The sequence below is a fragment of the Burkholderia sp. CCA53 genome (assembly GCF_001685525.1).
Taxonomy (GTDB): Bacteria; Pseudomonadota; Gammaproteobacteria; order Burkholderiales; family Burkholderiaceae; genus Burkholderia; species Burkholderia multivorans.
In genome coordinates this window covers 977672-1034129 of the sequence record NZ_BDDJ01000002.1, presented here as the reverse complement: position 1 = coordinate 1034129, position 56458 = coordinate 977672, and the positions used below count along the sequence as shown (strand labels likewise).

General features: G+C 67.3%; 56 protein-coding genes (1 of these 56 only partly in view). 32 read left to right on the top strand and 24 right to left on the bottom strand.

The features are described 5' to 3' along the window. Nucleotides 1-322 precede the first annotated feature (322 nt). Complete coding sequence (locus BCR55_RS21115; protein WP_065496704.1) at nt 323-979, top strand: nitroreductase; 657 nt, start codon at nt 323-325, stop codon at nt 977-979. Nucleotides 980-1113: 134 nt separating this feature from the next. Here the strand turns inward: BCR55_RS21115 and BCR55_RS21110 are convergent, their stop codons facing one another. Continuing rightward, nucleotides 1114-1848 (bottom strand): TetR/AcrR family transcriptional regulator, encoded by a 735-nt coding sequence (locus tag BCR55_RS21110; protein ID WP_006404600.1) that lies wholly within the window; start codon nt 1846-1848, stop codon nt 1114-1116. Nucleotides 1849-2024: 176 nt separating this feature from the next. Between BCR55_RS21110 and BCR55_RS21105 the strand changes: the two genes are divergently transcribed. The 7 genes from BCR55_RS21105 to BCR55_RS21075 all read left to right on the top strand — a co-directional run bounded on the left by BCR55_RS21105 (nt 2025) and on the right by BCR55_RS21075 (nt 9534). Next, nucleotides 2025-3563, top strand: coding sequence for a bifunctional 3-(3-hydroxy-phenyl)propionate/3-hydroxycinnamic acid hydroxylase (locus tag BCR55_RS21105; RefSeq protein WP_006404598.1), 1539 nt, complete (start codon nt 2025-2027; stop codon nt 3561-3563). Nucleotides 3564-3607: 44 nt separating this feature from the next. Next, entirely contained in the window at nt 3608-4510 is a 903-nt protein-coding gene (locus BCR55_RS21100; protein WP_065495803.1) for a VOC family protein, read from the top strand. Nucleotides 4511-4586: 76 nt separating this feature from the next. Next, complete coding sequence (locus tag BCR55_RS21095; RefSeq protein WP_006404596.1) at nt 4587-5432, top strand: alpha/beta fold hydrolase; 846 nt, start codon at nt 4587-4589, stop codon at nt 5430-5432. Between the two features lie 140 nt (nt 5433-5572). Beyond that, on the top strand, nt 5573-6376 hold the full coding sequence (gene mhpD, locus BCR55_RS21090) for a 2-keto-4-pentenoate hydratase (protein WP_065495800.1): 804 nt from the start codon (nt 5573-5575) through the stop codon (nt 6374-6376). Nucleotides 6377-6389: 13 nt separating this feature from the next. Continuing rightward, nucleotides 6390-7331 carry an acetaldehyde dehydrogenase (acetylating) gene (locus BCR55_RS21085; RefSeq protein WP_006404594.1) on the top strand — a complete coding sequence of 314 codons (942 nt, stop codon included), beginning with the start codon at nt 6390-6392 and terminating at the stop codon, nt 7329-7331. A gap of 13 nt (nt 7332-7344) precedes the next feature. Further along, nucleotides 7345-8352 (top strand): 4-hydroxy-2-oxovalerate aldolase, encoded by a 1008-nt coding sequence (dmpG, locus tag BCR55_RS21080; protein ID WP_065495798.1) that lies wholly within the window; start codon nt 7345-7347, stop codon nt 8350-8352. Nucleotides 8353-8442: 90 nt separating this feature from the next. Continuing rightward, entirely contained in the window at nt 8443-9534 is a 1092-nt protein-coding gene (locus BCR55_RS21075; protein WP_065495796.1) for a porin, read from the top strand. Between the two features lie 113 nt (nt 9535-9647). Here the strand turns inward: BCR55_RS21075 and BCR55_RS31335 are convergent, their stop codons facing one another. The 3 genes from BCR55_RS31335 to BCR55_RS21060 all read right to left on the bottom strand — a co-directional run bounded on the left by BCR55_RS31335 (nt 9648) and on the right by BCR55_RS21060 (nt 12269). Further along, nucleotides 9648-10157, bottom strand: a complete 510-nt coding sequence (locus BCR55_RS31335; protein WP_244104618.1) for a nuclear transport factor 2 family protein — start codon at nt 10155-10157, stop codon at nt 9648-9650. Nucleotides 10158-10407: 250 nt separating this feature from the next. Further along, nucleotides 10408-11355, bottom strand: a complete 948-nt coding sequence (locus BCR55_RS21065) for an aldo/keto reductase (RefSeq protein ID WP_059940713.1) — start codon at nt 11353-11355, stop codon at nt 10408-10410. Nucleotides 11356-11648: 293 nt separating this feature from the next. Further along, complete coding sequence (locus BCR55_RS21060) at nt 11649-12269, bottom strand: LysE/ArgO family amino acid transporter (RefSeq protein WP_006404588.1); 621 nt, start codon at nt 12267-12269, stop codon at nt 11649-11651. A gap of 99 nt (nt 12270-12368) precedes the next feature. Here BCR55_RS21060 and BCR55_RS21055 point away from each other — a divergent pair, with 99 nt between their 5' ends. After that, nucleotides 12369-13262 (top strand): LysR family transcriptional regulator ArgP, encoded by an 894-nt coding sequence (locus tag BCR55_RS21055; RefSeq protein ID WP_006397585.1) that lies wholly within the window; start codon nt 12369-12371, stop codon nt 13260-13262. A 70-nt stretch (nt 13263-13332) separates the two neighbouring features. Here the strand turns inward: BCR55_RS21055 and fnr are convergent, their stop codons facing one another. The 3 genes from fnr to BCR55_RS21040 form a co-directional block, all read right to left on the bottom strand. Next, nucleotides 13333-14079 (bottom strand): fumarate/nitrate reduction transcriptional regulator Fnr, encoded by a 747-nt coding sequence (fnr, locus tag BCR55_RS21050; protein ID WP_006404587.1) that lies wholly within the window; start codon nt 14077-14079, stop codon nt 13333-13335. Nucleotides 14080-14286: 207 nt separating this feature from the next. After that, complete coding sequence (locus BCR55_RS21045) at nt 14287-14763, bottom strand: universal stress protein (RefSeq protein ID WP_006404585.1); 477 nt, start codon at nt 14761-14763, stop codon at nt 14287-14289. 325 nt (nt 14764-15088) lie between these two features. Then, complete coding sequence (locus tag BCR55_RS21040; protein ID WP_065495793.1) at nt 15089-15499, bottom strand: DUF3005 domain-containing protein; 411 nt, start codon at nt 15497-15499, stop codon at nt 15089-15091. 278 nt (nt 15500-15777) lie between these two features. On the opposite strand from BCR55_RS21040, the gene BCR55_RS21035 reads away from it, so the two are divergent. Together BCR55_RS21035 and epsC are read left to right on the top strand one after the other, a co-directional pair. Further along, nucleotides 15778-16011, top strand: coding sequence for a hypothetical protein (locus BCR55_RS21035; protein WP_006404583.1), 234 nt, complete (start codon nt 15778-15780; stop codon nt 16009-16011). 136 nt (nt 16012-16147) lie between these two features. Next, complete coding sequence (gene epsC / locus BCR55_RS21030; RefSeq protein ID WP_006404582.1) at nt 16148-17068, top strand: serine O-acetyltransferase EpsC; 921 nt, start codon at nt 16148-16150, stop codon at nt 17066-17068. A gap of 147 nt (nt 17069-17215) precedes the next feature. Here the strand turns inward: epsC and BCR55_RS21025 are convergent, their stop codons facing one another. From BCR55_RS21025 to BCR55_RS21015, 3 genes are all read right to left on the bottom strand, one after another. Continuing rightward, nucleotides 17216-18019, bottom strand: coding sequence for an SDR family oxidoreductase (locus BCR55_RS21025; RefSeq protein ID WP_059940708.1), 804 nt, complete (start codon nt 18017-18019; stop codon nt 17216-17218). Continuing rightward, nucleotides 18020-18649: a GTP cyclohydrolase I FolE gene (folE, locus tag BCR55_RS21020; protein ID WP_006404580.1), complete on the bottom strand. Its 630-nt coding sequence runs from the start codon at nt 18647-18649 to the stop codon at nt 18020-18022. Nucleotides 18650-18738: 89 nt separating this feature from the next. Next, complete coding sequence (locus BCR55_RS21015; protein ID WP_065495790.1) at nt 18739-19665, bottom strand: LysR family transcriptional regulator; 927 nt, start codon at nt 19663-19665, stop codon at nt 18739-18741. 161 nt (nt 19666-19826) lie between these two features. On the opposite strand from BCR55_RS21015, the gene BCR55_RS21010 reads away from it, so the two are divergent. The 7 genes from BCR55_RS21010 to BCR55_RS20980 all read left to right on the top strand — a co-directional run bounded on the left by BCR55_RS21010 (nt 19827) and on the right by BCR55_RS20980 (nt 26754). Then, entirely contained in the window at nt 19827-21059 is a 1233-nt protein-coding gene (locus tag BCR55_RS21010; RefSeq protein WP_065495786.1) for a 4-hydroxybenzoate 3-monooxygenase, read from the top strand. 144 nt (nt 21060-21203) lie between these two features. Beyond that, entirely contained in the window at nt 21204-21917 is a 714-nt protein-coding gene (locus BCR55_RS21005) for a 3-oxoacid CoA-transferase subunit A (protein WP_006404576.1), read from the top strand. Between the two features lie 19 nt (nt 21918-21936). Further along, complete coding sequence (locus BCR55_RS21000) at nt 21937-22590, top strand: CoA transferase subunit B (protein WP_006397598.1); 654 nt, start codon at nt 21937-21939, stop codon at nt 22588-22590. An 80-nt stretch (nt 22591-22670) separates the two neighbouring features. Next, nucleotides 22671-24026 (top strand): 3-carboxy-cis,cis-muconate cycloisomerase, encoded by a 1356-nt coding sequence (locus tag BCR55_RS20995; protein WP_065495784.1) that lies wholly within the window; start codon nt 22671-22673, stop codon nt 24024-24026. 17 nt (nt 24027-24043) lie between these two features. Then, nucleotides 24044-24829, top strand: coding sequence for a 3-oxoadipate enol-lactonase (pcaD, locus tag BCR55_RS20990; protein WP_065495782.1), 786 nt, complete (start codon nt 24044-24046; stop codon nt 24827-24829). Between the two features lie 10 nt (nt 24830-24839). Continuing rightward, nucleotides 24840-25226 carry a 4-carboxymuconolactone decarboxylase gene (gene pcaC / locus BCR55_RS20985; protein WP_006397602.1) on the top strand — a complete coding sequence of 129 codons (387 nt, stop codon included), beginning with the start codon at nt 24840-24842 and terminating at the stop codon, nt 25224-25226. Between the two features lie 169 nt (nt 25227-25395). Next, nucleotides 25396-26754 carry an MFS transporter gene (locus tag BCR55_RS20980; protein ID WP_065495780.1) on the top strand — a complete coding sequence of 453 codons (1359 nt, stop codon included), beginning with the start codon at nt 25396-25398 and terminating at the stop codon, nt 26752-26754. A 160-nt stretch (nt 26755-26914) separates the two neighbouring features. Here the strand turns inward: BCR55_RS20980 and BCR55_RS20975 are convergent, their stop codons facing one another. Both BCR55_RS20975 and BCR55_RS20970 read right to left on the bottom strand, forming a co-directional pair. Next, on the bottom strand, nt 26915-27163 hold the full coding sequence (locus tag BCR55_RS20975; protein WP_012217756.1) for a hypothetical protein: 249 nt from the start codon (nt 27161-27163) through the stop codon (nt 26915-26917). A gap of 103 nt (nt 27164-27266) precedes the next feature. Beyond that, nucleotides 27267-27884, bottom strand: coding sequence for a LysE family translocator (locus BCR55_RS20970; RefSeq protein WP_006404570.1), 618 nt, complete (start codon nt 27882-27884; stop codon nt 27267-27269). Between the two features lie 465 nt (nt 27885-28349). On the opposite strand from BCR55_RS20970, the gene BCR55_RS20965 reads away from it, so the two are divergent. From BCR55_RS20965 to BCR55_RS20945, 5 genes are all read left to right on the top strand, one after another. After that, nucleotides 28350-28625 carry a metal/formaldehyde-sensitive transcriptional repressor gene (locus BCR55_RS20965; protein ID WP_006409366.1) on the top strand — a complete coding sequence of 92 codons (276 nt, stop codon included), beginning with the start codon at nt 28350-28352 and terminating at the stop codon, nt 28623-28625. A gap of 11 nt (nt 28626-28636) precedes the next feature. Further along, the gene (dmeF, locus tag BCR55_RS20960) at nt 28637-29677 is read left to right on the top strand and encodes a CDF family Co(II)/Ni(II) efflux transporter DmeF (protein WP_065495778.1); all 1041 of its coding nucleotides are present in this window, start codon (nt 28637-28639) and stop codon (nt 29675-29677) included. Beyond that, nucleotides 29674-29865 carry a DUF1289 domain-containing protein gene (locus BCR55_RS20955; protein ID WP_006409371.1) on the top strand — a complete coding sequence of 64 codons (192 nt, stop codon included), beginning with the start codon at nt 29674-29676 and terminating at the stop codon, nt 29863-29865. Before dmeF ends, BCR55_RS20955 begins: the two co-directional genes overlap by 4 nt. 130 nt (nt 29866-29995) lie before the next feature. Beyond that, a complete protein-coding gene (locus BCR55_RS20950) occupies nt 29996-31198 on the top strand; it encodes an MFS transporter (protein WP_053298045.1) in 1203 nt (400 codons plus the stop codon). Between the two features lie 291 nt (nt 31199-31489). After that, complete coding sequence (locus tag BCR55_RS20945) at nt 31490-33418, top strand: SMP-30/gluconolactonase/LRE family protein (protein ID WP_065495776.1); 1929 nt, start codon at nt 31490-31492, stop codon at nt 33416-33418. Nucleotides 33419-33622: 204 nt separating this feature from the next. On the opposite strand, the gene xylB is transcribed toward BCR55_RS20945, so the two are convergent. The 8 genes from xylB to BCR55_RS20900 all read right to left on the bottom strand — a co-directional run bounded on the left by xylB (nt 33623) and on the right by BCR55_RS20900 (nt 41982). Next, nucleotides 33623-35089, bottom strand: a complete 1467-nt coding sequence (gene xylB / locus BCR55_RS20935) for a xylulokinase (RefSeq protein ID WP_065495774.1) — start codon at nt 35087-35089, stop codon at nt 33623-33625. Next, a complete protein-coding gene (locus tag BCR55_RS20930; protein WP_065495773.1) occupies nt 35086-36021 on the bottom strand; it encodes an AraC family transcriptional regulator in 936 nt (311 codons plus the stop codon). Before BCR55_RS20930 ends, xylB begins: the two co-directional genes overlap by 4 nt. Before the next feature lie 32 nt (nt 36022-36053). Next, nucleotides 36054-37253, bottom strand: coding sequence for an ABC transporter ATP-binding protein (locus tag BCR55_RS20925; RefSeq protein ID WP_006404557.1), 1200 nt, complete (start codon nt 37251-37253; stop codon nt 36054-36056). A gap of 3 nt (nt 37254-37256) precedes the next feature. After that, on the bottom strand, nt 37257-38291 hold the full coding sequence (locus BCR55_RS20920; protein ID WP_065495771.1) for an NAD(P)-dependent alcohol dehydrogenase: 1035 nt from the start codon (nt 38289-38291) through the stop codon (nt 37257-37259). 10 nt (nt 38292-38301) lie between these two features. Continuing rightward, nucleotides 38302-39132 carry a carbohydrate ABC transporter permease gene (locus BCR55_RS20915; protein WP_006404555.1) on the bottom strand — a complete coding sequence of 277 codons (831 nt, stop codon included), beginning with the start codon at nt 39130-39132 and terminating at the stop codon, nt 38302-38304. Then, the gene (locus BCR55_RS20910) at nt 39120-40070 is read right to left on the bottom strand and encodes a carbohydrate ABC transporter permease (protein WP_006410225.1); all 951 of its coding nucleotides are present in this window, start codon (nt 40068-40070) and stop codon (nt 39120-39122) included. The genes BCR55_RS20915 and BCR55_RS20910 overlap by 13 nt, the downstream gene beginning before the upstream one ends. After that, complete coding sequence (locus tag BCR55_RS20905) at nt 40054-41319, bottom strand: sugar ABC transporter substrate-binding protein (protein ID WP_232356517.1); 1266 nt, start codon at nt 41317-41319, stop codon at nt 40054-40056. The genes BCR55_RS20910 and BCR55_RS20905 overlap by 17 nt, the downstream gene beginning before the upstream one ends. A gap of 507 nt (nt 41320-41826) precedes the next feature. Further along, nucleotides 41827-41982, bottom strand: coding sequence for a DUF3309 family protein (locus BCR55_RS20900; RefSeq protein WP_006404550.1), 156 nt, complete (start codon nt 41980-41982; stop codon nt 41827-41829). 198 nt (nt 41983-42180) lie between these two features. On the opposite strand from BCR55_RS20900, the gene BCR55_RS20895 reads away from it, so the two are divergent. The 6 genes from BCR55_RS20895 (at nt 42181) to BCR55_RS20870 (ending at nt 47767) form a co-directional block, all read left to right on the top strand. Further along, complete coding sequence (locus tag BCR55_RS20895; RefSeq protein ID WP_035488033.1) at nt 42181-42855, top strand: histidine phosphatase family protein; 675 nt, start codon at nt 42181-42183, stop codon at nt 42853-42855. Nucleotides 42856-42886: 31 nt separating this feature from the next. After that, a complete protein-coding gene (locus BCR55_RS20890; RefSeq protein ID WP_006404548.1) occupies nt 42887-43918 on the top strand; it encodes a phosphotransferase in 1032 nt (343 codons plus the stop codon). Between the two features lie 44 nt (nt 43919-43962). Further along, nucleotides 43963-44727: an SDR family oxidoreductase gene (locus tag BCR55_RS20885; protein ID WP_006404547.1), complete on the top strand. Its 765-nt coding sequence runs from the start codon at nt 43963-43965 to the stop codon at nt 44725-44727. Between the two features lie 7 nt (nt 44728-44734). Continuing rightward, nucleotides 44735-45493 (top strand): SDR family NAD(P)-dependent oxidoreductase, encoded by a 759-nt coding sequence (locus BCR55_RS20880; RefSeq protein WP_006404546.1) that lies wholly within the window; start codon nt 44735-44737, stop codon nt 45491-45493. A gap of 34 nt (nt 45494-45527) precedes the next feature. Continuing rightward, nucleotides 45528-46772, top strand: a complete 1245-nt coding sequence (locus BCR55_RS20875; protein WP_059781151.1) for an acyl-CoA dehydrogenase family protein — start codon at nt 45528-45530, stop codon at nt 46770-46772. A 98-nt stretch (nt 46773-46870) separates the two neighbouring features. After that, a complete protein-coding gene (locus BCR55_RS20870) occupies nt 46871-47767 on the top strand; it encodes a LysR family transcriptional regulator (protein WP_006410226.1) in 897 nt (298 codons plus the stop codon). A gap of 185 nt (nt 47768-47952) precedes the next feature. Here BCR55_RS20870 and BCR55_RS20865 read toward each other — a convergent pair whose 3' ends face one another. From BCR55_RS20865 to BCR55_RS20850, 4 genes are all read right to left on the bottom strand, one after another. After that, on the bottom strand, nt 47953-49062 hold the full coding sequence (locus tag BCR55_RS20865) for a J domain-containing protein (RefSeq protein WP_053298039.1): 1110 nt from the start codon (nt 49060-49062) through the stop codon (nt 47953-47955). A 65-nt stretch (nt 49063-49127) separates the two neighbouring features. Next, nucleotides 49128-51503, bottom strand: coding sequence for a DNA polymerase II (locus BCR55_RS20860; RefSeq protein WP_065495767.1), 2376 nt, complete (start codon nt 51501-51503; stop codon nt 49128-49130). A gap of 126 nt (nt 51504-51629) precedes the next feature. Further along, nucleotides 51630-53246, bottom strand: coding sequence for an EAL domain-containing protein (locus BCR55_RS20855; protein ID WP_223852681.1), 1617 nt, complete (start codon nt 53244-53246; stop codon nt 51630-51632). Nucleotides 53247-53598: 352 nt separating this feature from the next. After that, nucleotides 53599-53916, bottom strand: coding sequence for a hypothetical protein (locus tag BCR55_RS20850; protein ID WP_065495765.1), 318 nt, complete (start codon nt 53914-53916; stop codon nt 53599-53601). Between the two features lie 385 nt (nt 53917-54301). Between BCR55_RS20850 and BCR55_RS20840 the strand changes: the two genes are divergently transcribed. The 3 genes from BCR55_RS20840 to groL all read left to right on the top strand — a co-directional run. Continuing rightward, nucleotides 54302-54952: a hypothetical protein gene (locus BCR55_RS20840; RefSeq protein ID WP_006404527.1), complete on the top strand. Its 651-nt coding sequence runs from the start codon at nt 54302-54304 to the stop codon at nt 54950-54952. Nucleotides 54953-55114: 162 nt separating this feature from the next. Further along, complete coding sequence (gene groES / locus BCR55_RS20835) at nt 55115-55432, top strand: co-chaperone GroES (RefSeq protein WP_006404526.1); 318 nt, start codon at nt 55115-55117, stop codon at nt 55430-55432. Between the two features lie 80 nt (nt 55433-55512). Continuing rightward, nucleotides 55513-56458, top strand: the 5' portion of a protein-coding gene (gene groL / locus BCR55_RS20830) for a chaperonin GroEL (protein WP_053298036.1). The gene runs 677 nt beyond the window's last position; 946 of the gene's 1623 nt are visible here — the first part of the coding sequence; it begins with the start codon at nt 55513-55515; its stop codon lies off the right edge, out of view.

Sequence of the window (56458 nt, the reverse complement as noted above, 5' to 3'; positions counted from 1 at the left end):
ACAATAGGCTCACTTCCCCGCACGCTGGCGATCATGACGTTGAACGCCGTTCACGGTGAACCGATCTACGCCGACGACGAGGATCGCATCATCTCGACCCGGTGCCGGTCGTCGGCGCTGCGCCTCGAGCCACGCGTCCCATCGCGACGACGAAGATTGCCGACGCGGTTTAGCCCGCCCGACTGTTTCCTGACAGAATACGGTCACACATTCGCGAGAAATCGCATTCGGTGAAACCCGCCCGGGTTTCCATGCCGATACGCGGCGGGCTTCCGCCCGGCCCCGCTTCGCGATGAAGATCGAACGAAAGAGGAAATTCGCAATGAGTAGAACGGACAAGTCGGCAAAGGCGCGCGCGGCGCTCGACCAGTTGTTTTCGGATGTGCCGACCGCCGGCGGTAGCGACGGCGCGCGTCCCGGCGACCCGTTCGCACCCGCGTCCAGCGATGCCGGCGTTCGCTCGGGACTCGATGTCACCGTGTCGACGCGGATTCAGCTGCGCGGCTATCCGAACGCCGACGCGTTCATGAAGCGGATGGCCGAAGCATGGGGATTGACGTGGGGCGCCTATGACAACGTGCAGGCCGTCGCGACGCTGCCTGCCGGCTGGCGCGTGCGCCGGTTGCCGGGCGTCACGCAGATCGTCGACGCGCGCGACGTGCTGCGCGCGGAGAGCAGCCTGCAAGGCGGCGACATGTCTTATCTGAAAGTGCAGCCACGGTACTACATCGATGCGCGCAGGGGTTTCGGCTGGGGCAAGTCGTCGCGGGCGTCCGACGATCCGGACCGCGACGGCCCGGACTGGCGCTGTCTCGTGATCGACCGGGAGACTTCCACGGAAGTGCATGAAATGACCAGTTCGCCATCCCGCGCCGATCTGGACAATGCGCGTGCAGCATTGCTGAAGTGGCTCGATGCGCACTACCCGCGTCATCGCGATCCGTTTGCGTACTGGACGGATTGCGAACGGGGCGTGTGATTCGGATGTTCGCGAGCTAGTTGTCGAGTCTGCGCAACGGCCGGCGCAACGCATGGCCGCCGCCGGTTCGCAGTGGCGGGCAGCTGCGGGTTCGCGCCGTTCTGCGGACGAGGATCGCTTGGAAGCCGTGTGCGTCAGCTCCGGGGCCTGCGCGCCTTGTCCTGTGCCGGCGCGGCTGGCTTCGCGCTTTTTGCCGCGCGCTTGCGTGCCGGCGCGGCGCTTGCGTCGCGGAGCGCATCGGCGTACGCCTGACCCATCGAGCCGAGCGCGTCGGCCAGTTGCGACATGTACGTCGCCATCGAGCAATCGTCGCGGGACTGCAGCGACACGAACGCGCCGTCGAACCCGACCATCCCGAAGTGTGCGAACCGGTCGGCGACCGCCGCCGCGATCGCTTCGCCTTCCGTGCTGAACGCCGCACGAATCATTTGCCGCATGTAGTCGCGGCCCTCGTTACGCACGGTCGCGACGATTTCCATCGCCTCGGGCGCATCGGTCGCCTCGCTGGTCATGACCATCACCATCAACAGGCGCAGGAAGTTCTCGTGATGCACGGAGACGGCGCCCGTGCGCTGCAGATACCAGCCGAGCCGTTCGCGAGGCGTCCCGCCTTGCGGCGGATCGCGGTGCGCGTCGCGCATCGCCTCGAAGAAGCCCTGCGCACCTCGCGCCATCACTTCTGCCAATAGTCCCGCCTTCGATCCGAAGTGGTGATAGATCGCGCTTTTCGGAATGCCGGTCGCTTCGACCAGCGCCGACATCGACGTGCCGGCATACCCGTACGCGGACATTACGCGCGACGCCGCGTCGAGGATTTCCTGGCGCGACTGTTGGCCGCGCCGGTTGCCGGTGGGTTGGGAATTTTTCATGGGCAAAGTATACCGTCCTGCATTTATGTACCGATCGGTCCAATACTCGTATTCCCTAGTTTTTAGTTTTGGACCTATCGGTACAATTCCGTCGCGTCGATGGCGGTTTCGCGGCAACGCGGCACACGCTGGGAGACCGGCCCGCCGGACGACGGATGAGAGACAGGAGACAACGAATGACCCAGCACTACGATGCGGACGTCGCGATCGTCGGCTATGGCCCGACCGGCGTGATCGCCGCGCTTGCATTGGCGAAGCACGGCATTTCCACTATTGCGTTCGAGCGTCACCGCGACATCTACCCGCGCGCGCGGGCGGTGACCGTCAACGACTGGACGATGCGTATCTTCCAGAACCTCGGTGTCGACGAGCCGGTGCTCAAGCAGATCGATCCGCAGCGCGCACTGCGCTGGATGCGCTACGACGGCACCGAGATCCTGCGTATCGAGCACCCGCCATCGACGCTCGGCATCAAGCCGCGCTTCTTCAACATCTACCAGCCGACGATGGAAGCGACGCTGCGCGAGTGCGCGGCCGCGCACAGCGAGCGCATCGACGTGCGCTACGGCAGCGACGTGGTGGCGCTCGAACAGGATGAAGACGGCGTCACGGTGACTGCGAAGGACGCGGCGACCGGCGAGCTGAACAGCGTGCGCGTGCGTTACGTGATCGGGTGCGACGGCGGCAGCAGCGCGACGCGCGGAATGATCGGCGTGAAGCTGCTGGGCGACACGCTCGACGTGCAGTGGATCGTGATCGACTGCCGCGTGAAGCGCTGGTGGCCCGACCGCAACCTGCTGACCTTCTGGTCCGACAAGGAGCGGCCGGTCGTCGACATCGCGCTGTCCGGCGGCAATCACCGCTGGGAGCTGCCGCTCAAACCGGGCGAGACCGAGGCCGATTTCAGCACGAGTGAACAGGTCTGGCCGCTGCTCGAGGCGCTTGGCGTTAGCGAGGACGACGTCGAGATTCATCAGCACGCGTTCTACCGGCACCACACGCGGATGGCGGATCGGTGGCGCGTCGGGCGCGTATTCCTCGCGGGCGACGCCGCGCACCTGATGCCGCCGTGGGCGGGCGCAGGAATGCAGACCGGCATGCGCGACGCGTTCGATCTCGGCTGGAAGCTCGCGGGCGTGCTCAACGGCAGGTTGCCTGTGCACTTCCTCGATACGTACGAGACGGAGCGCCGCCCGAACGCCAGCTTCTACACCGAACTCGCGGTGCAACTGGGCCGCATCATTAAGCAGGAACTGACCGACGAAGAGCAAGCCGCGCTCAACGCGCCACCGTCGCCGAATGCACCGGAAGCGCCGCTGATCGCACCGCCGGTGCTGGCCGCCGGCTGGCTGCGTGGCCCGCTCGGCGAAGGCAGCATCGTCGGGCGCATGGTGCCGCAGCCGGTCGTTGGCGACAACCGTGGCGTGATGGCGCGTCTCGACGATCTGCTCGGCGACGGCTTCGCGCTGCTCGGCGACGACGTCGATCCGGCATCGCTGTTGACGCCGCAGGAAAAAGCCGAATGGGACAGGCTCGGTGCGCGCTATATCGCGCTGCGTCAGCAGGATCAGCGCACGCAGGGCCACGACGAACTGATCGATCTGGATGGCGTGCTACGACCGTGGCTGCGCAAGTACGGCGTGCGCGCAGTCGCGCTGCGGCCCGACCGCTTTGTCGCCGCTGCGGACGTCAGCGGCCTCGCGGTGCCCGCATGAGTGCATGCACGTCGCCGGACGAAACAACGAGGGAGATTTCACGAATGAGCACTGTGACCGAACTTGGTTACGTCGGCATCGAGGCGAGCGATCTTGCCGGGTGGGAACGATTCGGCGTCGAACTGCTGGGCATGCAGCGTGCGAGCCGGACCGATACGTCGCTAAGCCTGCGCATGGATGGCAAGGCGCACCGTTGGATCGTCGAGGCTGGCAGCGCCGACGATCTCGCGTTCACCGGCTACGGGTGCGAGACCGATGCCGATCTTGACGCGATCGTCGCGCGGTTGCGGGCGGCTGGCAGCAAAGTTGACAAAGGCGATGCGGCGTTGGCCGCCGCGCGCAAAGTGCGGCGCATCGCCGTTACCGCGGACCCGCTGGGCAACCGCATCGAGCTGTACGTCGGGCTGGCCGAAGCGGACACGGCGTTCGCATCGGACCGGCTGGTGTCGGGCTTCGTCACCGGGGCGGGCGGCGCCGGGCATCAGGTGCTAATGGATCGCGGGATGGACCGGCAGGTGCTGGTCGACTGGTACGGGCTGCTCGGCTTCCGGATTACCGACGTGATCGATCAGCAGTTGGCGCCCGGCATCGTCGCGAGCGTCACGTTCATGCGTTGCAATGGGCGTCACCACACGGTCGCGCTTGCCAACATGCCGTTTCCGAAGCGAATGCATCACTTCATGGTCGAGGTCGCCGACATGAACGACGTGGGTCTCGCGTACGACCGCTGCATGGATGCGAAGCAGCGCTTCGAGATGACCCTCGGCCTGCACCCGAACGACCGCATGTTCAGCTTCTACGTTCGCACGCCGTCGGATTTCAACGTCGAGGTCGGCTGGGGTGGCCTGACGGTCGACGACGCAACCTGGCAGGTCCAGCATTTGGATCGGCTCAGTACTTGGGGGCACCGTCCGCCGCACGTCGTGGCCGATCTGCTGAGGTCGTGACGGCAGCAATCACCGGAGACCGCTTTCTTGCGCGATGCGAGAGCGCATTCACTACTTTCGAACGAGGACCGAAATCATGGCACTTACTCAGGCTGGAACGAGCCGTTCCGTCAGGACGCGCGACTGGCAGTTGCATTATCAGGAGGCCGGCGCAGGGCATCCGCTGATCCTACTGCACGGCAGCGGCCCGGGTGCCACGGGCTGGAGCAACTTCTCCGGCAACATCGAAGCGTTGTCGAACCAGTTCCACGTGTATGCCGTCGACATGCCGGGCTGGGGGCGGTCGGATGCGGCGATGGTCGAGCAGCTCGATCACGTCGACGCCGCGATTCAGTTCATGGACGCACTCGGCATCGACAAGGCCGCGTTCGTCGGTAACTCGATGGGCGGGCAGACGTCGCTGCGCCTCGCGACCGAGCACCCCGACCGCATCACGCACCTCGTGACGATGGGGCCGCCGGTCGGACGCATGCCGACGCTGTTCGGCGCGGGCGATGGGCCGTCCGAAGGGCTCAAAGTACTGATCGAGGCGTATCGGGACCCGAGTGCGGAGAACATGCGCCGGCTGGTGGAAATCATGGTGTACGACAAGGCGCGATTCGCGACGCCCGAGCTGTGCGAAGCGCGTTCGAATGCGGCACAGGCACGCCCCGAGCATCTGCGCAATTACGTTGCCGGGCTGCCGAAGGGCGCGCCGCTGCCGAAGTGGGTGAAGCCCGAACTGTTGCCCGCGATCAAGGTGCCGACGCTGCTGATCCATGGCCGCGACGACCGCGTGGTGTCGTACGAGACGTCGCTGTTCCTGCTCGCGAATATCCCAAATTCGCGTTTGGTGTTGCTCAATCGCTGCGGGCACTGGGCGATGATCGAGCACCCGGAAGAGTTCAACCGGCTGGTCGCCGATTTCGTCGCGAACAACTGACGGAGCGATTACACGTGGCGGCGCGGGTTTCCGTTCCGGTGCGCGCCGCTCGCCCGGATGGTCGGGCGAAACGCGGGCCGCCGGCGCGACCATGTCGTTTTGCATCACGAATTGAAGCGTTAATAGAAACGGAGACCGCAATGACGGACCCGAATACCGTGCGTGAACTGGCCGTGCGACTGTGCGAAGCCGAGGCGTCGCGCAGCACGATCGCGCCCGTGCGCGGCGAACCCGCCGCGGGCGGCATCGCTCCCGACGACATCAAGACGGCCTACGCGGTACAGCAGGCAAACGTCGAGCGCCGCGTCGCCGCCGGCGAGCGCATCGTCGGCCGCAAGATCGGCCTGACGTCGCTCGCGGTGCAGCAGCAACTGGGCGTCGACCAGCCCGACTTCGGTGCGCTGTTCGCGTCGATGGCCTACGGCGACAGCGAGCCGATCCCGCTGTCGACGCTGATCCAGCCGAAAGTCGAGGCCGAGATCGCGCTGGTACTCGAACGCGACCTCACGCACGACAGGCACACGTTCGCCGACATCCTGCGCGCGACCGCCTATGCGCTGGCCGCGATCGAGGTCGTCGACAGCCGCATCGAGAACTGGAACATCCGCTTCGTCGACACGGTGGCCGACAACGCATCGAGCGCCCGCTTCGTGCTCGGCAGCCGTCCGGTGCCGCTATCGCAGCTCGACCTGACGGGCTGCGCGATGACGCTCGCGCGCGAAGGCGACGTGCTGTCCCAGGGCAGCGGCGCCGCGTGCCTCGGCAATCCGCTGAACGCGGCCGTCTGGCTGGCCGACCGGATGGCGCAACTGGGCACGCCGCTGCGCGCGGGCGACGTGGTGCTGACCGGCGCGCTCGGCCCGATGGTCGCCGTGCGCGAGGCCGGCACCTATGTCGCGCAGATCGACGGGCTCGGCAGCGTCCGGGCAACTTTCACGGCTTAACCGAGGCATTCGCATGACTTCCGAAAAACTCAAGGTGGCGATCATCGGCTCCGGCAACATCGGCACGGACCTGATGATCAAGATCCTCCGTCATGGCAAGCATCTGGAGATGGCGGCAATGGTCGGCATCGACGCGAATTCCGACGGCCTCGCGCGCGCTGCGCGACTGGGCGTCGCGACCACGCACGAAGGCGTCGAAGGGCTCACGCGCCTGCCGGTGTTCGACCAGATCGACTTCGTGTTCGATGCGACGTCCGCCGGCGCGCACGTGCGCAACGACGCGCTGCTGCGCATGCTGCGGCCGTCGATCCGGATGATCGACCTGACGCCGGCCGCGATCGGCCCGTACTGCGTGCCGGTCGTGAATCTCGACGCGCACATCGACGCGCCGAACGTGAACATGGTCACCTGCGGCGGCCAGGCGACGATTCCGGTCGTCGCAGCCGTGTCGCGCGTGGCGAAGGTGCACTACGCGGAAATCGTCGCGTCGATCAGCAGCAAGTCGGCCGGGCCCGGCACGCGCGCGAACATCGACGAATTCACCGAGACGACGTCGAAGGCGATCGAGGTGGTCGGCGGCGCCGCGAAGGGCAAGGCGATCATCGTGCTGAACCCGGCCGAGCCGCCGCTGATGATGCGCGACACCGTCTATACGCTGTCCGATCTCGCGTCGCGCGCGGCGATCGAGGCGTCGATCGAGGACACCGTCGCGAAGGTGCACGCATACGTGCCGGGCTATCGCCTGAAGCAGAAGGTGCAGTTCGACGAGATTCCGGCGCACGCGCCGCTCCATATCCCGGGCCTGGGCCGCTGCAGCGGGCTGAAGACGTCGGTGTTCGTCGAAGTCGAAGGCGCTGCGCACTACCTGCCCGCCTACGCGGGCAATCTCGACATCATGACTTCCGCCGCGCTCGCGACCGCCGAGCGCATGGCGCAGGCGCGCGTGAGCGCGTAAGGAGCACACGGCGATGAGCAAGAAAATCTATATCTCCGACGTCACGCTGCGCGACGGCAGCCATGCGATCCGCCACCAGTACTCGATCGCGAACGTGCAGGACATCGCACGCGCGCTGGATCGCGCGAAGGTGGACAGCATCGAGGTCGCGCACGGCGACGGCCTGCAAGGGTCGAGCTTCAACTACGGCTTCGGCGCACACAGCGATCTCGAGTGGATCGAGGCGGTGGCCGACGTGGTCACGCACGCGAAGATCGCGACGCTGCTGCTGCCGGGCATCGGCACGATCCACGACCTGAAGTCAGCATACGACGCCGGCGCGCGCATCGTGCGCGTCGCGACGCACTGCACCGAAGCGGACATCGCGAAGCAGCACATCGAATATGCGCGCGAGCTCGGGATGGATACCGTCGGCTTCCTGATGATGAGCCACATGACGACGCCGCAGAACCTCGCCGTCGAGGCGAAGAAGATGGAGAGCTACGGGGCGACCTGCATCTACGTCGTCGACTCGGGCGGCGCGCTGACGATGCGCGACGTGCGCGACCGGTTCCGCGCGGTGAAGGCCGTGCTGAAGCCGGACACGGAGACGGGCATGCATGCGCATCACAACCTGTCGCTTGGGGTCGCGAACTCGATCGTCGCGGTCGAGGAGGGCTGCGACCGGATCGACGCGTCGCTCGCGGGCATGGGCGCGGGCGCCGGCAACGCGCCGCTCGAGGTGTTCGTCGCGGCGGCCGAGCGGATGGGCTGGAACCACGGCACCGATCTCTACACGCTGATGGACGCGGCCGACGACATCGTGCGGCCGTTGCAGGACCGTCCGGTGCGCGTCGATCGCGAGACGCTCGCGCTCGGCTATGCGGGCGTGTATTCGAGCTTCCTGCGGCACTCGGAAGCGGCGGCGAAGAAATACGGCATCAAGACCGTGGACATTCTCGTCGAGCTCGGCAGGCGCCGGATGGTCGGCGGGCAGGAGGACATGATCGTCGATGTTGCGCTTGACCTCGCCGGACAGTAGCCGTCGGTAGACGAAATTCGAGTCGCGCCATAAAAGAACGCCCGACGTCGCGGCCGATTCCAAAAAATAAAACAATGTTTGGAGACACAAATGAAAAAGAGATTTGCCGCCATATGTTTTGCAGTCCTCCCAATAAGCTCGGCTATCGCGCAAAGCAACATCGCGATCTATGGCTTGATCGATGCCGGTGTGACGTTTGTTTCGAATGAAGGAGGACAGGCGGTTGCGAAGTTCGACGACGGGATCCTCGTGCCCAACCTGTTTGTGATTCAGGGCAACGAGGATCTCGGCGGCGGTACGAAAGCCATCTTCAAGCTGGAAGACCAGTTTCAGCTCGGCTCAGGCGTGACCATGCAACCGGGGATTTTCGGCCGCAATGCGTATGTCGGCCTTGACGATGCCCGCTTCGGGAAGTTCACGCTGGGGAATGTCTACGAGTTCATGTTTACGTCGCTCACCGAGGCGAAAAACACGCCGGGTCTGCTCTCGGGCGGTCTTTACAGTATCCCGGCGGGTCCGTTCCAGAATCTCGGCATCCCGCAAAACCCGACGGGCTGGTTCTCGTGGGCCAGAACGAACGGCATGCCGATCAGCAATGCGGTCAAGTACCAGTCGCCGCAGATCGCCGGTTTTTCAATCGGCGCGTTGTATTCGTTCGGCGGCATTGCCGGGTCGTTCGGATCGAACTCGGGCATGAGTTTCGGCGTGAACTACGATCGCGGCCCGTTCGGGTTCGGCGCCGCCTATACCGAACAGAAATATCCCGGGGCAGTGAATAGCTCATCGCAGGTGCCGATTCGGAACTGGGGTGTCGGCGCTCACTACGCGCTCGGTCCGACGCTGAACTCGGCCAGCTTTGTCACCGTTCGAAACGCGCAGACGGGTGCCTATGCGTACGCCGGGCAATTCGCCAGCAACTGGCAGATCACGGCCGCGCTTTCACTCGGCATCAGTTACATGTACATGAAAGGGAACGACGTTTTGTACGGTAACCATGCCAACCAGGTCGACGCGATCCTGGGCTACTCGCTTTCGAAGCGGACGATGGTCTACGCGGAAAGCACCTATCAACGAGCCAACTCGGGCGCTCAGGCCGCCATCAACGGAATCCTGAATCCTTCCGGATCGTCGAGCGGCGCTTCGCAGGCGATTGCTCGGGTTGGAGTACGAACCATGTTCTAAGCGATGGAACGACGAAAAGTAGTCGCTTACCGGCTACCGTGGCGGCGCGCGTGACGAGGGTGTGGGGCGAAGCTCATGCCGACTTTCGCCCGCGCGTTGCGAGCCGCTTGCGCTCAACGCGAACCAAGCACGTCCCGCGTACGATCTCCATGCTCACGCGCATTGCCCAATGCACCGCGTGCCAACCGTCCGGCGTGCGCTTCCAGGCCGCCATGTATTCGTCGAGCGCCTCGTACAGCAGATGCTGCTTCGCACCGACGCAGCGATGCGGCCCGCACGTAGATGCGGCTGCGCGCACCGACCTCGCCGTCGCCGACCTCGACGTGCGGCGTGCCGAGCAGATGCTGGGTCGGACCGCAGCCGTCCAGATGCGAGCGAATCAGCGCGACGAGTTCGGCGCGCCCGTCGACGCGAAACTCACCGCTGTCGTAATCGACCTGCACGTCCGGCGCGAATACCGTTTCCGGCATCGACCAGTTCCGCCCGTCGAGTGCGCGTGCATACCGGCTGTGGGCCTGAGCGATCTCCAGGTCGGCTGCGACGTGGTTCGAAGCCGTCCCGGTTCTTCCTATCCATGACCCCCCGATGCGCGCGCTTGCGCAACAATGCGCGCGGTCCGTCACAGGCCCGAGCCGCGTGCGGCGTCCGGCGCGAAGCACGCTTCGTTGAAGGACCGATTGGGTTGAGAACGGTCATCGGGCCGGCGTTCGTGAGCCAGTCGGCCACACATTGCCGTCGCCGATCATCGCCCGGCCGCACACGCCGCGCGCCGGTTATCGGCGGCGCCGGTTGCCGGCCCGCCGACGCGGCGGGCGATGCGCGGAGGCGCGTGCTGAGTCCGATCCGCGCGATCGCCTGCCGCGTGCACCCCGCTCAGACTGCACTCGCTTCGTCGATCTGTCGGACGTCGTCCTGATCGAGCTGCACGCGCAGCGCTTCGCCGAGCAGCGCGAGTTGCGCGAGCGACGTCGCGCTCGCGATCGGCGCCGTGATCGTCGGCCGCGCGATCTGCCACGCGAGCGCGATCGCGGCCGGCTGCGTGCCGTGCTTTGCCGATACCGCGTCGAGCGCCGCGAGAATGCGCAGCCCGCGCGCATCGAGATAGCCGGCGACGCGGCTGCCGCGCACGCTCTTCTTCAAATCGGCTTCGCTACGGTACTTGCCGGACAGGAAACCGCTCGCCAGCGCGTAGTAGTTGACGACGCCGAGCTTCAGGTCGCGCACGACCGGCTCGAGATCGCGCTCGTATTCGGCGCGGTCGTACAGGTTGTATTCGGGCTGGATCACCTGGTACGCGGGCAGGCCGTCGCGCCGGCTGATCTCGGCCGCTTCGCGCAGACGCGCACCGCTGTAGTTCGATGCGCCGATGATCCGCACTTTTCCTGCGTCGATCAGCGTCTGATACGCGGCGAGCGTTTCTTCGAGCGGCGCCGTGTCGCGCAGATCGCGGTGCGAGAAATAGAGGTCGATGTAGTCGGTCTGCAGGCGGCGCAGCGAATCGTCGGCGGCTTTCAGAATGTTGTCTTTCGAGAGGCCCGCGCGCGCTTCGAGCATGCCGACCTTGGTCGCGATCACGACCTGTTCGCGCTTGCCGGAGCGCTTCAGCCATTTGCCGATGATGGTTTCCGATTCGCCGCCGCGATTGCCGGGCGCCCAGGCCGAGTAGACGTCGGCGGTGTCGATGAAATTGATGCCGGTGTCGGCGAGCGCGTCGAGCAGCGAAAACGACGCGTTCTCGTCGACGGTCCATCCGAACACATTGCCGCCGAATGCGAGCGGCGAAACCTGAATGCTGGACGTGCCGAGGGTACGTAGGGCCATCTTTCTCTCCGTGTATGCGATTGACGGAACGAAGCCGCGGGAGCGACGCGCCGGCGTGGGCGTCGCCGTCGCGCGGCAGCGGCGGGCGCGGCAGCGTGTCGACGTTGCCGCGGGACCTGTCCATTGTCACCGATCGATTCGATTTGTGCAGGAACGGGCGGCAACGCGCGATAACGGACGGATTGCGGAAGATGACGGACAGCACTCGCCGATCGCCGATCGGCGAGCGGCGCGCCGGCGGCGCCCTGCGGCCGCCGAGATCGACGCGTGATCGCAGCGCGAGCGAGTGCGCGCTATCGCAGCTGCACGGCCGCGAGAAACAGCACCATGCTGCCGATGGCACCGTCGAGCACGCGCCATGCGACGGCCTTGCGGAACCACGGCGCGAGCAGTCGTGCACCGTATCCGAGCCCGATGAACCAGACGATGCTGACCGACATCGCGCCGATCGCGAACGCGAGCCGCGCGCCTTCCGGCTCGCGTGCGCCGGCCGTGCCGATCAGCAGGAACGTGTCGAGATATACGTGCGGGTTGAGCCACGTGAACGCGAGCGTCATCAGCACGATCGCGAGCGCGCTTTGCGGCGGCGGCGCGACCGCGTCGCCGCGCACGTCGAGCGTTTCGTGCCCGGGCTTGAACGCGCGGCGCAGCGCATTGATCCCGAACCACGCGAGATACGCAAGGCCGACGTACAGCACCGCATGGACGAACGTCGGGTAGCGTTCGACGAGCGCCGACGCGCCGCCCACGCCCGCGGCGATCAGGATCATGTCGGACAGCGCGCATAGCAGCACGATCTTGCCGACATGCGAACGCATGATCCCTTGCCGGAGCACGAACGCGTTCTGCGCGCCGATGGTGACGATCAGCGACGCGCACAGCGCGGCGCCATGGGAGAAAGCGAGCCAGTTCATGGTGGGTGAGCAGTAGACGGATGGATCGGATAGCGCTAGTCTGCGGGCATCCTCTGAATAAGAGAAGCTAAATCAGCTAATGTCGATTAAGGAACGCTAATGCTCGACTATGCATTGCTCGACGCGCTGGCGGCGGTGATCCGGCACGGGTCGTTCGAACGCGCAGCCAAGGAACTGAACGTGACGCCATCGGCCGTGTCGCAGCGCGTGAAACTGCTGGAGGAGCGCGTCGGCAGCGTGCTCGTGAAGCGCGGTCAGCCGTGCGTCGCGACGACGTCGGGGGCGCTGCTGTGCCGGCATACCGAACGCGTGCAGCTGCTCGAGGCCGAGCTGTCGGGGCGGATGCCCGCGCTGCCGGGGCCGCTCGCGTCGACGTGGCCGACGCTGCGCGTGGCCGTCAACGACGACAGCGTCGCAACCTGGTTCGTCGACGCCGTCGCGCCGTTCTGCGCCGAGCGCGAGACCTTGCTCGATCTGGTGATCGACGACCAGGACTATACGGCCGAGCGCATCCGCGACGGCAGCGTGCAGGGCGCGGTCACCGCGCAGGCCGAGCCGATCCAGGGCTGCCGGTCGACGCGGCTCGGGCGCATTCGCTACCGCGCGGTCTGCTCGCCGGCGTTTCATGCGCGCTATTTCGGCGCGGGTATCACGCGCGACGCACTGCGCCGCGCACCGTGCGTGATGTTTAATCCGAAGGACGGGCTGCAGGCGCGCTTCATTCGGCGCGTGACGCGGGCCGATCTCGATCCGCCGCAGCACTGGATACCGCACGTCGCGGGCTATCTGCGCGCGTGCGAAACCGGGCTGGGATGGGGGATGTGCCCGGACCGGATGGTCGACCGTCAACTGGCGGCCGGCGAACTGGTGGATATGTCGGCCGGGCGTACCGTCGACATCGAGCTTTACTGGCAGAGCTGGCGTCTGTCGATCGGCTGGCTCGACGATTTCAGCGCCGCGCTGAAGGCGCGCGCCGCGCTGTTTCTCGATTGACTGCGCGGCGGGGAGGGGCGGGAGAAGGGCGGGAACGCGGCGCGCAGCGCATGCGCCGCGCGTCGCACGATCACACGTGATGCAGGGCGTCGAAGTCGACGATCTGAACGAGGCGGCCGCGCATTTCGATGAGGCCGCGCTTCTGGAATTTCGACAGCGTGCGGCTGACCGTTTCGAGCGTCATGCCGAGATAGCTGCCGATGTCTTCGCGCGTCATCCGCAGATTGAATTCCGACGGCGAGTAACCGCGCTTCAGATAGCGCGACGACACGTCGAGCAGGAACGCGGCGACACGCTCTTCGGCGTTCAGCGAACCGAGCAGCATCGCTTGCGACGTTTCGCGCACGATCTGCTCGCTCATCAGCTTGTGCATGCGCAGCTGCATGGAGCCGGCTTCCGAGCACAGCGCCTTCAGCGCGGCGTACGGAATCACGCAGACGGAGCTGTCTTCGAGCGCGATCGCGGTGCGCGGATGCGTGTCGTCGCAGATGCCGTCGAGGCCGAGCGCTTCGCCGGCGAGATGGAGGCCCGTGACCTGTTCCCGACCGTCGTGACGCGTCGCAACCGTTTTCAGCGAACCGGAACGGACCGCATACAGGTTGTCGAACGCATCGCCTTCGCGGAACAGCGCTTCACCGCGCTTGACGGGACGCGCGGCGCAGATCACCGCTTCGAGGCGGCTCAGCGCCTCGGGGGCGAGGCCTTGCGGCATGCACAGATGCCGCATCGCGCACGACGAGCAGTGCGCAGCCTGACGAGGCGCCCAGCCGGTGGCATGGGGCGGGGCGGCGGGGCGTGTGGCGACGGGCGTCAGCATGATGTTTACTCCGGCGTTGAATCGACGGAATCATTGTCCCACCGCAAGATGCGCGTGTCGGGTGACAAAACGTCGCGACGGCGCGCCCGCGCGCGCAAGCCTTTGAGCGCGTGACGCGCATCGAATCGGGTGCGTGCGCAACGATCGACGGTCGATCGGCGCAAGGCATCGCGCGCGCCGCGGAAACCGGCGCGCGCGATGCCGCGCTCAGGCCGATGCGCCTTCGTCTGCGTCCGCGTGCGCGGCAGCAGGAATCAGCAGCACGGGCAGCGATGCGTGCCGCACGCACTGTTCGGCGATGCTGCCGAGCACGAGCCGGCGGAAGCCGCGACGGCCGTGCGTGCCGAGTACGAGCAACTCCGCGCCGAACGCTTTTGCGCCGTCGAGGATCAGCGACGACACGTCGTTGAACGACGACGCCTCGTTGGTCAGCGTTTCGCCCTTGACGCCCGCTGCCTGCATCTGCGCGGAGAATTCCTTCGCCAGTTCGGCGCCCTGCGCGAGCAGCTGATCGCGCAGCACCGACGGATCGTAGCCGGGGACGTTGTAGTAGATCGCGGCGTTCTCGACGACGTAGAGCGCCTGCAGTTCCGCGCCATGCGCTTTCGCGAGCGCGAGTGCTGCTTCGAACGCGTGGCGCGACGTATCGCTGCCGTCGACGGCAACCAGAATGCGTTTGTACATGGTGTCTCCGAGAGGCGGTTGAACGGACGTCGGCCGGACGGCCGCTCCGGCCTGCGTTGCTGCGTCGCAGAGTAAACGAATGCCCGCGACTTTGCAGTGCCGAGCCGGTCCGCGCGTTGTCGCGGCGAGCGCGCGCGGCGTGACGTGGCGGCGCGACGCAGCATCTTGCGTCGCACGATGCCGCAGCGCGCACCGCGCGCGCCGATACGCGCGCGCTTCGATCCCCCGCGGTGCAGCCGTTCCGCAAACGATCGATTCAAACGCACGTGCCGACGCGCGCAACGCGCGCCGCGCCTCGGCGTCGTGCGCGAGCCGCCGCGCCGGGCTACCGGTCGGCCGGCGCCAGCTCGATCACCCTGCCGGGCCGTCGATCGTGGCCGGGCCCGTACACGCTGCCGTACATCCGGTGCACGGCGCCGAACGTGTCGTCGCCGACGGCGGCCGGCGCGTCGAAGCCTTTTTCGACGAGCACATAGCCGGCACGTAGCGCGAACGACGGATGATTGCCGCCCGGCCGGCTATCGAAGCCGGCGAGGCCGTCGCCGGCCTCCGGCATCGCATTGACGAGCGACGCATTGCTGCGCGTGATCTGATCGGGAGAGAACGGTCCGCCGCCGGCAAGGCGCGCGGCCTCGCGGTGCTTGCCGTCGGTATCGACGGTGCTGTCGAGCGTGTCGTCGTTGTCGAGCTCGATGCTGCGCGGACGGACAGGACGGTTTGGGGTCGATGACGCCATCGCGACGCTCCTCGCGGCGAAGCGCTCCGGATCAAGCAAATCCCGTTCCGGGCACGACGGGAAAACGGCGCGCGGGCGATCGCCGCGGTCGCCTGCGCGCGCACTGATTCGTCATGATTTATTTCAACTAGAACACGCGTTTTCTCCAGAGTATGATTCGTTTCTTGCGAAGCGGCGACAGGGGATGCGAACTCGCCGCCTCTGCCCGCGCCGGGGCGCCAACACCCTCCAAGACGGGTAGTGAACAACAAAGCAAGGGACTAGAGGTGGCGGATTCCATGCAAGCGACTACTGCCTTCACGCATCGCGGTTATCTGTTGAATTGCGCGCCCGCGCGCACCAGCGACGGTTCGTTCAAGCCCTACGTCGTGATCTCGCGATCGAGCGACGGGGAGCTCGTGGCGAACCGTTTTTTTCCGTCCGACCTCCAGTTCAACGACGAGGACGCTGCGATCGCGCACGCGCGCGACTGGGCGGTGCGCTGGATCGACGCGAGCAGCATCACGATGTGACGTCGCCGCTGTGACGGACATCGGCCATCGTGCCGATGCGCGGCATGCCGCCCGCCGGCGAAAAACGCGGTAATCTTGTCGGACCCGTCACTTTATTCGCGGCCGAGCGACGCAGCTCGGCCGTCTGCTTTGACCTATGTCGACATCACCCGCCCGTCAGTGGGGCCTCGAAGAAATCGTCGCCGGGCTGCGCGAGTCGCGCGAGGAGCGCCACCGCACGCGTCATCCGCGCGGCATCCGCGAACTGCCGTCGCGCGACGCGATCTGCAAGATCGTGACCGGCCTGCGCGCGTCGATGTTTCCGACGCATTACGGCGCGCCGGATCTCACCGACGAAAGCGTCGACTACTACGTCGGCCATACGCTCGAAAGCACGCTGCGCATCCTGTCCGAGCAGATCCGCCGCGCGCTGCCGTTCCTGCCCGAGCATGCCGATACGCCGCCGGCGGCACTCGAGGAGCGCGCGTTCGAGATCGCACGCGAATTCGGCAGACAGCTGCCGGCGATTCGCGCCTTGCTCGTCAGCGACATTCAGGCCGCGTATGCCGGCGATCCCGCCGCGCAACACATCACCGAAATTCTGCTGTGCTATCCGGGCGTGCTGGCGATGATGCATCACCGGCTCGCGCATGCGCTGCACCGGCTCGGCGTTCCGCTGCTCGCGCGTTTCATCAACGAGATCGCGCATTCGGCCACCGGCATCGACATTCACCCCGGCGCGCAAATCGGGCCCAGCTTCTTCATCGATCACGGCACGGGCGTCGTGATCGGCGAGACGGCGATCATTGGCGAGCGCGTGCGCGTCTATCAGGCCGTCACGCTCGGTGCGAAGAGCTTCCCGGCCGACGGCGACGGCGCGCTCGTCAAGGGCAATGCACGCCATCCGATCGTCGAGGACGACGTCGTGATCTACGCGGGGGCGACGATTCTCGGCCGCGTGACGATCGGGCGCGGGTCGGTGATCGGCGGCAACGTATGGCTCACGCACAGCGTGCCGCCCGGCACGAGCGTCGCGCAGGGGAAGGTGCGCGAAGGCGAGCGCGCGGAGAAGCCGTAACGCGGCACGCGCGTGTCGGGGCCGCTGCCGGCCGTAGCCAGGAACGCCGGAACGCTGGAATCGGCGCAACGCCGGAGCAGCGAAATCGGCGCCGGCGCAGCGGCCTGTGGCTGTGCGAAAGGCGGCGCGCTGCGCGCGCGCCGATCGTCAGTGCCGGCTGCTCGGCGAGCGATGCTTGTACAGCACGTCCTGATCGACGCGAATCAGGTTCTGCCCCGCATCGACGACGAAATCCACGCCGTTGTACGCGCTGCCCGTCAGCAGCAGGATCGCGCTCGCGACGTCGTCGGGGCCGGCGATGCGCGCGAGCGGCGTCGATGCGCGGCTCGCGTGTTCGAAATCGGCCTGCGTCTGGTCGTCGCTCGGCAGCATCAGGCCCGGGAACACGGCGTTCACGCGCAGCACCGGCGCGGCCGACAGCGCGAGCATCTGCGTCAGGTTGCCGAGCGCCGCCTTCGCGACCGTATAGCTGAAATGGTCGCGATGGAAGTTTTCCTTGATCTTCTGATCGACGACGTTCACGACGACGCCCTGCGTGCCCGCTGCCCGCGCGCGCTCGTAGAACGCACGCGTGAGCAGGATCGGCGCGCGACAGTTCACGGTCCACGCGTGATCGAACGCGGCGAGATCGAAGCTCGGGAAATGGTCCTGCCAGAACACCGACGCATTGTTCACGAGCACGTCGAGGCGCCCGAAGCGCGCGTACACGGCGTCGACCAGCGACGCGATCTGGGCCTCGTCGGACAAGTCGGCCTGCAGCGCGACGGAGTCGGGGCCGCGTTCGGCGATCGCGCGGGCCGCGGCTTCGGCCGCGTCGGCCGAGCGGTCGTAGTGCACGGCGGTGCGATAGCCGTGCGCGGCGAAATACTCGGCGAATGCGCGGCCGGCACGGCGCGCGGCGCCGGTCACCAGCACGACGGGCGCATCCGCCGCTTGCTTCGTTGACTGCATTTACGTATTCGTCAGGTTCACGGAAGACGGGTTCGCGACGATCGACAGGAATTCGCGCCGCGTCGACGGATCGGTGCGGAACGTGCCGAGCATGCGCGACGTGACCATCTCGACGCCCGGTTTGTGCACGCCGCGCGTCGAAATGCACTGATGCGCGGCTTCGAGTATCACGCCGACGCCCTTCGGCTGCAGCACGTCGAACAGCGTGTCGGCGATCTGCACCGTCATCTTTTCCTGGATCTGCAGGCGCTTCGCGAATGCATCGACGAGGCGCGCGAGCTTCGAGATGCCGACCACACGATGATTCGGCAGATACGCGACGTGCGCGCGGCCGATGATCGGCACCATGTGATGCTCGCAGTAGCTCTCGAAGCGGATGTCCTTCAGCACGATCATTTCGTCGTAGCCGTCGACCTCGCTGAACGTGCGCGCGAGGATGTCGCGCGGCTCGATCGAATAACCGGCGAAGAATTGCTCGTAGGCGCGCACGACGCGTGCGGGCGTATCGATCAGCCCTTCGCGCGTCGGATCGTCGCCGGCCCAGCGCAGCAGCACGCGTACGGCGTCCTCGGCTTCTTCACGACTCGGGCGGGATGCGGCCGGCTCGGACCGCGCGGTTTTTTTTCCCATAGCGTTGCTCCATCGAAGGCGCCGTTTGCGGCGGCGCGGTATCCGGGCATTGTTTCATGCTTTCGCGCTTCGTGCGTGCGGCCCCGCGCTCACTTCGGCCACTCGTCCTGCTCGTCGTTGAACAGCGACGCGACGACGCCGCGCAGCCACGCCGTGCGCGGATCGTTGTGGAATTTGCGATGCCAGTGCTGTTTCAGGTCGAAGCGCGGCAATGGCAGCGGCGGCTCGACCGGCACGATGAACGCGTGCTCGGCCGCGTAGGCGTAACCGATCGCGTGCGGCACCGTCGCGATCAGATCGGTGCGGCTCAGGATGAACGGCAGACTCATGAAGTGCGGCGTCTCGAGCACGGCGCGGCGCTGCATCCGCTGCTTCGCGAGATATTTCTCGAGCACTTCCTGGCTGCGTCCCTCGGCGCGCACGACCGCATGCCCGCTTTCGAGAAACTGCTCGACGGTGAACGGCCGCGCCTGCTCGAGCGGGTGACCGCGCCGCATCAGGCACACGAAGCGATGCGTGAACAGACGCTGCTGGAAGAAGTTGTTGCCGTCGAGATCGGGGAAATAACCGACCGCGAGATCGATCGAGCCGGCCTCGAGCCCGCGTCCGACTTCATCGTGCGGCAGCGACACCGAGCGCAGGTTCGCATGCGGCGCGCACTGCGCGAACGCCTGCAGCAGCTTCGGCAGAAACACGATCTCGCCGACGTCCGATAGCGCGATCGAAAACGTATGCGTGCTCGCGGCCGGATCGAAGTCGTGCGGCGCGACGAGCCCGCGCTCGATCTGCGCGAGCGCGTCGCGCGCGGCGGGCAGTAGCGCGAGCGCACGCGGCGTCGGCTCCATCCCGCGCGACGTGCGCACGAACAGCGGATCGCCGAAATACGCGCGCAAGCGCCCGAGCGCCGTGCTGACGCGCGGCTGGCTGACGCCGAGCAGTTCGCCCGCGCGGCTCACGTTGCGCGTGTCGTCGAGCGCGACGAGGTAGGGAATGAGGTTCAGATCGAGCGCTTCCATCGCCGGCCAATATCTTGAAAACGGATAGAAGTTATCTCCGGAATCGCGTTGCCGCATAGTCGGGAAAGCGCTGAAATGCGTTCACCAATCGAACCAATGTTCAATTTCGAACCGATCCGGTGCAGGTGCGAAGCCGCCGCCCGGTCGACAGGAGACATGTCATGCGCACCCAGGTCGCCATCATCGGCGCCGGCCCCGCCGGCCTTCTGCTTTCCCATCTGCTCCGCCTGCAAGGCGTCGAATCGATCCTCCTCGAAGCGCGCTCGCGCGAATACTGCGAGAACCGCATCCGCGCGGGTGTGCTCGAACAGGGCACCGTCGACACGCTCAATGCGGCCGGCCTTGGCGACCGCATGCGCCGCGAAGGGCTGCAGCATCACGGGATCGAGCTGCTGTTCGGCGGCCAGCGTCACCGGATCGATCTGAGCGGCCTGACCGGCGGCCGCGCGATCACCGTCTATAGCCAGCACGAGGTCGTGCGCGACCTGATCGCGGCCGGCGTCGAGCACGGTCATCCGATGCATTTCGACGTGACCGACGTCGCGCTGCACGACGTCGACGGCGATCGCCCGTTCGTCACGTTCAAGCATGCCGACGGCCGCGCGGACCGCATCGACTGCGACTACATCGCCGGCTGCGACGGCTTCCACGGGATCGCGCGGCAGACGATTCCGGCCGAGCGGCTGCGCACGTTCGAGCGCGTCTATCCGTTCGCGTGGCTCGGCATCCTCGCCGACGCGGCGCCGTCGCTCGACGAGCTCGTCTATGCACACCACGAGCGCGGCTTCGCGCTGTTCTCGATGCGCTCGCCGACCGTCACGCGGCTGTACCTGCAATGTCGCCCGGACGAGGATCTCGGCGCCTGGTCCGACGCGCGGATCTGGGACGAACTGCATACGCGCTTTTCGAACGACACCGGCTGGACGCCGACCGAGGGCCGGATCACGCAGAAGAGCGTGACGCCGATGCGCAGCTTCGTGTCGGAGACGATGCAGCACGGCCACCTGTTCCTCGCCGGCGACGCGGCGCACATCGTGCCGCCGACCGGCGCGAAGGGGATGAACCTCGCGGTCGCCGACGTCCGCGCGTTGTCGCGTGCGCTGGGTGCGCGCTACCGGACGGGCGACGCGACGGCGCTCGATGCGTATTCGGCGACCTGCCTCGAGCGCGTGTGGCGCGCCGAGCATTTCTCGTACTTCATGACGAACATGCTGCATCCGTCGGCCGACGATACGCCGTTCGTGAACCGGCTCAAGCTCGCGGAACTGAAGTACGTGACGCGCTCGCGTGCCGCCGCGCAATCGCTCGCGGAAAACTACGTCGGGCTGCCGTTCGACGACGAAGCCGGCCCCGAGACATCCCGCCTTGACAACGCGCTGTGCGCGACTCTATGATCGGCCCATCGTTCGCTAATCGAATCTAGGTTCGATTAGCGAACAAAATGCCGAAGCCGCAGCCGGTTTCGGCACGGCACGCGGCACGCGCGTGTTCCTCCGACAGCCGCGCATCGTGCCGCGGGGTTCGTATCAGGAAGAGACATGGTCAACAAGATTTTCGAATCGCTTCAGTCGGCGGTCGCCGACGTTCACGACGGCGCGACGATCATGATCGGCGGCTTCGGCACGGCCGGCATGCCGTCCGAGCTGATCGACGCGCTGATCGAGCAGGGCGCGCGCGACCTGACGATCGTCAACAACAACGCGGGCAACGGCGAGACGGGCCTGGCGGCCCTGCTGAAGGCGAAGCGGGTGCGCAAGATCATCTGCTCGTTCCCGCGCCAGAGCGACTCGCAGGTGTTCGACGCACTGTACCGCGCGGGCGAGATCGAGCTGGAGCTCGTGCCGCAGGGCAACCTGGCCGAGCGCATTCGCGCGGCGGGTGCCGGCATCGGCGGCTTCTTCACGCCGACCGGCTACGGCACGAAGCTCGCGGAAGGCAAGGAAACGCGCGTGATCGACGGCAAGCCGTATGTCTTCGAAACGCCGATTCACGCCGATTTCGCGCTCGTGAAGGCGTACAAGGGCGATCGCTGGGGCAATCTCGTGTATCGCAAGACCGCGCGCAACTTCGGGCCCATCATGGCGAGCGCCGCGAAGGTCGCGATCGTGCAGGTGTCGCAGGTCGTGCCGCTCGGCGGGCTGAACCCGGAACACATCGTGACGCCGGGGATTTTCGTGCAGCGCATCGTCGAAGTGCCGCAGGCCGCGCATGCGGCCGAGCTGGCCGCGGAACGCGCATCGCAAGCCGCCTGACCGCCCGAGGAGATCCGACATGAAACGACTGACCCGCGATGAAATGGCCAAGCGCGTCGCCCAGGACATCCCCGAAGGCGCGTACGTGAACCTCGGCATCGGCGTGCCGACGCTGGTGGCGAACCACCTCGATCCGAGCAAGGAAATCTTCCTGCACAGCGAGAACGGGCTGCTCGGCATGGGCCCGGCGCCCGCGCCCGGCGAGGAAGACGACGAGCTGATCAACGCCGGCAAGCAGCACGTGACGCTGCTTACGGGCGGCGCCTACTTCCACCACGCCGATTCGTTCGCGATGATGCGCGGCGGCCACCTCGACTACTGCGTGCTCGGCGCGTTCCAGGTATCCGCGAACGGCGACCTCGCGAACTGGCATACGGGCGCGCCCGATGCGATTCCGGCGGTCGGCGGCGCGATGGATCTCGCGATCGGCGCGAAGCAGGTGTTCGTGATGATGGAGCACCTGACGAAGCAGGGCGAGAGCAAGATCGTCGCGCAGTGCTCGTATCCGGTGACGGGCGTGCAGTGCGTGAGCCGCATCTATACGGATCTCGCCGTGCTCGACGTGACGTCCGACGGCCTCGCGGTGAGCGAGATCTTCACCGACCTGTCGTTCGACGAACTGCAGAAGCTGACCGGCGTGCCGCTGATCGACGCGACGCGCAAGGCGGCCTGAACCGCAAGCGGCCGGCGCGCGCATGCGCACGCCGGCGCGCTTCGGTGGACAATAGGCCACCCGTTTTCCCATCCGACGCCATGCTCGAAGACAGCGCCCGCCTGACCTCCCTCATCTGTGGCAGCGAGCCGCTCAACCGGATCTGGTCGCCCCGTGCCACCGTCCAGCGGATGCTCGACGTCGAAGCCGCGCTCGCGCGCGCGCTGGCCGCGCAACAGGTTATTCCGGCCGCCGCGGTCGCGCCGATCGAACGCGCGTGCGTGGCCGACCGTCTCGATGCCGATGCGCTCGCGCGCGACGCGGCGCTCGGCGGCAATCTCGCGATTCCGCTCGTCAAGCAGCTCACCGCGCAGGTGAAGGCCGACGATGCCGAGGCCGCGAAATTCGTGCACTGGGGCGCGACGAGCCAGGACATCATCGACACCGCGACCGTCCTGCAGCTGCGCGATACGCTCGACGTGCTCGAACCGATGCTCAACGACGCGTGCGCGTCGCTCGCGACGCTCGCGCGCACACATCGCGCGACGCCGATGATCGGCCGCACGTGGCTGCAGCAGGCATTGCCGATCACGCTCGGGCTGAAGTTCGCGCAGTGGCTCGACGCGCTGCTGCGCCATCGCACGCGGCTCGCCGAGCTGCGCGCGCGTGCGCTCGTGCTGCAGTTCGGCGGTGCGGCCGGCACGCTCGCGAGCCTGCGCGATCGCGCGAGCGGCGTGAGCGCCGCCCTGGCCAAAGAGCTCGAGCTCGCCGCACCGGCGGTGCCGTGGCATACGCAGCGCGACCGGATCGCCGAGGCCGCTGCATGGTTCGGCATGCTGATCGGCACGCTCGGCAAGATCGCGCGCGATATCTCGCTGCAGATGCAGACCGAAGTCGGCGAACTCGGCGAACCGGCCGCGGCCGGCAAGGGCGGTTCGTCGACGATGCCGCACAAACGCAACCCTGTGGGCTGCGCCGCCGTGCTGACGGCTGCGGTGCGCGCACCGGGCCTCGTCGCGACCGTGTTCGCGGGGATGGTGCAGGAACACGAGCGCGCGCTCGGCGGCTGGCAGGCCGAGTGGGACGCGCTGCCCGACCTCGCGCGCCTCGCCGGCGGCGCACTCGCGCAGATCGCGCAGATCGTCGCGGGCCTCGACGTGAACGCCGAACGCCTCGCGGCGAACCTCGACCTCACGCACGGCTTGATCCTCGGCGAAGCGGTGATGCTCGCGCTCGGCGACCGGATCGGCCGTCTCGACGCGCATCACGTCGTCGAGCACGCGTCGAAGGAAGCCGTGCGCACCGGCGCGACGCTGTTCGACGTGCTCGCCGCCGACGCGACCGTGTCGGCCCACCTGTCGCGCGACGCGCTCGCACAGTTGCTCGACCCCGCTCATTACGTCGGCGAGGCGCACGCCTACGTCGACGCCGTGCTCGCGCTGCACGCGCGCACGTAACCACCAGGAGAACACTGATGCCTTTCGCCACCGTCAACGGCGTAAAACTGCATTACCGGATCGATCGTGCCGCGCGCGACGACGCGCCGTGGCTCGTCTTCTCGAATTCGCTCGGCGCGGACCTGCAGATGTGGGCGCCGCAGATTCGTCCGTTCACGCAGCACTTCAACGTGCTGCGTTACGACACGCGCGGCCACGGCCATTCCGATGCGCCGGCCGGTTCGTACACGATCGACCAGCTCGCGGGCGACGTGATCGGCCTGCTCGATCATCTCGGGATCGCGCAGGCGTCGTTCTGCGGAATCTCGATGGGCGGCCTGACCGGCGCCGCACTGGCTGCGCGCTTCCCGTCGCGCATCGTCCGCGCGGTGCTCGCGAACACGGCCGCCAAGATCGGCTCGCCGGAAGTGTGGACGCCGCGCGCGCACAAGGCGCGCACCGAAGGGATGTCCGCACTCGCCGACGCGGTGCTGCCGCGCTGGTTCACCGATGCGTTCGTGCAGCGCGAGCCGCGCCTGTTCGATGCGATCCGCGACACGTTCGTGCATACCGACAAGGACGGCTATGCGGCGAACTGCGACGCGCTGAACGCAGCCGACTTGCGCGAGGAAGCGAAGGGCATCGCGCTGCCGGTGCTCGTCGTGACCGGCGCGCACGATCTCTCGACGCCGCCCGACCAGGGCCGCGCACTGGCCGCCGCGATTCCGGGCGCGCGTCACGTCGAATTCGACGCCGCGCACATTTCGAACATCGAGCGCACCGACGATTTCAATCGCGCGCTGCTCGATTTCCTGACTGCGTGAGGCAGCGACGATGGACGACCAGCAACGTTACGAAGCCGGAATGAAAGTGCGTCGCGCGGTGCTCGGCGACGCGCATGTCGACCGCTCGATCGAGAACCGCACCGAGGTGACCGAGGAATTCCAGAACCTGATCACGCGCTATGCGTGGGGCGAGATCTGGACGCGCGACGGCCTGCCGCGCCATACGCGCAGCCTGCTGACGATCGCGATGATGGTCGCGCTGAACCGCAGCGAGGAACTGGCACTGCATCTGCGCGCCGCACGCAACAACGGCGTGACGCGCGACGAGATCAAGGAAGTGCTGCTGCAGACCGCGATCTACTGCGGCGTGCCGGCGGCGAATTCCGCATTCCATCTCGCGGATCGCATCTTCAAGGAACAGGACGCGGCAGGCTAAGCGCGACTGGCAACGAACGCGCCGGCAGTGCATCGGCGCGCCGCGTACCGGATGGCCGGTACGCAAACAAAGGAATGGCCCGGCGCCCGCCGGGCCGCCGACAATCCGGCGTCGCGGCACGCAGCGCATCGAGCGCCTGCCGAGCCCGACATCGACAAGGAGACAGACAGTGAATCGCACCCCGGTGGTCGACGTCCAGACCTTCATCAACGAGCAGCCGTTCGGCGGCTTTCAGTGGCTCGTGTTTCTCATGTGTTTCGTGATCGTCCTGCTCGACGGATTCGATACGGCCGCGATCGGCTTTATCGCGCCGTCGCTGCTCGGCGAATGGAACCTGACCAAGCCCGATCTCGCGCCGGTGCTGAGCGCCGCGCTGTTCGGCCTCGCCTGCGGCGCGCTCGTGTCGGGGCCGCTGTCGGACCGGCTCGGGCGACGCGTGCTGCTGCTCGGCTCGGTGTTCCTGTTCGGCATCGCGTGCCTCGTGTCCGCGTTCTCGACGACGATCGGGCATCTGACCGTGCTGCGCTTCGTGACCGGCGTCGGGCTTGGCGCCGCGATGCCGAATGCGGTCACGATGATGGGCGAGTTCTGCCCGGACAAGCGCCGCGCGACCGTGATCAACCTGATGTTCTGCGGCTTTCCGCTCGGTGCGGCATTCGGCGGGTTTCTCGCCGCGTGGATGATTCCGCATTTCGGCTGGCGCAGCGTGCTGGTGCTCGGCGGCGTGACGCCGCTGCTGCTCGGCGTGCTGCTGCTGTTGAAGATGCCCGAATCGGTACGCTTCATGGTCGCGCACGGCCATCCGGTCGACCGGATCCGCGCGACGCTCGCGCGCATCTCGCGCGATGCGCTGAACGCGAGCGCGTTGGCGATGACGGAGTCGGCGCCGCAGACCGGCGGCAAGGGGCTCGGCGTCGTGCTGTCGCGCTCGTACGTGATCGGCTCGGTGATGCTGTGGGCCGCGTACTTCATGGGGCTCGTGATCTTCTACGCGTCGATCAACTGGATGCCGATTCTGCTGAAGGATGCGGGCCTCACGCCGAAGAGCGCGACGCTGATTTCCGCGCTGTTCCCGCTCGGCGGCGTCGGCGCGGTACTGTGCGGTGTGCTGATGGATCGCTTCAACGCGAACCGCGTGATCGCCGTCTGCTATGCGCTGACGGCCGTCAGCGTCTATGCGATCGGGCAGGCGGCCGGCAACGTCGGGCTGCTCGTGCTCGTCGTGTTCGTCGCCGGCGTGCTGATGAACACCGCGCAATCGTCGATGCCGGCGCTGGCGGCTGCGTTCTATCCGACCGAAGGGCGCGGCACCGGTGTCGCGTGGATGCTCGGCGTCGGACGCTTCGGCGGGATTGCGGGGTCGTTTCTGGTCGCTGAGCTCACGCGCCGGCATTTCTCGTTCGCCGGCGTGTTCGCGACGATCGCGGTGGCCGGGCTGCTTGCCTGTGTCGCGCTGCTGATCAAGCAGATCGCGCGGCCGCATCGGACGACGCCGTCGACCGGCACGATCGAGCCGATCGGGCACTGAGCGGGGCCAAGCTCGGCGTGCCGGCGTTCGGGGCGGCGCGCCCGGCTCGGCCAGTGGGTCGCGGCTCGCGGCTCGCCTCTCGCGACTCGCGTGCGTCGTCGCGCAAAAGCATCCGGGCCGCATTCGCGGCCCGTCGACTCGGCGGCACGTGTGCCGCCGTTCATTCTTCCGCGTCGTGTTCCTTCACGAACGTGCGCAGATACGCGCGCAGCGCGGCCTCGCGGCAGCGGTGATCGGCGAGGTTCGCGGCGCCCATCTCTTCCTCGTCGCCGAACAGCGTCGGCGGTGCGCAGTAAGTGCCGACTTCGATGTCCTCGCGCAGCACGCGGATGTCGTGCGTGCCCGGATGGTATTCGGCCACCCAGTGCATTCCTTCGATGCGCTCGCCCGCCCTCAGCATTGGCTTCATCGGCAATCTCCCGGCAGCGGCGGCGCAGCCGGCGAAGCGGCTGCACGCGTCAGTAGCGAGAGCGTACGCCTGCGTCGCGCGAAGCTCAATGGGCGGTGAGCGCTCACTGCGGCAATACGTGCGCGACGAGCGGATACAGGGACAGGATCAGCAGCACGGCCATCGTCACGTTGAAGATGCGCAGCGCGCGCGGATTCGACAGGAAACGCCGCAGGCCGAGGCCGAACGCGGCCCACAGGCTGATGCACGGAAAGCCGATCAGCACGAATACGACGGCCATCCACGCGGCGTTCATGCCGTAATCGGCGGACAGCCGGATCGTCGTCGCGGCGGTCAGCACCATCATCCATGCCTTCGGATTGACCCATTGGAACGCGGCGGCTTCGATGAACGTCATCGGCCGCGGCTTTGCGCCGTGCGCCTTCACTTCGCCGGACGTGCCGATGCGCCAGGCGAGATACAGCAGATACGCGACGCTCGCGACTTCCAGAACCGTGTACAGCAGCGGCACGCGCTTGAACGCTTCGCCGAGTCCGAAGCCGACGCAGAGCATGAGGATCGCGACGCCGATGCTGATACCAAACAGGTGCGGCATCGTGCGGCGAAAGCCGAAATTGACGCCGGATGCGAGCAGCATCGTGTTGTTCGGGCCGGGCGTGATCGACGTGACGAGCGCGAACAGCATGCCGGCGGGCAGCGCGCTCAGCGTGAGGAATTCCATCGCGAGTTCTCCATTCGGGTTCTGGGCAGGAATGGAGTCAGTGTAATGACGATTGTCAGTACAGTACCGGTACAGATTGCCTGGCGAATGCCGGTACGGGCGGCGCGCGCTTGGCCGGCAAATCGTTACGGCGGCCATCAGCCCTACGCGATCGCCGCCGAATGTCCGGCAGATGACTGAACGACGCTCTTCGCGGCCCCGTCTGGAAGATATGGCATGGGCCGGAATCGCCTCTTCTGCCGTGACGGACGGGCACAATGCCGCGCGAAAGGGCTTGCGCACGCTCGGGCGCCCAGAACGATATTGTGCCGGTTGCATCGGCATGGCCGCGTGCTTTCACGCGCTCCGCGCAACGCCCCGCACGCATCTGCCCCCCTCCGCGAATCCCGACTCCGACGATATACCCCTCCCCCCTATTTGGCCAAAATCGCCTATACTCCCCCCCGGTATATTCGAGAACGCACCATGAGCCATACGATCAAGGAAAAGCAAAAACTGCTGAACCGTGTCCGCCGTATCAAGGGACAGGTGGAAGCGATCGAGCGCGCGCTCGAGGAAGAGCGCAGCTGCAGCGAAATCCTGCAATTGATCACGAGCGGGCGCGGCGCGATGAACGGTTTGCTCGCGCTGGTGCTCGAGGATCACATCCGCAGCCATCTGGTCGATGCGGACGATACGCACGCGGACGAAGGCGGCGCGACCGAGCAGCTGGTCGCGGTCGTTCGCAGCTACTTCAAGTGATCGGGGGCCGGGTGAACGATTTCAGGAATGCCGCGTTCGGCGCGGGACACGACCACATCTTTCTCGGCGCCGCGCACGAGCGAAACGAGCGCAGGACGTGGATGGTGATCGCGCTGTGTGCGGCGATGATGGTGGCGGAGATCGTCGGCGGGTCGCTGTTCGGCTCGCTCGCGCTCGTCGCGGACGGGCTCCACATGTCGACGCACGCGGGCGCGATGCTGATCGCCGCGCTCGCGTACACGTACGCGCGCCGACACGCGCGCGATCCTCGCTTCGTGTTCGGCACCGGCAAGCTCGGCGATCTGGCCGGCTTTACGAGCGCGATCGTGCTCGCGATGATCGCGCTGCTGATTGGTTACGAGGCCGTCGCCCGCCTGCTGTCGCCGGTGCCGATCCATTTCGGCGAGGCGATTCCGATCGCGGTGGCCGGGCTAGTCGTCAATATCGTGAGCGCGTGGTTGTTGAGCGGCGATCATCATCACGGGCACGACCATCACGGTCATCACCACCACAACCACGACCACAACCACGATCACAACGACGATCACAACGACGAGCACAACGACGAGCACAACGACGAGCGCGAGCACGACGCCCACGCCCCCTCCGTCGCCGCGACACGCGACCACAATCTGCGCTCCGCCTACATCCACGTGATCGCCGATGCTGCCGTCTCGCTGTTGACGATCGTCGGGCTGCTGCTCGCGCGCGCATTCGGCTGGGTCTGGATGGACCCGCTCGCCGGCATCGTGGGCGCGCTCGTGATCGCGAACTGGTCGTACGGACTGATGCGCGACACCGGCGGCGTCCTGCTCGACATGAATGCGGACCGCCGCTTGACGGAACGCGTGCGGCACGCGCTCGAGCACGATGGCGATACGGTCGGCGATCTGCACGTATGGCGTGTGGGGCCCGGCCACATGAGCGCGATCGTCTCCGTGACGACCGACGATCCGACGCGCGATGCGCGCTTCTATCACGGCCTGCTGCGGCACATCGGCGGCCTGTCGCACGTGACCGTCGAAGTGCTGCCGGCCGCGGCGGGGCAATGACGATGGCAGTCCGATCGCCTTGCGTCGAAGTCTGCGCGTTCGACGGCCGCACCGGCTACTGCATCGCCTGCCTGCGCACGCGCGACGAAGCGCGCGAGTGGAAGAAGATGACCGACCATCGTCGTCACCGGATCGTCAACGACCGCGCGCGTCGGCAGGCGAAGCTCGCGCGCGCCGCGTCGGACTGACGCGCGCGCTCGAACCGCGGCCGAGCGAGCGTATATAGCCGGCCGATTGCGTTCGCGCCAGCCGCCGGGCATGCTGTCACGCACGCATGCGGCCGCACACCGCCGCCGCGCGCCACCACCACGACCAACGATGACGACCTCGCCGCCGACGGCCGCCAAACCCGCGATTCCGCGTACCGTATGGGCGCTGGGTTTCGTGAGCCTCTGCATGGATCTTTCCTCCGAGCTGATCCACGCGCTGCTGCCGATCTACCTCGTGTCGACGATGGGGATGAGCGTCGCCGCGCTCGGCGTGCTCGAAGGGGCGGCGGAGGCGACCGCGATGATCGTCAAGGTGTTTTCCGGCGCGATCAGCGACTGGCTCGGGCGCCGCAAAGGGCTGCTGCTGCTCGGCTACGGGCTCGCCGCCTTGACCAAGCCGCTGTTTCCGCTCGCAGCCGCGCCGTCGGTCGTCGTCGCCGCGCGCCTGCTCGACCGCGTCGGCAAAGGGATACGCGGCGCGCCGCGCGATGCGCTGGTGGCCGACGTCGCGCCGCCCGAGATTCGCGGCGCGTGCTTCGGCCTGCGGCAGTCGATGGATACGGTCGGCGCGTTTCTGGGCCCGCTGCTCGCGATCGTGCTGATGTTCTGCTTCGGCGACCGCATTCGCACCGTGTTGTGGTTCGCGGTGGTGCCGGCTTTCGCCGCGATTGTGCTGATCGTCGCCGGCGTTCGGGAACCCGTGCGCACGCAGCCGCGGCGTTTCCGTGCCCCGCTGCATTGGCGCGCGCTCGGCGCGTTCCCGCGGCAATACTGGTTCGTCGTCGCAGTGGGCGCGACGTTTACGCTCGCGCGCTTCAGCGAAGCGTTCCTCGTGCTGCGCGCGCAGCAGACGGGGCTCGATATCGCGTGGATACCGGCCGTGATGGTCGCGATGAGCGCCGCGTATTCGCTGTCCGCATGGCCGGCCGGCATCCTGTCGGACCGGCTCGATCGGCGCGTGCTGCTTGCGCTCGGCATGGCGATGCTGATCGTCGCGGATCTATTGCTCGGCGCCGGCACGTCGACGGTGTCGATGTTCGTCGGCGTCGCCGCGTGGGGTCTGCATATGGGGCTCACGCAAGGCATTCTCGCCGCGATGGTGTCGGAAACGTCGCCGGCCGAGCTGCGCGGAACGGCGTTCGGCGTGTTCAATCTGGTCAGCGGCGTCTGCATGCTGCTCGCGAGCAGCATCGCCGGTGTGCTGTGGGCACGCTTCGGCGCATCGACGACGTTCTTCGTCGGAGCGGCACTCGTCGTGGTGCCGCTCGCGCTGTGTCGCGCGATGCCGCGTCCCGGCACGTCGTCCGCATGATGTCGGATGGTGCGGCGCGGAACGATCGCAACACGCACTCTGCCGCACGTCGAGCCGGTGCCGTTTCGGCAACGATCCGACGCAGTGTCAACGTTCGTTGAACGATGGACCGTCCGCAATTTTTTTCGAATTAAATCCGGCTATGCTCGGCGCTCCTCGTCGCCGGCGCACCGGACGCGATACCGGCTGCGCCGGCCGATTCCGCGAAAAAAAATCGACGGATCGCCGATCCGCGCGCGCCTGCCCGCGGCCGTCGACGTGAACGATCGCACGTTCAGGAGGGCATCAGTCATGGTCGCGATGAATCGCATTCGAGCGGTGCTCGTCGCCGTCGCGCTTGCCGCGGCCGCACCATCCCGCGCGCAGAACGCCACCGACTGGCTGGCGAACACCTACGGCACGCTGGCCGCGCACGTCGGCAACGCGGCACGGTCGATGTGGGTCGCGCCGGAAGGCGTGATCTACACCGCGTCGATGTGGGACGAGGAGGCGGGCGGCGTGTCGATCTATCGGAACCACCGAACGCTCGGCTCGATCGGCGCGCACGGCGAATTCCAGGGCAGCGCGATCACCGGCAACGCGACGTCGATCTTCGTCGCGCTGCAGGCCGGCAAAGCATACGGAAGCGGTGCGGTCGGCCGCTACGACCGCACGACGAAAGCGCGCGACCGCTTCATCCAGGTCACTGCGTCGACGAATCAGCCGCGCGTGGACGTCGTCACCGGTCTCGCGACGGCCGGCTCGCTGCTCTATGCGAGCGACTTCTACGGCAACCGCGTGCGCGTGTTTACGACCGACGGCGTGTGGCAGCGCGACATCGCCGTGTCGAGCCCCGGCGCGCTCGCGCTCGACGGCGCGGGCAACGTGTGGGTCGCGCAGAAGCATGCGGGCACGATCGTTCAGTTCAGCGCGACCGGCGCATTGCTGAACACGATCCGGATGGCGGCCGACGCGCGGCCGGCGTCGCTCTATTTCGATGCGGCGGCGAACGAGCTGATGGTCGGCGACGAAGGGCCCGACATGAACATCAAGCGCTACGCGATCGCGGGCCGCCCGGCGCTGGCCGGCACGTTCGGCGTGCGCGGCGGTTATCTCGACACGACGACCGGCATCAAGGGGCAGGTCGGCGCGAAGCGCTTCACGCGCGTGGCCGGCATCGGCAAGGACGCGGCCGGCAACCTGTACGTGCTGAACAATCCGTGGGGCGGCAGCTGGGATCTCGGCCGCGACGGCGCGACCGACATTCACGCGTACAGCAGTGCCGGCAGCCTGCGGTGGACGCTGCAGGCACTGAACTTCGAGGCGATCGCGGCGCCCGATCCGGCCACCGACGGCGCGTTGTTCTACGGCGGCACGCACATCTACAGCGGCACCGCGGGCGGCACGTTCGTCGCGAACACCGTCGACCCGTTCAGCTATCCGGCGGACCCGCGCATCGATCCGAACGACGCGCAGCGCGACGAGCATTTCGGGCATGTCGTGTCGGTCGGCGGGCACCGGATCCTCGTCGCGTCCGGCCAGAATCCGCCGATCTTCTACTTCTTCCACTTCAACGACGCGAACGGCTACGTCGCGATTCCGGACGGCTCGCTTCCCGGCCCGGCGTTCAATACGACGCGCCGCGTGACGAGCGGCTTCAGTCTCGACGGCAACGGCGACGTGTGGGTCGGGTTGGACAAGACGGGCGTGATCCACCACTACCCGCTGGCGGGTTTCGATGCAAACGGCAAGCCGTCGTGGGGCGCACCCGACACGATTCCGGTGCCGGCCAGCATCCAGCCGCTCACGCGCATCGTCTATCTCGCGGACAGCGACACGATGATTCTCGCGCAAGGCCCGACGGGCAGCACCGACTGGACGGCGATCGGCACGCGGATCGAGGTGTATCACGGCTGGCGCGCGGGCAATACCACGCGGCCGAATCCGGTGATCACGCTGCCGCACACGACGGCGAAATCGATCGATGCGGCGGGCGATCATCTGTTCGTCGGCTATTGGTTCGGCACCGGTCAGCCGCTGCCGGACATCGATGCGTTCAACCTGACGACCGGTCGCCTCGACGCGACGCTGGTGAACACGAGCAGCGCGACGGTCGATGCGAGCAGCGCGCTCGATTCGATGTACGGCGTGAAGGCGTACCGCCGCTCGACCGGCGAATACGTCGTGATGAAGAACAACGTGAAGGCGTCGAGCATCACCGTGTACCGGTGGAAGCCGTGAGCGGCGGCGCATTGACGGGCGCCGGCGCCGACGTGGGCAATGACGCGAGCCGCCGTGCGAAACCGTCCGCCGGCGGACGTTCCGCGATCGACATCCGAAACGATTGCCGAACGCGCGTGGCGACGCCGACCGTCGCGCAGGACGCACGCGCCGTTCCGGCACGCGCGCTTGCGTTGCGCCGAACCGCGTGCGCCGTGTCGCGCGTCAATCGGCGCGCCTGAACTCCTCGCGAAGCGCGCGGTACAGCCGTCGATACCGCGCGAGCCGGCCGGCGAGCAGATCGACGCTGGCGGGCTCGGGCGCGATCGTCTCGACGACGGGCGGCGCGACACAGACTTCCGCGAGCGCATCGCCGGTTGCCGCGAGCCGCGCGAGCCGTGCGGCGCCGAGCGCCGCGCCGATCGCACCGTCCGCGTGACGCAGCATCGCGAGCCCGGTCGCATTCGCGCACAGCCGTGCCCACAACACGCTCTTCGAGCCGCCGCCGATGAACGACACCGCGTCGAGCGTCGTGCCGGCCGCGCGCAGCGCATCGTAGCCGTCGGCCATCGCGAACGCGACGCCTTCCATCACCGCATACGCGAGATCGTCGGCGCCGTGCTCGTTCGATACGCCGAAGAACACGCCGCGCGCGTGCGCGTCGTTGTGCGGCGTGCGTTCGCCGCCGAGATACGGCAGGAACAGCGGCGCGCGGGCCGGATCGGCGCGTTCGGCGCGCGCGGCCAGCGCGCCGGGCGTCGTGCCGTGCGCGCGTGCGAGCCAGTCGAGGCTCGCGGCGGCCGACAGGATCACGCTCATCTGGTGCCAGCGTCCTTCGACGCAGTGGCAGAACGCGTGCACGGCGGCATCCGGGTTCGGCGCGAAGCGGTCGTTGCCGGCGAACAGCACACCCGACGTGCCGAGCGAGAGGAAGCCGCTGCCCGCGCCGGTGACGCCCATGCCGAGCGCCGAGGCCGCGTTGTCGCCGGCGCCGCCCGCGATCGCGACCGGTCCGGCGATTCCCCATTCGCGCCGCAGCGCATCGCGCAGCTGCGCGGCGGCGGCGTTGCCTTCGACGACGCGCGGCATCTGCTCGCGCGACAGTCCGGTGGCGGCGAGCATCCGGTCGGACCAGTCGCGGCGCGCGCAGTCGAGCCACAGCGTGCCCGAGGCGTCCGACATGTCGGACACGAACTCGCCGGACAGGCGCCACGCGACGTAGTCCTTCGGCAGCAGCACCTTGTGTACCGCGCGGAACACCGCCGGCTCGTACTTCGCGAGCCACATCAGCTTCGGCGCGGTGAAGCCGGGCATCGCCATGTTGCCGGTGATCGTGCGCGATTCGGGCACCAGCGCCTCGAGCTCGACGCATTCGGTGCCGGCGCGCGTGTCGTTCCACAGGATGGCCGGGCGCAGCACCTGGCCCGCGCGATCGACGAGCGTCGCGCCGTGCATCTGCCCGGACAGCGCGATGCCGCGCAGCGCGGCAAAGCCGGCCGGATGCGCGGCGCGCACGGAGGCGATCGCATCGAGCGTCGCGTGCCACCACGCCTGCGGGCTCTGCTCGGACCAGTGCGGGTGCGGCCGGCTGATCGACAGCGTGGCCGATCCGGTCGCGAGCGGGACCGATCGGGAATCGGTGAGAAGAACCTTGACCTCGGACGTGCCGAGATCGATGCCGAGAAAAGTCACGTATGAAGCGTCCTGTCTGGGGCGCGTGACGGCGCTCGCCGCGGGGGCGGCGCATCGTCGCGGCCATGCGGTTCGTTGAGCCGGTGCAGCGCGCGGAACTTCGACGGCGGCACCTGCTTCATCGCGAGAAACTGTCGATTGAAGTTCGACAGGTTGTTGAAGCCGACCCGATAGCAGATGTCGGTGACCGTCAGGTCGGAGAACATCAGCAGCTCGCACGCCTCGTTGATGCGCAGCCGGTTCAGATAGCGGACGAACGACGAACCCGTATGGCGGCGGAAAAAGCGCGTGAACGTGCTGACGCTCATGCCGGCGAACGCGGCGACGTCCGCCTCGCGCAGCATGCCGGGCAGATTCTGCTGCAGATACGACAGCACCTGGTTGATCGTCGACGACATGTAGTGCTGCGCGTCGATCCGGTAGCCGGGGCCGGCGAGCACGCGCCGCTCGCGGCACGACGACAGCCGGTCGAACAGCGACATCAGGATCTCGACGCGGCGGCAGCCGTGCGCGTTCGCGAGCTCGAGCATCAGCGGTGCGACCTCGAGGCCGACGCGATCGGGAAACTGCACGCCGCGCGATGCGTCGTCGATCAGCTCGATCACCGGCTGCAGCTCGCTGAACGCGCCGACCATCTTCTCGATCGCGTCGCGCGAGAACTGCAGCACGACGTCGCGCGACGGCACGCGTTCGCCGTCGGCGAGCTCGCTGACCCAGTTGTGCGGCAGATTCGGGCCGGTGACGATCAGGTTGCCCGGACCGAAATCGCCGATGTGGTCGCCGACGAACATCTTGCCGTGCGACGCCTGGATCAGATGAATCTCGTACTCCGGGTGAAAGTGCCACTTCGCGACCGAATGCGGATAGTCATGGACCCACGCACGAAACGATTCGTCGCGATGGTTAGGAACGATCTCGAGATCCGGGTTCATCGTGTGCTCCGTCTGCGTGGCGTGCCGGCGCGCTACGGGCGGGACATCGACCAGCCTGTCGCGGCGGGCGGCACGGTGTGCGCGGCCTGCGCGGGCGGCGTCGCGGGCGCGACCGGGTCGGCGTTCGCGTCCGGCAGCGTGACGTTGCGCTCGGTGCCGGCGTCGAACAGATGCAGCGCCGCTTCGTCGAAGCGCAACGCTACCACGGTGCCGGGCGCCGGAGCCATCGGGGCCGGCACGAGGGCCGCGCACGGCCGGCCGTGCCAGTCGAGCGTGACGAGCGCCTCCGCGCCGAGCAGCTCGACGAGTTCGACCGTGCCGGTCAGCGCGAGCGCGTCGGGCCGCGCGTCGCCGTCGGCCGCGAGCCGCAGATGGTTCGGGCGGATCGCGACCTTCACGTGCCGGCCGTGCTGCAACTGCGCGAAGCGCGGCGACGCGAGCGGCCAGCGCACGCCGTTGCAGTCGAGCAGCACGCTCGAGCCCGCGCGCTCGATCGTGCCGTCCGCGAAATTCATCGCGGGCGTGCCGACGAAGCCGGCCGCGAATACCGTGTGCGGCTGGCCGTACAGCTCGGCCGGCGTGCCGATCTGCTCGATGCGGCCGCCGCGCATCAGCACGACGCGATCGGCGAGCGTCATCGCTTCGAGCTGGTCGTGCGTCACGTACAGCGTCGTGGTCTTCAGCCGCCGGTGCAGCCGCTTGATGTCGCCGCGCAGCTGCGTGCGCAGTTTCGCGTCGAGATTCGACAGCGGCTCGTCGAACAGGAACACCGCGGGCGTCTTGATCATCGCGCGCGCGATCGCCGTGCGCTGCTGCTGCCCGCCCGACATCGCGCGCGGCCGGCGGTCGAGCAGCGCATCGAGGCTCAGGATCTGCGCGACCTCGCGCACGCGGCGATCGATCTCGTCGGCCGGCAGCTTCAGCCGGCGCAGGCCGAACGCGATGTTGTCGTACACCGTCATGTGCGGGTAGAGCGCGTAGTTCTGGAACACCATCGCGACGTTGCGCTCGCGCGGCGGCAGGTCGTTGACCACCGCGTCGCCGATCACGAGCTCGCCGCCGGTGATCGCCTCGAGGCCCGCGATCATCCGCAGCATCGTCGATTTGCCGCAGCCGGACGGGCCGAGCAGCACGATGAATTCGCCGTCGGCGATGTCGAGATCGAGCGGATGCAGCACGGCCGGGCCGCCGTCGTAGTGTTTCGATAACGCGTTGCAGACGATCCGTGCCATGGCTCAATCCATTTCGATCTGAATCTTGACGTCGCGCGGATGGCCGCTCGCCGCTTCCTCGAATGCGCGCACGCCTTCGGAGAACGGGAACGTGCGCGAGATGAACGGCTTCACGTCGATCGCGCCGGATGCGATCAGCGCGAGCGCGCGCGGAAAGATGTTCGCGTAGCGGAACACCGATTCGATCCGGCCTTCCTTCGCCTGCAGCGCGACCACGTCGAGCGGCACCGGCGCGACAGGCATCCCGATCAGCATCGCGCAGCCGCCCGCGCACATCAGGTCGACGAGATTCGCATAGGCGTTCGCGCTGCCGCTCGCCTCGAACACGACGTCCGCGCCCCAGCCGCCGGTGACGTCGGCTACCGCATCGGCGAGCGATGCGGTGCGCACGTCGACGGTCGTGACCGCCGGGTTGCCGTCGAACAGCGTGAGCTTGTCGGGCACGACGTCGGCGAGAATCACGCGCGCGGCGCCGCCCGCGAGCGCGGCGAGCGTCGTCATCGCGCCGATCGTGCCTGCGCCGATCACGACCGCGATGTCGCCGGGCTTCATCGCGGCCTTCTTCGCGGCCTGCAGCCCGATCGACAGCGGCTCGACGATCGCGCCCTCGGCGAACGACACGTTGTCGGGCAGCCGGTACGTGAACGCGGCCGGATGCACGACGTACGGCGTCAGGCAGCCATGCACCGGCGGCGTCGCCCAGAAGCGCACGTCGGGATCGAGGTTATACAGCCCGCGCAGCGTCGCGGGCGAATCGAGGCGCGGCACGCCGGGCTCCATGCATACGCGGTCGCCGACGCGCAAGTGCGTGACGTCCGCACCGGTCTCGACGACGATGCCCGCCGCCTCGTGGCCGAGCACCATCGGCGCGTCGACGCGGAACGGGCCGATTGCGCCGTGCACGTAGTAATGCACGTCGCTGCCGCAGACGCCGACCGTATGAATCTTGATCCGGACGTCGCCGGGGCCGACCTCGAGCGGCAGGTCGATATCGCGCAGCGCGAGCTCGCGCGTGCGTTCGAGTACGAGCGCTTTCAACGCATCCTCCTTATTTTCCCTTGACCATCGAATTGAGCAGACGGCTCAGCATGCCGACGAACACGAGCGGCGGCAGCGCGAGCAGCACCGTCGACGCGTTGATCACGCCCCACGGCACTTCCTGTCCGAGCGACGTGAACGCCGATGCCACCACCGGCAGCGTCGCGCTGCGCGACGACGTCAGCGCGAGCGCGATCATCAGCTCGTTCCACACGAGCACGAAGCTGAACACGATGCCGCCGAGCAGCGTGCTCGCGCACACCGGCAGCGCGATATGCCAGAACACCGCGTACGGCCCGTAGCCGTCGAGCGCGGCCGCTTCCTCGATCTCGCGCGGCAGCCGGCGGAACACCGGAATCGACAGCCACGTGATCGTCGACAGCGTGACGAGCAGGTACGTGACGATCATCGACAGCTTCGTGTCGTACAGCCCGAGATCGACCCAGATCGCGATCAGCGGCACAGCGATCGCGACCGGCGGCAGAAAGCGCAGCGACAGCAGGAAGAACTGGATGTCGCGCTTGCCGCGTATCGGATAGCGTGCGATCGCATATGCGGCCGGCACGCCGAGCAGTGCGCCGAGCACGACGGCCGCGCCGACGATCGCGATGCTGTTGCCGAGCCCGATCAGTACTTCGGGGCTCGACAGCACCTGCTCGTAGTTCGCGAGCGTCGGCACGAACAGGAAGCGCGGCGTCGGCGTCACGATGTCGAGCAGATGCTTCAGCGAATTCAGCACGGCCCAGAACAGCGGGAACGCGGCGACGAGCAGGATCGCGGCGCCTATCGCGACGGTGAGAGCCGGCGCTGCGATGCCGCCGCGGGCGGTCAGTCGTCCCATTTGTTGACCCTCTTCCAGATGAGCGTGAAGACGAGCGTGGTCGCGACCATCATCAGCACGGCCATGCTCGACGCATACGACACCTTGCCGGCGAGGCCGATGCCCTGCTGATACGCATACAGGTCCAGCGTCTCGGTCGCGATGCCGGGGCCGCCCTTGGTCATCACGTAGATCAGGTCGAACGAACGCAGCGACTCGACCATCTTGATGAACACCAGGCTCACGAGCGGCGCCTTCAGCATCGGCAGCGCGATATACGCGTGCACCTGCCACGTCGTCGCATAGTCGAGCCGCGCGGCTTCGAGCGGCTCCTGCGGCAGCGTCTCCAGCAGCTTCAGGATCACGACCGCGAAGAACAGCCCCCACTGCCACACGTCGACGAGCGCGACCGCGTACAGCGCGAGATGCGGATCGGCGAGGAACGCGGTGTTGCCGATGCCGAGCGCGCCGAGCAGCCAGCTCACGATCCCGGTGAGCGGCGCATACATGAACTTCCAGATGAACGCGGCCGAGACGCGCGGCAGCAGCACCGGCATGATCAGCACGAGCGACGCGATGCGCCGCCAGCGTCCGTGCACGCGCTCGAACATGAACACCGCGAGCGCGATCCCGACGATCACGGCGCCGGCTACCGTGACGATCTCCCACAGCGCCGACACCTCGATCGCATTGACGAAGCGGCGGTCGGACGCGAGCCGGAGGAAATTGCGCAGCCCGACGTATTCGCTGTCCGGGTAGCGCAGCACGCGATTGCGCAGCGCGAGATTGATCGCGGCGATCGTCGGAACGAGGCTCAGGACCGCGAGCAGCACGAGGGTCGGCGCGAGGAACACCCACGGCAGGCTCGTGCGGTCGCGCCGCGTGCGGCCGCGCGCGGCGCGCGCGACCGTTGTCACGCCAAGCGCATGCGCGCCGGCACCGTCATTTGCGAGTGCCATGTTCGAGCGCATCCTTCGCGTACTGGGTCGCGTCGTCGAGCGTGCCGCGCACGTCGGTCTGCGTGCCTGTGAACACCTGTTCGAGCGCGATGCCGAGGTTGTCGCCGATGTCGGGCCACTGCGGCGTGCGCCAGATCGTCACCTGCGTGACGGGGTTCGTGTCGTTCAGGCCGGCCTGGATCTGCGGCGCGACGTGCTGCTTGAAGTACGGGCTGGCGATCGTGCTCGAGCGGTTGTAGTCGCTGAACACGCCGTTGCGCAGCCGCGCCTGTTCCTGCTCCTTGCTGGTCGCCCATGCGATGAAGCGGCCGGCCGCCATCCGCGTGCAGTCGTCCTTCGCGCCGAGCGCCGAGATCGCGAAGCCGTGTCCGTAGGCGGCCGACGGCAGCGGCGCCGGCGGGCGCGTATAGCCGACCTTGCCCGCGACCGTCGACTTGCTCGCATCCTCCATCCAGTCCGCGAACGGCGTCGATTCGATCATGAACGCGACCTTGCCGGAGCGGAACGCTTCGAGCGCGTTGCTCCAGTCGTAGGTCGCGGAGCCCGGCGGCGCGTACTTGAACAGCTCGCTATACAGCTGCGTGGCCTTCACTGCGGCCGGCGAGTCGAACGCGGGCTGCCCGCTCTTGTCGGTCCACGTGCCGCCCATCCCGAGCATGAACGGCGCCCAGCGCCACACGTTCATTCCCGAGCCGCGCTGGCCGCGCGCGACCCAGCCGTACAGCTTCGGCGGCGCGTTCAGCTTCTTCACCGCGGCGACGAGCTCGTCGAGCGTCTTCGGCACCGGAATGTGCGCAGCGTCGAGGATGTCGCGGCGATAGAACAGGAAGTCGCCGCCGCCGATCAGCGGCGCGAAGTATGCGACGCCCTTGTAGCTCGCGACCGCTCGGCGGCCCGGCAGGAAATCGTCGTAGTCGTATTCCTTCGGGTAGTACTTGAGGAGCGGCACGATCCAGCCGGCCGACGCGAATTCGGCGACGTTCGCCTCGTCGACGTAGTAGACCTGATACGAGCCCGCGCCGGTCGACGCGTCGAGCCGCGATTTCGCGCGGCGATCGTTCTCGCCGAAGTAGCTGATCTCGACCTTGGTGCCGCTCTGCTTCTCGTAGCCGGGCAGCGATTTTTCCATGACGGACAGACCGAGACTCTTCTGCGCGAGCACGCGCAGAGTCGGCACCTTGCACGCCTGCGCGGCGGCGATGCCCGGCAGACAGGCGCCGAGCAGCACGCCCGCAGCGACGATTCGCATCTTGTTCACCCGTGTCTCCTTGATTGTGCTTGTTCGATTGCCGTCGGCGACGGCAGAGCCAATGGTGGGACGCGCGCACGCGGTTCACCACATCAAAAGGAAAGACGGGCCGATACTTTTTGCTCAGGTTCGGTCGTGCATTGCACAAAATGTGGTGGTCGATGTGCGCGCAACGGTCCTGTCGCGTGGTTTGACGCACTGCAGCGGCAGGCGCGTGCGGTCGTGTGCGGCCGTGGCGAAGCGGCGAGTCCGGTCAGCGGACCGAGGCAGTGACGGCGCGGAGCGCGGTCGCGAAGTACGCGGTGTGCGGATGCGGATGAAAAGCGGGAGACCGACGCGTATGGGCATCGGTCTCCCGGATGAAGGTGCTGCGAAACGTTTACGACGTGACAGCCCGATGTAAAGAATTCATGGTGGGCCGTTCGCAGCGCACGCGGTTCGGCGAGCGGCGCGCGCGGGCGGCGCCGGCGTACGGCGCCGATTTGCGCGCGATGCGCGTCGCCCGGCTCATATACGACCCATCAACACCAGTATCACGACGATGATGACGATTAACCCGACCGTTCCCGACGGCCAATAGCCCCAGCTTCGGCTGTGAGGCCATGTAGGAAATGCTCCGATGAGCAGCAGAATCAGTATGACGATAAGGATCGTACCGAGCATCGCACCCCTCCTTTGAATTCGAGATGACAGTGTCTGCCGTCGCAATTCGTGTGCCGCTTCGGCGGGGTGCGACGACAAAGATGCCGTTCGACGCGCATCAATTCGCATCGTGAATACAGGGCGATTCAGAAAATAAATTTCGAAAATGCGGGCGTGCTCGCTATGCTGGCCCTTCCGTTTCGATCTGCGGGACATGCGATGGCTGAACTCTTTTTGGTGCGGCACGGGCAGGCGTCGTTCGGCACCGACGACTACGACAGGCTGTCCGACGTCGGCGTGCAGCAGGGCGTTTGGCTCGGCGAATACTTCGCGCGCGGGCATGCGCCGTTCGATCGCGTGATCTGCGGGACGATGACGCGGCATGCACAGACGGTCGACGCGATCCTGCGCGGCATGGGGCGCGACGACATGCCGGTCGAGCGCCATCCGGGCCTGAACGAGTACGACTTCCACCGACTGTTCGCGGCGGCGGCCAGCGATTACCCGGAGATCGCGCGGCTTGCGGCCGGCTCGATGCACGAGCATTTCCGCGCGTTGAAGCAGGTGCTGCAGCTGTGGACGGAAGACCGGCTCGGCCCGGCGGCGCCGGAAAGCTGGGCGCACTTCCAGCAACGCGTGGCCGATGCGCGCGCGGCGATCCGGCAGTCGGGCGGCAAGCGCGTGCTCGCGGTCAGTTCCGGCGGGCCGATCGCGGTGACGATCCAGCAGGTGCTGACGGCGCCGCCCGCGATCGCGATCGCGCTGAACCTGCAGATCCGCAACAGCAGTCTTTCGCAGTTTTTCTTCAACGCCGAAGCGTTCCATCTGGCGTCGTTCAACGGGATCCCGCATCTGGAGGATCCGGAGCGACAGTCGTTCCGGACCTACGGCTGATCCGAACACGCACTCACGAACGATCGCGACGATGACGAACACCACCCAGCAACTCGACGTTGGCCGCCTTGCGCGTTATCTCGAACGGCATGTTCCGGGCTTCGAAGGGCCCGTCGACGCGGAGAAGTTTGCCGGCGGCCAGTCGAACCCGACCTTTCTGCTGACCGCGAAGAGCGGCCGCTACGTGCTGCGTCGGCAGCCGCCGGGCGAACTGCTGAAGTCCGCGCACGCCGTCGACCGCGAGTTCCGCGTGCTGAGCGCGCTGTCGCGCACCGCGGTACCGGTCGCGCGGCCGTATCACCTGTGCGAGGACCGCGACGTGATCGGCAGCCTGTTCTACGTGATGAGCTACGAGGACGGCCGCATCTTCTGGAATCCGGCGCTGCCGGAACTGCCGCAGGCCGATCGCTCAACCTGCTACGACGCGGTGCTGCGGACGATGGCCGCGCTGCACGACGTCGACGTCGACGCGGTCGGCCTCGGCGACTACGGCCGCCCCGGCAACTATTTCGAACGCCAGATCGGCGTGTGGACGAAGCAGTATCGGGCGGCGGAAACGGAGCGCCTCGACGCGATGGAGATGCTGATCGACTGGCTGCCGCGCGCCTGCCCGGACGATACCGGCCGCCCCGCGCTCGTTCACGGCGATTTCCGGCTCGACAACCTGATGTTCGAACGCGACGACTATCGCGTGAAGGCCGTGCTCGATTGGGAACTGTCGACGCTCGGCAATCCGCTCGCCGATCTCGCGTATTTCTGCATGTGCCTGCGTCTGCCCGCGGACGGCCATATTCCGGGGCTCGCGGGCCAGGACCGCGCGGCGCTCGGCGTGCCGGACGAAGCGCAGATCGTCGCGCGCTACTGCGCGCTGCGCGGGATCGAGCCGATTCGCGACTGGCATTTCTATCTCGCGTTCAGCTTCTTCCGGCTCGCGGCCATCGCGCAGGGCGTGAAGGCGCGCGCGCTGCAGGGCAACGCGTCGAACGAGCAGGCGCTGCGCGTCGGCGCGATGGCGGGGCGGCTCGCGGAGCAGGCGGTCCGCGTGATCGACGCGCATCGCTGAGCCGCGCAACGACCTGACGACATTCAATGGAGGAGCAAAAGACAATGGCAACGAACCTGTTCGACCTGACCGGCAAGATCGCGCTGGTGACCGGCGCAAGCCGCGGCATCGGCGAGGAAATCGCGAAGCTGCTCGCGCAGCAGGGCGCGCACGTGATCGTGTCGAGCCGCAAGCTCGACGACTGTCGCGCGGTGGCCGACGCGATCGTCGCGGCGGGCGGCCGCGCAGAAGCGCTCGCGTGCCACGTCGGGCGCATGGAGGACATCGCCGCGACGTTCGAGCAGATCCGCAACAAGCACGGCCGTCTCGACATCCTCGTGAACAACGCCGCCGCGAACCCGTATTTCGGGCACATCCTCGATACCGATCTCGCCGCATACGAGAAGACGGTCGACGTGAACGTCCGCGGCTACTTCTTCATGTCGGTCGAGGCCGGCAAGATGATGAAGGCGCAGGGCGGCGGTGCGATCGTCAACACGGCGTCGGTGAACGCACTGCAGCCGGGCGACCGGCAGGGCATCTACTCGATCACGAAGGCCGCGGTCGTCAACATGACGAAAGCGTTCGCGAAGGAATGCGGGCCGTTCGGCATCCGCGTGAACGCGCTGCTGCCGGGCCTCACGAAGACGAAGTTCGCCGGCGCGCTGTTCGAGGACAAGGACATCTACGAGACGTGGAAAGCAAAGATCCCGCTGCGCCGCCACGCGGAGCCGCGCGAGATGGCGGGCACCGTGCTGTATCTGGTGTCCGACGCGGCGAGCTATACGAACGGCGAGTGCATCGTCGTCGACGGCGGGCTGACGATCTGAGCGCGCGATGAAGATCGACAGCTATGCCGGTCAGGCGGTGATGATCACCGGCGCCGCGAGCGGTTTCGGCGCGCGGCTTGCGAGCGAACTGGCCGCGATGGGCGCGCGGCTCGCGCTCGGCGATCTGAACGCGGACGCGCTCGAGCGCGTGGCCGCGCCGCTGCGTGCGGCCGGCGCGGACGTGATTGCGCAGCGCTGCGACGTGCGCATCGAAGCCGACGTCGCCGCGCTCGTGCAGGCGGCGGTCGCGCGCTACGGGCGGCTCGACGTCGGCGTGAACAACGCGGGCATCGCGCCCCCGATGAAGGCGCTGATCGACACCGACGAAGCCGATCTCGACCTGAGCTTCGCGGTCAACGCGAAGGGCGTGTTCTTCGGCATGAAGCATCAGATCCGGCAGATGCTCGCGCAGCGCGAAGGCGTGATCCTGAACGTCGCGTCGATGGCCGGGCTTGGCGGCGCGCCGAAGCTGGCCGCGTATGCGGCGTCGAAACATGCGGTGGTCGGGCTCACGAAAACGGCCGCGCTCGAATACGCGCGCCACGGCATCCGCGTGAACGCGGTGTGCCCGTTCTACAGCACGACGCCGATGGTTACCGACAGCGATATCGGCGACCGGCAGGACTTTCTCGCACAGGGCTCGCCGATGAAGCGGCTCGGCCGCCCGGAAGAAATCGTCGCGACGATGCTGTCGCTGTGCGCGAAGGAAAACACCTATCTGACCGGGCAGGCCGTCGCCGTCGACGGCGGTGTCTCGGCCTTCTGAACCGAACGCAGCACCGAATCTCGAGGAGTCGATCATGGACTTTGGCTACACCCCGAAAGTGGAAGAACTGCGCGAACGCGTGCGCGCATTCATGGACGCGCACATCGTGCCGCGCATTCGTCAATGGAACGACGAAGTGCATGCGGGGCAGTATCCGGTGTCGTTCATGGAAGACCTGAAGGCGCGCGCGAAGGCCGAAGGGCTGTGGAACCTGTTCCTGCCGCATCTGAAGGACGACGAACCGGGCACGCGCCTGACGAACCTCGAGTACGCGCCGCTCGCCGAAATCATGGGGCGCGTCGGCTGGGCGTCCGAGGTGTTCAACTGCAATGCGCCGGACACCGGCAACATGGAGCTGCTGCACATGTTCGCGACGCCCGAGCAGCGCGAGCAATGGCTGCTGCCGCTGCTGCGCGGCGAGATCCGCTCGGCGTTCGCGATGACGGAGCCCGACGTCGCGTCGTCCGATGCGACGAACATCACGACGCGCATCGTGCGCGACGGCGACGACTACGTGATCAACGGCCGCAAGTGGTTCATCACGAACGCCGCGCATCCGAACTGCAAAATTTTCATCGTGATGGGCAAGACCGATCCCGCGGCCGAATCGCATCGCCAGCAGAGCATGATCCTCGTGCCGCGCGATACGCCGGGCGTGACGGTCGTGCGCAACATCACGGTCGTCAATCACTACGCACCGGAAGGGCATTGCGAGATCACGTTCGACAACGTGCGCGTGCCCGCGCGCAACCTGCTCGGCGAGGAAGGCAGCGGTTTCGCGCTCGCGCAGGCGCGCCTCGGGCCGGGCCGCATCCACCACTGCATGCGTTCGATCGGCGCGGCGGAGCTCGCGCTCGAACTGATGATCGACCGCGCGCAGGCGCGCGAAGCGTTCGGCAAGCCGCTGAACCGGCACGGCACGGTCGGCGAGTGGATCGCGCGCTCGCGCATCGAGATCGACCAGGCGCGGCTGCTCGTGCTGAAGGCCGCGTGGATGATCGACAAGGTCGGCGCGAAGGCCGCGCGCAAGGAGATCTCGATGATCAAGGCGCTCGTGCCGACCGTCCATACGAACGTGTGCGACCGCGCGATGCAGCTGTTCGGCGCGGCCGGGTTGAGCCCCGACACGCCGCTCGCCGATCACTGGACGTGGGGCCGCGCGCTGCGCTTCGCCGACGGTCCGGACGAAGTGCATCTGCAGTCGATCGCGCGGATGGAGATCAAGCAAGCGGTGCCCGGCGCGAGTGCGCCGTACCTGACGCCGCCGCCGCGCGGCTGAGCGTCGCAGGCGGTGCCGCGCACGTCGGCGCCGCCGCAGGAGCGAACATGGACGAACGGGCGGCGCGCGCCGTAAGATGCCGGCGAGGAGGCTTCGCGATGCGCCTATCGAAGATTGATCTGAACCTGTTCGTCGTATTCGACGCGATCTACAACAAGCGCAACCTGACGCGTGCGGCCGAACTGCTGAACCTCACGCAGCCTGCCGTCAGCAATGCGCTCGCGCGCATGCGCAAGACGCTGAACGATCCGCTGTTCGTCAGCACGCCGGCCGGGATGATGCCGACGCCGTTCGCGGAAAACATCGTCGGGCGCGTGCGCGAGGCGTTGCAGCTGCTCGATTCGAGCGTGCATGAAGGCGACGTGTTCGATCCGGCGTCGTCGGAGCGCGTGTTCCGGCTGAGCATGAGCGACCTGACCGAAGCGCTGCTGCTGCCCGCGCTCGGCGAACTGCTGCAGCGGCAGGCGCCCGGCATGCACGTGCGCAGCTACACGATGGATCGCCGCGAAATTGCGACCGCGCTCGCGAACGGCACCGTCGACATCGCGATCGACGCGCCGCTGCTCGGCGATCCGCATCTGCATCAGGCGTCGCTCGTGCGCGACCGCTATGCGTGCATGATCCGCGACGGTCACCCGTTCAAGGGCGACACGCTGACGATGGACGACTATCTCGCGATGGGGCACATCCACGTGTCGAGCCGCCGCAAGGGCAGCGGACACGTCGATGCGGAGCTGACGCGGCTCGGGCTGCGCCGGAACATCCAGATGCGTGTGCAGCACTACATGGTCGCGCCGCTGATCGCGATGCGCGGCGATCTCGCGCTGACCGCGCCGCTGCGGCTGCTGCAGCGCTATCCGGCACGCATTCTCGAACTGCCGTTCGAGATGCCGGGCCTCGAATACTTCTGCTACTGGCATCGCAGCGCGGACCAGGATCAGGCGAACCGGTGGCTGCGCGAGCGGCTCGCGGAGTTGATGCGCGATATCGTCTGATGCGCGCGGCGCGGCGGGTGCGCGCGGGAGCGGCTAAGGCGCGGTTCGTCGGCAGGAAACGTCAGGCAATCGCGGCGCTCTGCCGACCGGTGGGACTGCGGAAGCGAAGGCGAAGGCGGAGGCTGCGGCGGCGCTCGGCACGTCGAATGCGCGGGTAAACCGCAGCGCATTCGCGCTCGCCACGACTAGTGGTCGAACCGATGCCCGCGCTTCACGTCCTTCAGCCAGTCCTTGACGTGGTCGAGATCCGCGAACGCCCGCAGTGCCACGTTCAGCTCATGAATGCCGCGCTGCATGCTCGCGATGTCTCGCGCGAGCACGCGCATGACGGTATCGGGCGCGAGCTTGACCGACGACGCGATCCCATACGTCCGCCGGAAATCGGCTTCGACGTGCCGGATTTCCTGATCGAGCTCGCGCAGCTGTTCCTCGAGGATGCCGTTGTAGCGCGCCAGCCGCTCTTCACCGAAGCTGTCGATCGCGTGCTGATCGATCTGCTCGATCTCCAGCTGCAGTTCGAGCAGTTGCAGCAGCTTGCCTTTCGCATAAGCGTCGTTGACGCGCTGCATCAGCACGGTCTTGCGTGCCTGCTCGCGCGGATCCGTTTCGCGATCGGGATGCAGCGCGCTGGCGAGCTTGCGATAGATCTCGCGGATGGACCGGCTCGATGCCGCCTGCTCGGCTTCGCGTTTCGCCTGCGCGGCGGATGGCCGCGGCGCTTTCCTGCGCTTGGCGCGCTGCGCTTCGCGGGCCGCGTGGCTGGCCATGTCGCGCTCGAACTGTTCGTCGAGTTCGGCCTGTATGCGCGCGGCGAGTTCCTCGGGCGACAGCGTGTCGAGGTCGTCGATCGGCTCGTCGCCCGGCGTCGGTTCCGGCTTCGTGTTCGTCGTGCGGCGATCGGTCGTCGCGTCGCTGTCGATGCCGGACCCACCGTGCCGGTTGTAGATGACGCTCAACTGCGCGTCGTCGCTGACGTCGAGCAGATCGCGCGCCATGTCGGCGATCAACCCCGAAAGGATGCGTTGCTCGGCCTTGCTCAGTCCTTTTTTCAGAAAGGCGTCGTCGAGCAAATGGACGAGCCTGGTCCGCAGCGCGGTCGACGTCCGTTCGAGCGGCAGCAATCCGTCGACGAACTTTTTCTGGAACGCCGGCATCACGGCTTCCCACGCAGCGAGACGTTCGCGTCGCTTGTCGATTTGCTCGACGAGCGCATTGAACGTTTTGCGGGCTTTCGACAGGCGAGTGCTTTCGTAACCGGGTGCGATGGCGACCGCGGTGCCGCGACGTGCGGTCATGTTGGTGTCCTCCGGCTGCGGCGGAACGCGCAGCAGGTCGCTATTCTAGCTGGCCGGATGCGCGTTCATTCGAGAAACAGCTGCCCTTGTCCCGACACGACGCGTTCGAAATCGTCGCGCAGAAACGGCAGGATCGCATCGGCGACGGGCTGCAGCTGCCGGCTCACATAGAACCCGTAGTCGATCGGCGCGTGCGTCGCTTCGAGCGGCTCGGGCCCGGCCGTCGTCATCACGTAGCTGATCCACCCGCCGCGCTGATATTGAAGCGGCCGGCCGTTGGCCTGATTGAATTCGTCGGCGATCCGCGCCGCGCGCACGTGCGGCGGCACGTTGCGCTGATATTCCCGCAGCGGCCGGCGCACGCGCTTCCGATAGACGAGCAGCGCGTCGAATTCGCCGGCGAGCGTGCGCTGCACGTAGTCGCGGATGAAGTCCCGATAGGGCTCGCGCCGGAACACGCGACGATACAGCTCGCGCTGGAACTGCTGCGCGAGCGGCGTCCAGTCGGTCCGGACCGTTTCGAGTCCCTTGAACACGAGGTCTTCGCTGCCGTCGGCCGCCGCCGCGAGCCCCGCATAGCGCTTCTTGCTGCCTTCTTCCGCGCCGCGCACGGTCGGCATCAGGAAGCGGCGGTAATGCCGTTCGTATTGCAGCTCGAGCGCGCTGTCGAGCCCGAAGCGTTCGCGCAGGTGCGTGCGCCACCAGCCGTTCACGTGCGCGACGAGTGCACGGCCCTTGCGCGCGGCTTCGTCGTCGTCGTGCGCGCGGCCGAGCCAGACGAAGGTCGAATCGGTATCGCCGTAGATCACGTCGAAGCCCTGCGCCTCGATCAGTTCGCGCGTGCGATGCATGATCTCGTGGCCGCGCATCGTGATCGACGACGCGAGACGCGGATCGAAGAACCGGCAGCCGGTCGAGCCGAGCACGCCGTAGAACGAGTTCATGATGATCTTCAACGCCTGCGAGAGCGGCGCGTTGTGCTGGCGCTTCGCGTCGTCGCGGCCTTCCCACACGCGCCGCACGATGTCGGGCAGACAGTGCGCGGTACGCGAGAAGCGCGCGCCGAGAAAGCCGGGCACCGACGCGTCGTCGTCGGGATGCGCGAGCCCCTCGATGAGTCCGACCGGATCGATCAGGAACGTGCGGATGATCGACGGATACAGGCTCTTGTAGTCGAAGACGAGCACCGAGTCGTACAGGCCGGGCCGCGAATCCATCACGAAGCCGCCGGGACTGTTCTGCCCGGTCACGTCGCCGAGATTCGGCGCGACGTAGCCGAGCCGATGCATGCGCGGCAGATACAGATGCGTGAACGCGGCGACCGAGCCGCCGGTGCGATCGGCCGCGAGCCCGGTGACGGTCGCGCGTTCGAGCGCGAACGACAGCAGGTCGGCCTTCGCGAAAATGCGCGTGACGAGCTCGCAGTCCTTCAGGTTGTAGCGCGCCAGCGCCGGCTTGTCGTGATCGAAGCGGCGCTGGATTTCGTCCATCCGCTGATACGGGTTGTCGATCGACTTGCCTTCGCCGAGCAGTTGCTGCGCGACGTATTCGAGGCTGAACGACGGGAAGCTCCACGTCGCGGACTTCAGCATGTCGATGCCGTCGAGGATCAGCCGGCCGGCCGCGCCCGCGAAGAAATGATCGGGCTGCTGCCCGTGCGCGCGCCAGTCGAGCACGCTGCCGCCGCGGCCGAGCTTCAGCGGCACGCCGAGCTGCTCCGCATGCGTATGCAGCACGCGCAGATCGAACTGCACGAGGTTCCAGCCGATGATCGCGTCGGGATCGTGCGCGTCGAACCAGTCGTTGAGGCGCGCGAGCATCGTCGCGCGGTCGTCGCAGTAGTCGAGATCGAAATCGCGCGCTTGGGCCGCGTCGCCGTTCGGCGGCCCGAGCATGAACACCTGTCGTTGTCCGCAGCCTTCGAGCGCGATCGAATAGAGATCGCCGTGGACGCTCGTTTCGATGTCGAGCGACACGCAGCGCAGCGCGGGGCGATAGTCGGTCGCGGCTTTCAGCTCCGCGTCGACAAGCGTGCGCGCATCGCCGTGCCGGCCGCGAAACCGCACCGGTGCGGTGATGAAGCGCTCCATCGTGTAGCGGTCGGGCGGCTGTACGTCGGCTTCGTAGACGTCGACGCCGGCTGCCGCGAGCCGCTTCTGCAGCGCGGTGAGGTGCCGGTAGCGTCGGCAGTACAGGCCGACCACCGCGCGCTGCCGGAAATCGCGCAGCGCGAGCGGGCGCAGCTCGGCGTCGCGCTCGCCGGCGAGCACGCGTTCGGCGAGCGGCTGCTGTTCGGCCGGCACGAACGCGACCGCCTCTTGCGGACGCAGCCGCACGCGGCGTGGCCCGTGTTCGGTCGCCAGCCAGAACTCGACCTCGACGCCGGCCGACGTGTCACGCCAATGTCGGGTAAGGATGAAACCCTGCTCGAACTCCGTCAAAACGCACGCTCGCGATGGATGCCCAGGCGGCGGATTGTAGCGCCTGCGCACGCGGCATGCCGCATGCCGTGCGGCGTGCCGTGCCGCGTGCCGCGTGCCGCGTGCCGCGATGCCGCGATGCGCCGCTCAGGCCGGCGCGGGCACGAGGCCGTCCTTGAGATGCTCGGCTCGTTGCGGCCGCTGATAGAGGTAGCCCTGCGCATACTGAATGCCGACCGCATGCAGCGCGCGATGCTGTTCTTCCGTTTCGACGCCTTCCGCGACGATCTTCAGTCCGTAGTGGTGCGCGACCGCCGCGATGCCCTCGATCAGGCGCGCGCTGCCGCCGTCGAGCTGCGCGACGAACTGGCGGTCGATCTTCACGTAGTCGAACGGGAAGCGCGTCAGCATGTCGAGATTGCTGTGCTGCGTACCGAAGTCGTCGATCGCGAACTTCACGCCCTTCGCGCGCAATGCGGCGAACATCGCGGTCGTCCGCGGATTTTTCTCGAGCAGCACGCGCTCGGTCACTTCGAGAACCAGCGTGAAGCCCGGCGGCAGGCGCCGGATCGCCTCGTCGACGATCGACATGAAGCGCGGGCGCTCGAGATCCTTCGGCGCGACGTTGATCGCGATGCGCAGCGGCATCGCGGGTGCGAGCGCGGTCAGCTCCGACACGGCCGTGCGCAGCACGTATTCGGTCACGCGCGGCAGCACGGCGCTCGACTCGACCTGCGGCACGAACGCGGTCGGGCTGATCGCCCCCCACTTCGGGTGATGCCAGCGCAGCAGCGCTTCGACGCCGACGGTCCGGCGCGTTTCGATCTCGACGATCGGCTGATACACGACGTGGAATTCATTGCGCCGCAGCGCATCGCCGACGGCCTTCAGCAGCAGCCGGCGCGGCGCTGTCGCGATCAGGTAGGCGGCGACGACGAGCGCGTCGACGAGCAGCGCGATCGTGCCGAACAGCAGCCGATAGCGGCGCTCGACCTGCGACACGTATTGCGCGGACGCAACGACCGACACCGTGAACGGCCAGGCGCGCGACGCGATCGCGGTGCCGCGCGGCCGCACGGCGCGCGACGCAGCAATGAAGCGGCCGCGATGATCGAGGCGGCCCGCGCCCGCGATCGAGAGCGTCGCGCTTTCGGCGCCGTAGCTGCCGCTGTGCGCGAGCGCGTCGGCGACGTAGTCGCCTTCGATCAGATACAGCACGCCGGCATCGCGCGCGGTCGCGCGAAACGCGACGAGCACCGGGATGCCGCGCTGATACGGCGTCTCGGGCAGCAGCGTGATGCTCGTGCCGTCCGCGGCCGGCGTGGCTGCCGGCGCGCGCACGTAGGCGTCGAGCGGCGCATCGATCGCGCCGAGGGCGGACGAACAGGTCAGCCGGCCGCCGTTGACGAGCGCGATCGCACGCAGATAGCGCAGCCGCGTTTCGGCTTCCGCGAGCGACGCGAAGATCTGTCTGCACGGCCGGCCGACGAGCGGCGGGAGCGCGTCGGCATGGCGCGAGCGCAGGCTGTTGAGGATGCGATCGACCGACGCGGCGATGTCGCCGGCCACAAGGCCTTCGTGCCGCGCGACGGCGTCGCCCGCATAACGCTCGGCCAGCACGAATGCACCGGCGGGCACGAGCACGCACACGGTCACGACGGCGGAGAATGCAAGCCGCAACCAGACGGCACTGCGCTGGAAGACGGGCTTCGCGCCCGAGGTCGGCGCCGGTATCCCCGCGGTCGCCTTTGTTGTTGTGCGCATGGTGGCAAATGAACCGGTCGAATGGGCCGATCGCGAGCATGCGGCATGCCTGGTCCGGGCAATGCGGCTCGCGGTTGCGGTCGTTCACGTGCCTGGAGCGCTTGCTCGGCGAGGCGGGCCCGGTGGACGCGTATCGTCTCGGGCCGCAGGCCGAAAAATACCCCGGCCGCATCGCTGTGCGGCCGGGGCGAAAGCACCTTCTCTTGGCACGAGGACGGCGCGTTCGCAGTATAAGACGCACCGCGCGATTACGGAATAACGATTTGTAATAAACGGTACGACCTGGAAATTGAGTCGTTGAAGGAAATATTGCCGCGTGCCTGTGCCCGTACCTGCGGCGCGCGCGGCGCGCTCACGCGCTGCTTTCCGATACGCCGTCGTTGGCCGGGTTCGCGGCGATGCGTGCGTGCGGCGGCGGCGCATCGTCGGCCACGTTGACTTCGAGCTGCGGCGGACGTCGGCCGGCGGGCGCCGGCGGCGTCGGATCGAACGCGTCCAGCAGCGAGCGGCCGCGCGCGGTCAGATGCGCGCGCCGCGTACCGCCGGCGGCATGTTCGAGCATCACGAGCTGGCGTTCCAGCAACGTGTCCAGTTCGGCGCGGGTCATATCGAGCTGATCGGGCGCATGACGGACCAGCATCAGTGTCGCGAATTCGTGAGGGCTGAGCATGTTCGTCTCTCGGGTTCGATCGTCGGGAATGAACGCGGCGGCGCGCGGTGCAGCGACGTGCGCGGTTCGATCGGGCTGCGTTCGGCGCGTGGCGCGAGCGCGGCACGCGCGAGGGCGCGCGCCGCACGGCCGTCGGCGCAGGAACGATGCGTCGGCTTGCGACGCGAAGAGGGCGGCGGGCGTGGCTCGTCGCGGGCTTCCGATCGAGCCGCGCGTCGAACGGCAACCGGACGACGCGTGACCGTTCGTCCGTCCGCGACCGCTTCGTCGACACACCGATCGAAACACGCAGCGCGCAAACAGCGGCTGCCTTGAGCGACACCTAAAATAGATCGGCAAGCGCAAATTTCAAGAGGCTCTTCGACCCAGCACATACGGAGGCTTCATGGATCTATTCGACATCGTGGAAGAGCAGATGGACGCGATGCGGCTGCCGCTGTACGCGGTGACCGTGACGGCGGCGGCACGCGTGAACACGCCGCTGATCGCGATCCTGCACTGGCACGGCTTTCGTCGCGAAACGCCGCTCGAGCTGCCGGGCATCGCGATACCGCCGCGCCCGGTGCCGGGCTGCGCGATCCAGATCGGCAGCGCGTGGCACGCCTTCGAAGCGGTCGACGCGATGCTGCTCGACGCCGCGTGGCGGCTCGGCGCATGGGAGCTCGAACGCATCGAGCGGCGCGCATGCACCGAGATCGGCGCGCCGGCATCCGAAGCGCTCGCGTGCCGCCAGGCATTCGGCGACTACGACAGCGGCGCGCCGGCCGAGCACCATCTCGTCGACGGCGCGCCCGATCGCGGCGAACTGATGCAGCTCGCCGCGCGCAAGGGCTACATGCGGTGGATGTTCCGGCCCGTGAAGGGCGGGCTGTGGCGTGCGCTCGACGAGCGCGACGACACGCTCGACGCCGACGGCGGCCGCCGCCCGCCGTGTCCGGTCGCGCCGCGGCCGATCGTGCCGCGCCCGCGTCGCACGGCCCGCGCGGCGCGCACCGTGTACCGCCTCGGCGACGTCCGCGGCATCCTGCTGCGCTGAAACATTTTGTTACGTATTCGCGATTCGTCGGCCTCTTGAAGCGCGCGGCGGGCGCCACTATTTCGCTTTCCGCCAATCGACGGCACGACCGCACGCGAGCCATCCGCGCCCGCGTGCGCGGTCGGATTCCTTTTTGGTGATCTCATCGCTCAGGAGATGAAAATGCAGATTCGTCCCCTCTACGACCGGGTTATCGTCAAGCGAATCGAACAGCAGCGGACGACGGCCTCGGGCATCGTGATTCCCGACTCCGCCGCGGAAAAGCCCGAGCAGGGCGAAGTCATCGCGGTCGGCAGCGGCCGGCTGCTCCAGGACGGCTCGCAGCGCCCGCTGCAATTGAAGGTCGGCGACCAGGTTCTCTTCGGCAAATATGCAGGCCAGACCGTGAAGGTGGACGGCGAGGAACTGCTCGTGATGCGCGAAGAGGATGTGATGGGCGTACTCGAACCTGAATCGTCCGCCGCACGCAAGGCGGCCTGACCACCCGATTCGACCGCGGCGCACGGCGCGCAGCCGGAGCGCGCGGCTTTTCGTACAACGACATTATCCGGAGCAACAACATGGCAGCAAAAGACGTGAAGTTCCACGACGGCGCGCGTAGCCGGATCGTGAAGGGCGTGAACGTACTCGCCGATGCGGTGAAGGTGACGCTGGGCCCGAAGGGCCGCAACGTACTGATCGAGCGCAGCTTTGGCGCGCCGACGATCACGAAGGACGGCGTGTCGGTCGCGAAGGAAATCGAGCTGAAGGACCGCTTCGAGAACATGGGCGCGCAGGTGGTCAAGCAGGTCGCGTCGAAGACGGCGGACGTCGCAGGCGACGGTACGACGACCGCGACCGTGCTCGCGCAGGCGATCGTGCAGGAAGGGATGAAGCATGTCGCGGCCGGCATCAACCCGATGGACCTGAAGCGCGGCATCGACAAGGCGGTCGGCGCGGTGCTCGACGAACTGCGCAAGCTGTCGCGCCCGATCGCGACGAACAAGGAAATCGCGCAGGTCGGCGCGATCTCGGCGAACTCGGACGAAGCGATCGGCAAGATCATCGCGGACGCGATGGAGCGCGTCGGCAAGGAAGGCGTGATCACCGTCGAGGACGGCAAGTCGCTCGAGAACGAGCTCGAAGTCGTCGAAGGGATGCAGTTCGATCGCGGCTACGTGAGCCCGTACTTCATCAACGACCCGGAGAAGCAGGCCGCCTATCTCGACGATCCGCTGATCCTGCTGCATGACAAGAAGATCTCGAGCATTCGCGATCTGCTGCCGATCCTCGAGGCCGCATCGAAGGCCGGCAAGCCGCTGCTGATCGTCGCCGAGGACGTCGACGGCGAAGCGCTCGCGACGCTCGTCGTCAACGCGATGCGCGGCATCCTGAAGGTCGCCGCGGTGAAGGCGCCGGGCTTCGGCGATCGCCGCAAGGCGATGCTGGAAGACATCGCGATCCTCACCGGCGCGACCGTCATCTCCGAGGAAACCGGCAAGCAGCTCGAGAAGGCCACGCTCGAGG

Coding starts and splice junctions, on each gene's coding strand:
- BCR55_RS21055 (WP_006397585.1), top strand. CDS start 12,369: ATGCTCGACTATGCATTGCTCGACGCGCTGGCGGCGGTGATCCGGCAC.
- BCR55_RS21105 (WP_006404598.1), top strand. CDS start 2,025: ATGACCCAGCACTACGATGCGGACGTCGCGATCGTCGGCTATGGCCCG.
- BCR55_RS20875 (WP_059781151.1), top strand. CDS start 45,528: ATGGACTTTGGCTACACCCCGAAAGTGGAAGAACTGCGCGAACGCGTG.
- BCR55_RS20880 (WP_006404546.1), top strand. CDS start 44,735: ATGAAGATCGACAGCTATGCCGGTCAGGCGGTGATGATCACCGGCGCC.
- BCR55_RS21115 (WP_065496704.1), top strand. CDS start 323: ATGAGTAGAACGGACAAGTCGGCAAAGGCGCGCGCGGCGCTCGACCAG.
- BCR55_RS21065 (WP_059940713.1), bottom strand. CDS start 11,355: ATGGCCCTACGTACCCTCGGCACGTCCAGCATTCAGGTTTCGCCGCTC.
- BCR55_RS20975 (WP_012217756.1), bottom strand. CDS start 27,163: ATGAAGCCAATGCTGAGGGCGGGCGAGCGCATCGAAGGAATGCACTGG.
- BCR55_RS20840 (WP_006404527.1), top strand. CDS start 54,302: ATGGATCTATTCGACATCGTGGAAGAGCAGATGGACGCGATGCGGCTG.
- BCR55_RS21025 (WP_059940708.1), bottom strand. CDS start 18,019: ATGCAGTCAACGAAGCAAGCGGCGGATGCGCCCGTCGTGCTGGTGACC.
- BCR55_RS20965 (WP_006409366.1), top strand. CDS start 28,350: ATGAGCCATACGATCAAGGAAAAGCAAAAACTGCTGAACCGTGTCCGC.
- BCR55_RS20945 (WP_065495776.1), top strand. CDS start 31,490: ATGGTCGCGATGAATCGCATTCGAGCGGTGCTCGTCGCCGTCGCGCTT.
- BCR55_RS20995 (WP_065495784.1), top strand. CDS start 22,671: ATGCTCGAAGACAGCGCCCGCCTGACCTCCCTCATCTGTGGCAGCGAG.
- BCR55_RS20925 (WP_006404557.1), bottom strand. CDS start 37,253: ATGGCACGGATCGTCTGCAACGCGTTATCGAAACACTACGACGGCGGC.
- BCR55_RS21060 (WP_006404588.1), bottom strand. CDS start 12,269: ATGAACTGGCTCGCTTTCTCCCATGGCGCCGCGCTGTGCGCGTCGCTG.
- BCR55_RS20850 (WP_065495765.1), bottom strand. CDS start 53,916: ATGCTCAGCCCTCACGAATTCGCGACACTGATGCTGGTCCGTCATGCG.
- BCR55_RS20890 (WP_006404548.1), top strand. CDS start 42,887: ATGACGAACACCACCCAGCAACTCGACGTTGGCCGCCTTGCGCGTTAT.
- BCR55_RS20915 (WP_006404555.1), bottom strand. CDS start 39,132: ATGGGACGACTGACCGCCCGCGGCGGCATCGCAGCGCCGGCTCTCACC.
- BCR55_RS20870 (WP_006410226.1), top strand. CDS start 46,871: ATGCGCCTATCGAAGATTGATCTGAACCTGTTCGTCGTATTCGACGCG.
- BCR55_RS21000 (WP_006397598.1), top strand. CDS start 21,937: ATGAAACGACTGACCCGCGATGAAATGGCCAAGCGCGTCGCCCAGGAC.
- BCR55_RS20955 (WP_006409371.1), top strand. CDS start 29,674: ATGACGATGGCAGTCCGATCGCCTTGCGTCGAAGTCTGCGCGTTCGAC.
- BCR55_RS20900 (WP_006404550.1), bottom strand. CDS start 41,982: ATGCTCGGTACGATCCTTATCGTCATACTGATTCTGCTGCTCATCGGA.
- BCR55_RS21045 (WP_006404585.1), bottom strand. CDS start 14,763: ATGTACAAACGCATTCTGGTTGCCGTCGACGGCAGCGATACGTCGCGC.
- BCR55_RS21075 (WP_065495796.1), top strand. CDS start 8,443: ATGAAAAAGAGATTTGCCGCCATATGTTTTGCAGTCCTCCCAATAAGC.
- BCR55_RS20865 (WP_053298039.1), bottom strand. CDS start 49,062: ATGACCGCACGTCGCGGCACCGCGGTCGCCATCGCACCCGGTTACGAA.
- epsC (WP_006404582.1), top strand. CDS start 16,148: ATGTCGACATCACCCGCCCGTCAGTGGGGCCTCGAAGAAATCGTCGCC.
- BCR55_RS20895 (WP_035488033.1), top strand. CDS start 42,181: ATGGCTGAACTCTTTTTGGTGCGGCACGGGCAGGCGTCGTTCGGCACC.
- BCR55_RS21015 (WP_065495790.1), bottom strand. CDS start 19,665: ATGGAAGCGCTCGATCTGAACCTCATTCCCTACCTCGTCGCGCTCGAC.
- groES (WP_006404526.1), top strand. CDS start 55,115: ATGCAGATTCGTCCCCTCTACGACCGGGTTATCGTCAAGCGAATCGAA.
- BCR55_RS21005 (WP_006404576.1), top strand. CDS start 21,204: ATGGTCAACAAGATTTTCGAATCGCTTCAGTCGGCGGTCGCCGACGTT.
- BCR55_RS20930 (WP_065495773.1), bottom strand. CDS start 36,021: ATGAACCCGGATCTCGAGATCGTTCCTAACCATCGCGACGAATCGTTT.
- BCR55_RS20970 (WP_006404570.1), bottom strand. CDS start 27,884: ATGGAATTCCTCACGCTGAGCGCGCTGCCCGCCGGCATGCTGTTCGCG.
- mhpD (WP_065495800.1), top strand. CDS start 5,573: ATGACGGACCCGAATACCGTGCGTGAACTGGCCGTGCGACTGTGCGAA.
- BCR55_RS20910 (WP_006410225.1), bottom strand. CDS start 40,070: ATGGCACTCGCAAATGACGGTGCCGGCGCGCATGCGCTTGGCGTGACA.
- BCR55_RS21100 (WP_065495803.1), top strand. CDS start 3,608: ATGAGCACTGTGACCGAACTTGGTTACGTCGGCATCGAGGCGAGCGAT.
- BCR55_RS20950 (WP_053298045.1), top strand. CDS start 29,996: ATGACGACCTCGCCGCCGACGGCCGCCAAACCCGCGATTCCGCGTACC.
- BCR55_RS20885 (WP_006404547.1), top strand. CDS start 43,963: ATGGCAACGAACCTGTTCGACCTGACCGGCAAGATCGCGCTGGTGACC.
- BCR55_RS21095 (WP_006404596.1), top strand. CDS start 4,587: ATGGCACTTACTCAGGCTGGAACGAGCCGTTCCGTCAGGACGCGCGAC.
- folE (WP_006404580.1), bottom strand. CDS start 18,649: ATGGGAAAAAAAACCGCGCGGTCCGAGCCGGCCGCATCCCGCCCGAGT.
- BCR55_RS21040 (WP_065495793.1), bottom strand. CDS start 15,499: ATGGCGTCATCGACCCCAAACCGTCCTGTCCGTCCGCGCAGCATCGAG.
- pcaD (WP_065495782.1), top strand. CDS start 24,044: ATGCCTTTCGCCACCGTCAACGGCGTAAAACTGCATTACCGGATCGAT.
- dmpG (WP_065495798.1), top strand. CDS start 7,345: ATGAGCAAGAAAATCTATATCTCCGACGTCACGCTGCGCGACGGCAGC.
- BCR55_RS20855 (WP_223852681.1), bottom strand. CDS start 53,246: ATGCGCACAACAACAAAGGCGACCGCGGGGATACCGGCGCCGACCTCG.
- pcaC (WP_006397602.1), top strand. CDS start 24,840: ATGGACGACCAGCAACGTTACGAAGCCGGAATGAAAGTGCGTCGCGCG.
- BCR55_RS21085 (WP_006404594.1), top strand. CDS start 6,390: ATGACTTCCGAAAAACTCAAGGTGGCGATCATCGGCTCCGGCAACATC.
- fnr (WP_006404587.1), bottom strand. CDS start 14,079: ATGCTGACGCCCGTCGCCACACGCCCCGCCGCCCCGCCCCATGCCACC.
- BCR55_RS21035 (WP_006404583.1), top strand. CDS start 15,778: ATGCAAGCGACTACTGCCTTCACGCATCGCGGTTATCTGTTGAATTGC.
- BCR55_RS21110 (WP_006404600.1), bottom strand. CDS start 1,848: ATGAAAAATTCCCAACCCACCGGCAACCGGCGCGGCCAACAGTCGCGC.
- BCR55_RS20905 (WP_232356517.1), bottom strand. CDS start 41,319: ATGCGAATCGTCGCTGCGGGCGTGCTGCTCGGCGCCTGTCTGCCGGGC.
- BCR55_RS21010 (WP_065495786.1), top strand. CDS start 19,827: ATGCGCACCCAGGTCGCCATCATCGGCGCCGGCCCCGCCGGCCTTCTG.